The 57,671-nt window shown below is 63.5% G+C and carries 36 protein-coding genes and 1 other RNA gene (1 of these 37 running past the window's edge); 16 read left to right on the top strand and 21 right to left on the bottom strand.

From position 1 onward, the window contains the following. The 4 genes from HHA01_RS03860 to HHA01_RS03845 all read right to left on the bottom strand — a co-directional run. Positions 1-53: the 5' end (the start) of an AMP-binding protein gene (locus tag HHA01_RS03860; protein WP_141317918.1), read on the bottom strand. It extends 1,612 nt beyond the left edge of the window; the window shows 53 of its 1,665 coding nt (coding positions 1-53); the start codon lies at positions 51-53; its stop codon lies off the left edge, out of view. 153 nt (positions 54-206) lie between these two features. Next, positions 207-989 (bottom strand): class II glutamine amidotransferase, encoded by a 783-nt coding sequence (locus HHA01_RS03855; protein WP_141317915.1) that lies wholly within the window; start codon positions 987-989, stop codon positions 207-209. Next, entirely contained in the window at positions 982-2,814 is a 1,833-nt protein-coding gene (locus tag HHA01_RS03850) for a VWA domain-containing protein (RefSeq protein WP_141317913.1), read from the bottom strand. Before HHA01_RS03850 ends, HHA01_RS03855 begins: the two co-directional genes overlap by 8 nt. Before the next feature lie 10 nt (positions 2,815-2,824). Further along, positions 2,825-3,250: a hypothetical protein gene (locus HHA01_RS03845; RefSeq protein ID WP_141317911.1), complete on the bottom strand. Its 426-nt coding sequence runs from the start codon at positions 3,248-3,250 to the stop codon at positions 2,825-2,827. A 229-nt stretch (positions 3,251-3,479) separates the two neighbouring features. Between HHA01_RS03845 and HHA01_RS03840 the strand changes: the two genes are divergently transcribed. After that, positions 3,480-5,564: a S9 family peptidase gene (locus HHA01_RS03840; RefSeq protein WP_141317909.1), complete on the top strand. Its 2,085-nt coding sequence runs from the start codon at positions 3,480-3,482 to the stop codon at positions 5,562-5,564. A gap of 125 nt (positions 5,565-5,689) precedes the next feature. Here the strand turns inward: HHA01_RS03840 and modC are convergent, their stop codons facing one another. The 10 genes from modC to HHA01_RS03790 all read right to left on the bottom strand — a co-directional run bounded on the left by modC (position 5,690) and on the right by HHA01_RS03790 (position 15,231). Further along, a complete protein-coding gene (gene modC / locus HHA01_RS03835; RefSeq protein ID WP_141317907.1) occupies positions 5,690-6,775 on the bottom strand; it encodes a molybdenum ABC transporter ATP-binding protein in 1,086 nt (361 codons plus the stop codon). Further along, positions 6,772-7,467, bottom strand: a complete 696-nt coding sequence (modB, locus tag HHA01_RS03830) for a molybdate ABC transporter permease subunit (protein WP_141317905.1) — start codon at positions 7,465-7,467, stop codon at positions 6,772-6,774. The genes modC and modB overlap by 4 nt, the downstream gene beginning before the upstream one ends. Positions 7,468-7,622: 155 nt before the next feature. Further along, positions 7,623-8,390, bottom strand: coding sequence for a molybdate ABC transporter substrate-binding protein (gene modA, locus HHA01_RS03825; protein WP_141317903.1), 768 nt, complete (start codon positions 8,388-8,390; stop codon positions 7,623-7,625). A gap of 7 nt (positions 8,391-8,397) precedes the next feature. Beyond that, positions 8,398-8,844, bottom strand: a complete 447-nt coding sequence (locus HHA01_RS03820) for a YcgN family cysteine cluster protein (protein WP_141317901.1) — start codon at positions 8,842-8,844, stop codon at positions 8,398-8,400. A 219-nt stretch (positions 8,845-9,063) separates the two neighbouring features. Beyond that, the gene (locus HHA01_RS03815; protein WP_141317899.1) at positions 9,064-9,366 is read right to left on the bottom strand and encodes a YcgL domain-containing protein; all 303 of its coding nucleotides are present in this window, start codon (positions 9,364-9,366) and stop codon (positions 9,064-9,066) included. Then, positions 9,363-10,496: a ribonuclease D gene (gene rnd / locus HHA01_RS03810; RefSeq protein ID WP_246053804.1), complete on the bottom strand. Its 1,134-nt coding sequence runs from the start codon at positions 10,494-10,496 to the stop codon at positions 9,363-9,365. Before rnd ends, HHA01_RS03815 begins: the two co-directional genes overlap by 4 nt. A 25-nt stretch (positions 10,497-10,521) precedes the next feature. Further along, positions 10,522-11,127, bottom strand: coding sequence for a recombination mediator RecR (gene recR / locus HHA01_RS03805; protein WP_141317895.1), 606 nt, complete (start codon positions 11,125-11,127; stop codon positions 10,522-10,524). Positions 11,128-11,570: 443 nt separating this feature from the next. Further along, complete coding sequence (locus HHA01_RS03800) at positions 11,571-11,897, bottom strand: YbaB/EbfC family nucleoid-associated protein (RefSeq protein WP_141317893.1); 327 nt, start codon at positions 11,895-11,897, stop codon at positions 11,571-11,573. Positions 11,898-12,013: 116 nt separating this feature from the next. Next, a complete protein-coding gene (gene dnaX / locus HHA01_RS03795) occupies positions 12,014-14,158 on the bottom strand; it encodes a DNA polymerase III subunit gamma/tau (protein WP_141317892.1) in 2,145 nt (714 codons plus the stop codon). A 344-nt stretch (positions 14,159-14,502) separates the two neighbouring features. Then, a complete protein-coding gene (locus tag HHA01_RS03790; protein ID WP_141317890.1) occupies positions 14,503-15,231 on the bottom strand; it encodes a plasmid pRiA4b ORF-3 family protein in 729 nt (242 codons plus the stop codon). A gap of 638 nt (positions 15,232-15,869) precedes the next feature. Between HHA01_RS03790 and HHA01_RS03785 the strand changes: the two genes are divergently transcribed. Beyond that, positions 15,870-16,901 carry a sodium:calcium antiporter gene (locus tag HHA01_RS03785; protein WP_141317888.1) on the top strand — a complete coding sequence of 344 codons (1,032 nt, stop codon included), beginning with the start codon at positions 15,870-15,872 and terminating at the stop codon, positions 16,899-16,901. 35 nt (positions 16,902-16,936) lie between these two features. On the opposite strand, the gene HHA01_RS03780 is transcribed toward HHA01_RS03785, so the two are convergent. The 3 genes from HHA01_RS03780 to ffs all read right to left on the bottom strand — a co-directional run bounded on the left by HHA01_RS03780 (position 16,937) and on the right by ffs (position 19,152). Continuing rightward, positions 16,937-17,977: a histone deacetylase family protein gene (locus HHA01_RS03780; RefSeq protein WP_141317886.1), complete on the bottom strand. Its 1,041-nt coding sequence runs from the start codon at positions 17,975-17,977 to the stop codon at positions 16,937-16,939. A gap of 70 nt (positions 17,978-18,047) precedes the next feature. Continuing rightward, positions 18,048-18,773, bottom strand: coding sequence for a tellurite resistance TerB family protein (locus HHA01_RS03775; protein WP_141317884.1), 726 nt, complete (start codon positions 18,771-18,773; stop codon positions 18,048-18,050). 282 nt (positions 18,774-19,055) lie between these two features. Continuing rightward, positions 19,056-19,152: signal recognition particle sRNA small type (gene ffs, locus HHA01_RS03770), an RNA gene on the bottom strand. A 226-nt stretch (positions 19,153-19,378) separates the two neighbouring features. Between ffs and HHA01_RS03765 the strand changes: the two genes are divergently transcribed. The 3 genes from HHA01_RS03765 (at position 19,379) to HHA01_RS03755 (ending at position 23,546) form a co-directional block, all read left to right on the top strand. Continuing rightward, positions 19,379-20,602, top strand: a complete 1,224-nt coding sequence (locus HHA01_RS03765) for an ATP-grasp domain-containing protein (RefSeq protein WP_141317882.1) — start codon at positions 19,379-19,381, stop codon at positions 20,600-20,602. Between the two features lie 39 nt (positions 20,603-20,641). After that, positions 20,642-22,690 carry a hypothetical protein gene (locus tag HHA01_RS03760; protein WP_141317880.1) on the top strand — a complete coding sequence of 683 codons (2,049 nt, stop codon included), beginning with the start codon at positions 20,642-20,644 and terminating at the stop codon, positions 22,688-22,690. 97 nt (positions 22,691-22,787) lie between these two features. Then, positions 22,788-23,546, top strand: a complete 759-nt coding sequence (locus HHA01_RS03755) for a TlyA family RNA methyltransferase (protein ID WP_141317878.1) — start codon at positions 22,788-22,790, stop codon at positions 23,544-23,546. Between the two features lie 38 nt (positions 23,547-23,584). Here HHA01_RS03755 and mscK read toward each other — a convergent pair whose 3' ends face one another. Then, entirely contained in the window at positions 23,585-26,986 is a 3,402-nt protein-coding gene (gene mscK, locus HHA01_RS03750; RefSeq protein WP_307725338.1) for a mechanosensitive channel MscK, read from the bottom strand. Positions 26,987-27,140: 154 nt separating this feature from the next. Between mscK and HHA01_RS03745 the strand changes: the two genes are divergently transcribed. The 5 genes from HHA01_RS03745 (at position 27,141) to HHA01_RS03725 (ending at position 30,247) form a co-directional block, all read left to right on the top strand. Then, entirely contained in the window at positions 27,141-28,250 is a 1,110-nt protein-coding gene (locus tag HHA01_RS03745; protein ID WP_141317876.1) for a phospholipase A, read from the top strand. Positions 28,251-28,349: 99 nt separating this feature from the next. Continuing rightward, positions 28,350-28,712, top strand: coding sequence for an ElaB/YgaM/YqjD family protein (locus HHA01_RS03740; RefSeq protein ID WP_141318044.1), 363 nt, complete (start codon positions 28,350-28,352; stop codon positions 28,710-28,712). Continuing rightward, the gene (locus HHA01_RS03735; RefSeq protein WP_141317875.1) at positions 28,712-29,119 is read left to right on the top strand and encodes a phage holin family protein; all 408 of its coding nucleotides are present in this window, start codon (positions 28,712-28,714) and stop codon (positions 29,117-29,119) included. The genes HHA01_RS03740 and HHA01_RS03735 overlap by 1 nt, the downstream gene beginning before the upstream one ends. Then, positions 29,094-29,402, top strand: a complete 309-nt coding sequence (locus HHA01_RS03730; RefSeq protein WP_141317873.1) for a YqjK family protein — start codon at positions 29,094-29,096, stop codon at positions 29,400-29,402. The genes HHA01_RS03735 and HHA01_RS03730 overlap by 26 nt, the downstream gene beginning before the upstream one ends. Before the next feature lie 110 nt (positions 29,403-29,512). Then, positions 29,513-30,247, top strand: coding sequence for a ParA family protein (locus tag HHA01_RS03725; RefSeq protein ID WP_141317871.1), 735 nt, complete (start codon positions 29,513-29,515; stop codon positions 30,245-30,247). 47 nt (positions 30,248-30,294) lie between these two features. On the opposite strand, the gene HHA01_RS03720 is transcribed toward HHA01_RS03725, so the two are convergent. Together HHA01_RS03720 and HHA01_RS03715 are read right to left on the bottom strand one after the other, a co-directional pair. Further along, entirely contained in the window at positions 30,295-31,305 is a 1,011-nt protein-coding gene (locus tag HHA01_RS03720) for a CHAD domain-containing protein (protein ID WP_141317869.1), read from the bottom strand. Between the two features lie 77 nt (positions 31,306-31,382). Next, complete coding sequence (locus HHA01_RS03715) at positions 31,383-32,558, bottom strand: BaiN/RdsA family NAD(P)/FAD-dependent oxidoreductase (protein WP_141318042.1); 1,176 nt, start codon at positions 32,556-32,558, stop codon at positions 31,383-31,385. Between the two features lie 277 nt (positions 32,559-32,835). Here HHA01_RS03715 and HHA01_RS03710 point away from each other — a divergent pair, with 277 nt between their 5' ends. The 6 genes from HHA01_RS03710 to HHA01_RS03685 all read left to right on the top strand — a co-directional run bounded on the left by HHA01_RS03710 (position 32,836) and on the right by HHA01_RS03685 (position 42,199). Further along, complete coding sequence (locus HHA01_RS03710; protein ID WP_141317867.1) at positions 32,836-33,951, top strand: efflux RND transporter periplasmic adaptor subunit; 1,116 nt, start codon at positions 32,836-32,838, stop codon at positions 33,949-33,951. Beyond that, entirely contained in the window at positions 33,951-37,070 is a 3,120-nt protein-coding gene (locus HHA01_RS03705) for an efflux RND transporter permease subunit (protein WP_141317865.1), read from the top strand. The genes HHA01_RS03710 and HHA01_RS03705 overlap by 1 nt, the downstream gene beginning before the upstream one ends. Before the next feature lie 270 nt (positions 37,071-37,340). Further along, on the top strand, positions 37,341-38,354 hold the full coding sequence (locus HHA01_RS03700; protein ID WP_141317863.1) for a TRAP transporter substrate-binding protein: 1,014 nt from the start codon (positions 37,341-37,343) through the stop codon (positions 38,352-38,354). Next, a complete protein-coding gene (locus HHA01_RS03695; RefSeq protein WP_141317861.1) occupies positions 38,354-38,899 on the top strand; it encodes a TRAP transporter small permease in 546 nt (181 codons plus the stop codon). The genes HHA01_RS03700 and HHA01_RS03695 overlap by 1 nt, the downstream gene beginning before the upstream one ends. A gap of 4 nt (positions 38,900-38,903) precedes the next feature. After that, a complete protein-coding gene (locus HHA01_RS03690) occupies positions 38,904-40,211 on the top strand; it encodes a TRAP transporter large permease (protein WP_141317859.1) in 1,308 nt (435 codons plus the stop codon). Positions 40,212-40,609: 398 nt separating this feature from the next. Beyond that, positions 40,610-42,199: an ABC-F family ATPase gene (locus HHA01_RS03685; protein WP_141317857.1), complete on the top strand. Its 1,590-nt coding sequence runs from the start codon at positions 40,610-40,612 to the stop codon at positions 42,197-42,199. Positions 42,200-42,303: 104 nt separating this feature from the next. On the opposite strand, the gene HHA01_RS03680 is transcribed toward HHA01_RS03685, so the two are convergent. Then, the gene (locus HHA01_RS03680) at positions 42,304-57,114 is read right to left on the bottom strand and encodes a carbohydrate-binding protein (RefSeq protein ID WP_170214828.1); all 14,811 of its coding nucleotides are present in this window, start codon (positions 57,112-57,114) and stop codon (positions 42,304-42,306) included. Positions 57,115-57,671 lie beyond the last annotated feature (557 nt).

The raw sequence follows: 57,671 nt of genomic DNA, 5'->3' as shown, positions 1-57,671 counted from the left end.
GTGCCTTCCAGATCCGGGCCATGCAGGATGGCGGAGTTGGCGTGCTCGTTCATGGCATTCTCCACGATGGGCGCCGACGCCGGGTCGGCCCTTGTTGTTCTGGTTTGCGATCTTGCCTGTCGGGTCGCTGGGTAAAGCGTCGATCGTCTGCCTTGTCGGGTCAGCTTATACCAGTCAGGGCCGGATAAAAAACAGTCGATTGAAACTCACGTTTTAAATCGCCCCTGGATTTCCCCATCACGCCACACCAGCAACTCACCGGGCTCCATGCGCACCCAGTCTTCATTATCGGTCAAGGGCTCGGTGGCTATCACCGATACCACATCATTGGGCGTGGTATGTTCCGCAAAGTTCACGTTCAGCTCGGCATCGGAGAGACTGGCCTGGCCAAAGGGGGCTCGCCGGGTGATGTGTGCCAGCTTGGAAGAACAATAGGTATACAGATGCTCGCCATCCGCCAGCAGCAGATTGAAGACGCCCAGCCCGCGCAGCTGTTCACACAGGCGGTGCAGGTGGCACCACAACGACTCGGGGTCCTGCGGCGGCTCGGGAAAGGCCTGACGCAGCTCGCCCATCAGCCAGCAGAAGGCATGCTCGCTGTCGGTGGTACCGACCGGCTGGTAGAACGACAATGGCAGCTCCTGCCAGGCCTCGCTGAGCTGACCATTGTGCGCATAGCACCAGGGTCGTCCCCACATCTCGCGGGTGAAGGGATGGGTGTTGGCCAGCTTGACCTGGCCGACATTGGCCTGGCGAATGTGGCTGATCACCACATGCGACTTGATCGGGTAATCGCGTATCAAGCGCGCGATGGGCGAATCCACGGACGGGTGCGGGTCGCGAAAATCCCGATAGCCGCCAGCCTCGTAGAAGGCGATGCCCCAGCCATCACGATGCGGGCCGGTCCCCCCGCCGCGGTGCAGAAAGCCGGAGAAACTGAAACAGATATCGGTGGGGACATTGGCACTCATGCCAAGCAGTTCACACATGCGGTTCCTTCCTTGTGGTACCCGAGGCGCGCCGCCGGCGACGCCAGCCGACCCCCGCCAGCACGATCAGCGCCAGGGCCGCCACGGCGATCCAGAGCCGCGGGTCCTTGGCGTGCCGGGCAGCCGTCCGCTCCACACCGGGCCAGCCGGCCTGCCAGCCCTGCTGCAGCAGCTCCGGCAGGGCATTGACCCAGTCGACGAAACGATCGGCCGGCCCCACCGACGGCGACGGCGGCGGGGTCTCGTCCTCCCCGGCAAAGCGTTCCGTGGCAAGCGTCGGGCCCGCCATGTCCAGGCGATCAATGCCGACCACGCTGTCGGCGTTGAGCGTCACGGTGGGCAGACGCCATTCATGCGTTTCACCATCCAGCTCGGCGCGGGCACTGAGGCGCAGGGGCTGACTCACGTCCTCCTCGACCTCGGGCAGGGTCAGCCGCCAGCGGCTCTCGCCCACCGCTTCGACGCTCAGTTGCCGGCCCTGGAAATCCGCCTGGATACGCGTGTTCCTACGATTGAGGCGGGGATGTTCGGCGACAAAGATCAACTGTCCTGTATCGGGCTCATGCGCCACCCCGATGGACGGCAGGATGTTCACCGCCTGGCTACGCTGGCGTGCGAAGCTATCCGCTCGGGCACGGATCAGCAGGCGGGCGTTGCCGGTCTGCTCGGGGGCCGGCAAGACCCCCTGGAAATGGCCATCGCGCTCCATCGGCTCCAGTTGCAGCGATGCCAGAGGCCGATCATCCTCTCCCGTCAGCGTCACGGAAAACTGCAGCTCGGCGGGCATGACGGCACTGCCCTCCGCATGGCTCAACCAGGCCTCGAGAGGCACCGGGAAGCCGCGATACAGGGTAGTCGGCAAGGCCGAGGTGCGCAGCCGCCAGGGCGAGGTCACACTGATGCGGCTCTTGGCTCCCACCGGCCCCTCGATGCGCCACTCACCGGACACTGGCTGTGGCACGCGGATCAGATCGAAGCGCGGTTCGACCTGCCAGCGCCCCCCTTCGGGCGCGGTCTCGGCGGTATAGCGGGTACCATCCGGCGCCACCAGGGTCACCGGCCCCTCATCCGGCCCGTGAAAAATCAGTGCGGACAGGTTATCCACGCTGTCATCGATCATGAAACGGTTGTTATCGTCCAGCGGCACCTGATCCGACGGGAAGATGCGCTCGACAATATCCAGAAAGGTACCCAGCAACTGCTCCGGCGACTGGGCCAGCGCCGCCAGGCCACCGGTACGCTGGGCCAGCTGCTCGACCAGGGCCAGATCGGCATCGTCGGAAAAGGCAATGGCATGCACCACCACCCCGTTATTGGCGAAACGCTGAGCCATGTCGTCGACCAGCCGCTGCCGCGAGGCCTCGTCGATGGCCGGCTTGCTGCCCCGGGCGGGTGGCAGGTCAACGACGCCATCGGTCATCAGGATCAGATGCCGCCAGCCGTTGGCCTCGGCATCCGCGGCCTGCGCCAGCGCCGCCTCGATATCGGTATATTGCTGGTAGTCGCGCAGCGCCGGCGGCAGAGCCAGGGCCCGGTCGCGCCATTGCTCGGAGACTTCACCCAGGGGCAGCGGGTTCGCGACACTCTCGCCGAAGGTCCAGACCCCAGCCCGGGTACCGCTCGGCAGCACCGAGACCAGCAGCTCCATGGCACTGGCGGCCAACTGGTCGGGATCATTGCGCTTCATGCTGCCGGACACATCCACCACCACCCGCACATCGGGCTCCTGCTCGGGCACCTGGGCCACCGCCGCAGGTGCCGGCAGGCACAACAACACGGCAAACGCCAGTCCCGCCAGCAAGTTCCGGCACCCGAATGCTGCCATGAAGGAATCCTCAGCCGACGACGGGCTCACGGCGCGCCTGGCCATCCTGTTGGTCATCCTGACGCCCCTTGGCCGCGGCCCCTCGTTGGGCCTTGCCGCCCTTGCGACGCCACAGCAACACGCCCAGCAGCCCACCGATCACCGCCGCCACCGCGACCAGCAAGAGTGACGAGCCCATGCCGGCAGTATCACCCTCGAGGAACGCCAGACCGGCAACGACCACCGCCGGCGCCACGCCAGTATAGATATCCCCCTGGTCATTGATCGGCGTGCTGAAACTGGACGGCACCCACATGATGCCGGCGACCATCCAGGTAATCACCAGCCGCGGCAAGCGCGGCAGGAACGCCAGGCCCATATAGCCCGTTCCCAGTACCACCAGCGACAGCACCGCATAAATCAGCCACAGTAGCGGCATGGAATCTGAAATCAGCATCGATCACCTCATTCGCGTATGGTAGGTCTTAACCAGTGACGCATCTTAGGAAGCGCTGAAGAAATCGCCGAGCATAGCGAAGCACAGGGCGGCCGGAGCACAGAAAGCGAGACATAACAAAAGGTTAGGCGAGCTTTCGAGCACCGAGTCACGCAGCGATTCGCATGCACAGGCATTAATCCAGTGTTTTCCTTATTGAATTTACTCCGTTTATGGTACATCCCGCAGCATGAAAGCACAGCCGCCACATGGCCAAAACCCCGATTCGCGCCCATCCTGCCGCCCGATCGATCATTTCCGACGCCCCGATGACCCGGCCTGGCAATGGCTGGAAGCGAGTGACGACCCTGAGGTAACGGCCTTTATCGAGGCCGCCAACGACGAGGCCAGCCGTTGGTTCGCCCCTCTCGAGCCACTCACCGAAGCGCTTTACCAGGGGCACCTGGCACGCCGCGAACTGGCCGAACGCAGTCTGCCGGTGCCGCTGGACCATTTCACGCTGTGGCACGAGACCGCCGCCGATGCCGACCACCCGGTGTGGTGGCGTCACCCCAATGGTGACCCCGAGGCCAGCGAAGCCTTCTTCGACACCCAGGCCCGCGCCGCCGACCGGGTCTTCTTCGAGGTCGGCGACATGGCCCTGTCCCCGGACGAAGCCTGGCTGGCCTGGACGGAAGACACCACGGGCGACGAAGTCTTCAACCTGTGGCTGAAAGCCCTGCCGGATGGCGAGCCGGCTCGACTGCTCGAGGATGTCGGCCCAGAGCTGTGCTGGGCGGAAGATGGCACGACACTGCTGTTCACGCGCTTCGACACCACCCAGCGACCGGAAAGCATCTGGCGACTGCCGTTGACGCTCGGCGCCGCGCCGAGCGCCGGCAGCGCCTCGCTCGTCCTGCGCGAAGACGACCCGGAATTCTGGCTGGGCATGGGCAAGACCCGCTCGCGGCAATGGCTGGTACTCGAATCCGCCTCCAAGGACACCAGCGAGACCCACCTGGTTCCCGCCAGTGCCCCGCAGACGCCGGCCTGGTGTTTCCGCCCGCGTGAAGCCGGGGTCGAATACGCCATCGACCACCGTCCCGGCCACTTCTACATGCTGCACAATCGTCAGGCCCCGCACTTCTGCCTGACGCGCCTCGACGAAGCGCAGCCGGATAGCGACGGTGAACGGCTCATCGACCACCGTCATGACACCACCCTGGAGGGCGTCGACGCCTTCACCTGGGGCCTGGTGCTCAGCGAACGCGACCATGACCAGGCCCAGGTACGCCTGCGTGTGATCGAGCTGGATGACCAGCATGGTGTGCAGCGCGATGAATGGCTGCCCCTCGGCGAGCTACCCTGCAGCCAGGGTCTGGACGCCACGCCGCACTTCGACACCCGAGAGTTGCGCCTGCGCGAGGAATCCTTCACCCGGCCGCCCAGCTGGAGCGCACTGGACCTGGACAGCGGCGAACGCCGCCTCCTCAAGCGCCTGCCGGTGCATGGCGACCTGCAGCCCGAACAGCTCACCTGCCGGCGGCTCTGGGCCAGTTCCCATGATGGCGAACAGGTGCCGGTCTCCGTGGTCATGCGCGCCGACCTGGCGGGCACTGCCCTGCCGACCCTGCTCGACGGCTATGGCGCCTACGGCGAAGTCCAGGACGCCTGGTTCTCGGCCGCCCGCCTGGAACTCCTGGCGCGTGGCGTGGCCTTTGCCGTGGCCCATGTGCGCGGCGGCGGCGAGCGTGGCGAGCCCTGGTATCTGGCCGGCAAGCTGGCCCACAAGACCAACAGCTTTCATGACTTCATCGCCGCCCGCGACGCCCTGGTCGAGCAAGGCATCAGCGATGGCCGACGCATCGTCGCCCACGGCGGCAGCGCCGGCGGTCTGCTGGTCGGCGCCAGCCTCAACCTGGCCCCGGACAGCTTCTGCGCCGCCGTGCTCGATGTGCCCTTCGTCGACGTGCTGCGCACCATGCAGAACCCAGAGCTGCCGCTGACCACCGCCGAATACAGCGAATGGGGCGATCCGCGCGACCCCGAGGTCTTCCAGCGCATCGCCGCCTACTCGCCGCTCGACAACCTGCCCGAACGCCCCTGGCCGCCGGTCTTCATCCAGGGCGGCTGGCACGACACCCGCGTCTCCTACTGGGAACCGGCCAAGCTCTACGCCCGCCTCAGCGAACGCACCGACCCGGCAAGCACCCCGCCCCCGCTGCTGCGCACCGACATGGACGCCGGCCACGGCGGCGCCTCAGGACGCTTCAAGGCCTGGCGCGACCATGCCCGCGAAGACGCCTTCATCCTCTGGGCGATGGGGAAGGCGTGAGGTTGTGAAAGTACGCGGCTTCGCCGCTCGAAGAGGGAAGAAGGAAGAGCGGCACCAAGTGCCTTCAAGGGGCAAGATGCTATAGTCTTCTTTGCCTTCCTTCTTCCCTCTTCTTTCTTCCCTCTTCAAAGCTCCCGCCGGGCAAACGCCACACTCCGAATCAGTGCGGTAACGTGCTGGCCTTCGACCAGGCCGAGCTGGTCGAAGGCGTGGCGGGTCAGGCGGGCACGCAGCATCTGCTCGCCGAGGCGCAGCCGCAGTTCCATGGTGGTGGGGTCGCCGGGGGGTGCCCAGGCCTGGTCGATGACCGCGGCGAGCTGGTTGCGGTAACTCAGCTCGGCGCTGGGCGAAAGGGCCAGGGCCACATCACGCACCGGCACGCGCAGCCGCACTCGCTGCCCCGGCTCGGCCTGCAGGGTCGGCACGCTGAGCGGCTGACCATCATCCAGGCGCAGATGGGTGAGCCCATAGGCCGTGTCGTGGTCTTCCACGCGGGCCTCCAGACGCATCGCGGCATCGAAGCCGCCCAGCGCCTCGCTCAGGTCGCAACGCTGCAGCAGAGCATCCAGCTCCCCCTGTGCCAGCACCCTGCCCGCTTCCATCAGCACCAGGGTATCGGCAATCTCCAGCAGCTCCGCCGGCTCATGGCTGACGTAGAGGATCGGCACCTCGACTTCCCCGGCCAAGCGCTGGATGTAGCGCAGCAGTTCCGCCTTGCGAGCGCCATCCAGGCCGGTCAGCGGCTCGTCCATCAGCAGCATGCACGGATCACTCAAAAGCGCCCGACCGATGGCCACGCGGCGCGCCTCGCCACCGGAAAGCGTGGCCGGATAGCGCGCCAGCAGCGGCTCGATGCCCAGCAGCTCGACCACGGCCTCGAAGCGACCCGCCAGATGGCGCGGCATGCCGTAGGTCAGGTTGCCGCGCACGCGATAGTGAGGAAACAGCCGCGCCTCCTGGAAGACCACGCCCAGGCGCCGCCGATGCGCCGGCACCCAGGTACGCCGTGCCGTGTCCACCAGGGCCTCACCGTTCAAGCGGATACGACCCTGCTCGGGGCGGTCCAGGCCGGCCAGCAGGCGCAACAGACTGGTCTTGCCACTGCCCGAGGGGCCGAACAGCGCCGTGACACCGGGCTCCTCGATCGCCAGGTCGAGCTCAAGGGAGAAATCCCCCAGCCGCTGACGCACCTCCAGCTCGAGCAGGCTCATGCGTCACGCCCCTGCAGTCGCGCCCGCGCCCGGCGTGCCAGCCACTCGGACGCCACCAGCGAGATCATGGCAATGACCACCGAAATGGCACACAGGCGTGCCGCTGCCGCCTCGCCGCCGGGTGTCTGAATCAGCGAGTACAGCGCCAGCGGCAGGGTTCGGGTTTCCCCGGGGATGTTCGAGGCGAAGGTGATGGTCGCCCCGAACTCCGAGAGCGCCCGGGCGAAGGCCAGCACCCCGCCGGTCAGCAGGCCCGGCAGGGTCAGCGGCAGCGTAATGGTCACAAACACCCGCCAGCGCCCGGCGCCCAGGGTACTGGCCGCGGCCTCAAGACGCGGATCCACCGCCTCCAGGGAAAGCCGCACGGCCCGCACCAGCAAGGGAAAGGCCATCACGCCTCCGGCCACCGCCGCCCCCTGCCAGGTAAACGGCAGACTCACGCCCCAGGCCGCGTTCAACCACTGCCCCACCACACCCTGACTGCCCAACGTCAGCAACAGCAGATAGCCCACCACCACCGGCGGCAACACCAACGGCAGATGCAGCAAACCATCCAGCAACGCCTTGCCGGGAAACTCCCGCCGCGCCATCAACCACGCCACGCCAATACCGGGAATCAGAATCCACGCCAGCGCGACACCCGCCACCTGAAGACTGATCAGAATCGCCTCGATTTCAGCATCGGTCAGCATGGGGTCCTCGAACGGAGCTAGGTGGGAGGTAAGAACGGTGCTTCCGCGCCTGGAAGAGGCAAGAACGCGGCTCGCGCCGCTTGAAGAGGGAAGAAAACCCTTGAAACCACAATTCCGAGACTAGCCTGGCTTCTTCCTTCTTCCTTCTTCCTTCTTCAGCGGAAGCCTTGCGCCTTGAATATCTCCATCGCTTCCTCACTCTCCAGCCAGCCTCGCAGTTCCAGTGCCGCCGGCGAGGGGGCTGCGCCGATGGTGGCGATCGGGTAGGTGATGGGCGGATGGGCCGATTCCGGGAACAGGCCCAGCGAGCGCACGGCGTCGCTTGCCAGGGCATCGGTGCGGTAGACCACGCCCAACGGGGCTTCACCGCGGGCGACCAGTGCCAGGGCGGCACGCACATTGGCGGCGCGTGCCAGGCGCGGTGACAGGGCCTGCCATTCGCCCAGCGACTCAAGGGCCTGTCTGGCGTAGATGCCGGCCGGCACATGGGCCGGGTCGCCGACGGCCAGGCGTTCGCCGTCTGCCAGCCGGTCGGCCAGCGACTCCCCCTCGCCAGGCGCCAAATCATCGAACGGCGAATCCTGCGGTGCAATCAGCGCCAGGCGGTTATGCAACAGAGCGGTGCGTTCGCTCAGGATCACACCCTGCTCGCCCAGCCAGTCCATCCACTTGACGTTCGCCGGGATATACACCTCGGCCGGCGCGCCATGGGCAATCTGCCGCGCCAGGGTGGAAGATGCCGCATACACCGGCACCACGTCCACGTCGTGGGAGGCCTCGAAGCGGACCAGGGCCTCGTCGATGGCATCGGTCATCGAGGCCGCCGCAAATAGCTCGACCCGCGCCTCGGCCACGGCGAACGTCGGCAGGCAGGTCAGCAATGCCAGCGCGCCCCCGCAGAGCCCGCAGCGCAGCCGCCGCACGCCGGTCTCAATCCTCGACGGGAATAATGGCAATGATATGGTCCTCGAGTTCCTCGTCCGAAATGCCCTGCTGGGAGACGGCAAAGCTGCGCACGCTGATGCCCTTGCGATGCACGCGCTGCGGATCGCCCGAAATCAAGGGATGCCAACCAGCCAGCTTGCGCCCCTCCGCCAGACGACGATAGGCGCAGGAGCCCGGCAGCCACTTGAACTCCTCGACACGCTCCGGCGTCAGCTGCTGGCAGTCGGGCACACGCGCGAAGCGGTTCTCGTAGTCACTGCACCGGCAGCTGCCGATATCCAGCAACTCGCAGGCCACATTGAGCACCGCCAGATCCCCATCATCATCCTGCAGCTTGACCAGGCAGCACTGCCCGCAACCATCACACAATGCCTCCCACTCCTCACCGGTCAACTCACCCAGCGGGAAACGCTCCCAGAAACGCTCTCTCATGAAAATCCGGCCAATCAAAGAGGGCCTTCCGGCGACCAATCTTCGCGAGGGCGCTGTAAACCCTTCCGTGGGCGCTACATCTGCCATCCATGGCAGATGACCCTCGCTTCGTTTGGTCCCCGTCGCCCTGAGTTCAACGGGGGGGGTGCCCTTGACTTACCGCTTACGGCTTACAGCTACGCCCCTCTTCCCTCTTCCCTCTTCCCTCTTCCAGCTTACTCAATACCTCCCCTCCGTCGGGGTGCGATACAGATCCAGCAGATACTCCTCCTTGGCCGGGGGCATCTGCAGGTAATAGCCCTTCTCCTCGATGGCCGCCATGATCGCCGCCCCGGTGGTCCTCGCCAGTGACTTCTCCGGCGTCAGCAGCAGGGTCATGGCCGACACCGGCTCGCCGAAACGCTCCAGCAATGCTTCGGGAACCTCGTCGAGCCCCTGGCGCTTGTCGACGAACAGATACATCCCCTCCTTGAGCGGGCTCTTGAAGACGTCACACAGCAGCTTGCCACTCAGATAGCTCATGAGCTCACCACCGTCTCGTCGAGGGCTTTCTCCAGGCGTTCGGCCAGGCGTTCGCCGCGCCAGCCGCCGGGCAGAGGCAGGTTCTCGCCACGCAAGGCGGCGCCCACCAGCGCCTCCATGTCGCGCCGCCGCAGCAACAGCTCCGGGGCCACGCCAAGGCTTTCGGCCTCGTTGGCCACGACCTTCTTCAGCGCCTTGTGGCGCTTCTTGAAAGCCGCATCCATCGGCGACCAGGGCGGCGTTGGCAGATCGGCCTCATCGAGGTGCTTCGTTTCGCGCACCAGGCGCAGCAGGGTATCGCCCTCGCGCTTGACCAACGGCGGCTTGACGCCCTCCACCTCGGCAAGCTCATAGCGATTGTCCGGCATGCGCTCGGCGATGGCGTACAGCAACTTGTCGCTGGCCAGCCAGCCACGCGGCAAGTCACGACGCCGCACCTCCCCCTCGCGCCAGATGGTCAGGCGCCGATAGGCCTCGACCTGGCGCGGCGAGAGCCGCCACAGCTGGCGTTGCCGCAGGTACCACTGGCCATAACTCTGGGTGTCGCGGCTCGCCTGCTCGGCCAGCTGCTGGCACTCCTCCTCGAGCCATTCCAGTCGCCCATGACGCAGCAGTGATTCCCGCTGGGCCCGCCACACCGCGACCAGATAGATCACATCCAGCGCCGCGTATGTCTTCTGCGTCTCGCTGAGCGGGCGTTCCAGCCAGTTGGAACGCGTCTCGTCCTTGGGCAGAGTCTCACCGATCCAGAATTCCACCAGCTTCTGATAGCCCATGGACGGCACTTCGCCGATCAACGCCTGGGCAATCTGTGTATCGACCAGCGGCGCGATGGTCACGCCCGACCACAGGGCGAACACCTCGAGGTCCTCACTGGAGGCATGCAGCAGCTTGAGCGGCCCTTCGCCCAGCAGTTGGCGAAACGTGTCGGTGCACGCCAGCACCGTCGGATCGACCAGATAGGCGGTGTCGCCGGCACAGAACTGAACCAGGGCCGGTACGGGATAGAAGGTCCGTTCACGGAAGAACTCGGTATCCAGCGCGATGACATCGGCCTGGGCCACCTCGGCACAGGCCGCATCCAGGGCCTCGGGCGTATCGATCCAGCGAATTTCGGGGGTCAGGGGCATGCAAGGGTCCGGTGGAAAAGTGGGATCACTCGCTCTCGAACGGCAAGCGACCATTGAAGGCGCGGCTCAGGGTACCACCATCGACGTATTCCAGCTCGCCGCCCATGGGTACGCCATAAGCCAGGCGCGACAGTTTCACGCCGCGCGGCCCCAGCTGAGAGGCAATATAGTGCGCAGTGGCCTCGCCCTCCACCGTCGGATTGGTGGCCAGGATCACTTCCTCGACCCCCTCTTCGGCCACGCGTCCGTCGAGGAGGTCGAGGCCGATATCCTCGGGCCCCACACCATCCAGCGGCGACAGATGGCCATGCAGCACGAAGTAGCGTCCCTGATAGCCGCGCGCTTCCTCGATGGCCAGCAGGTCGGCCGGCGACTCCACCACGCACAGCACGCTGTCGTCTCGGCGGGTGCTGGCACACAGTCCGCAGATGGTCTCTTCGGTCAGGGTACGACAACGTTGGCAATAACCGACCCGCTCCAGAGCCTCGCCCAGCACCTCGGCCAGACGCTGGCCACCCTCGCGGTCGCGTTCGAGCAGATGCATGGTCATGCGTTGCGCGGTCTTGGGCCCCACCCCGGGCAACACCCGGAATGACTCCATCAACCGCTCGACCAGTGGAGAAAAGCTCATGTATTGCCCAGTTCCCAGTAGAAAAGCGCCTGACCCGCGATACAACCCGAGGCGGGCTCGTGGCTGGCACGCACCTGACCAGCCAGTCAAGCTTCAGGCTTTACAGGATATGCCACATCCGGACCACAAAGCTCCGCTTCAAGCTTTAGAGGATGTGCCACATCCGCAGCACAAAGATGATAAGAGCCGCATCCAGGCAGAAGCATCAATGCTGTGCTAACTCATGCAGCCGCTTCAGGCTTGAAAGGATATGCCACACCCGCAGCGCAAGGTTGACGGACTCAACCCTTTGCAAGCCCAAGGGAGCGCTGTATAAATAGCCGAGCAGCGTAAAGCGCAAGGCGTAGGAGCACAGAAAACGAGGCATAACATATAGTTAGGCGAGTTTTCGAGCACCGCACAACGCAGCGATTTACACGCGCAGGCATTTAGACAGTGTTTCCTCAGAAGGGCATCTTGAAACCTGGCGGCAAATTCATCCCCGACGTCGCCTCTTCCATCATCTCCTTGGAACTGGTCTCGACCTTGCGTACCGCGTCATTGACGGCGGCCGCCAGCAGGTCCTCGAGCAGTTCCTTGTCTTCCTGCATGACGCTCGGGTCGATATCCACCGAAATGACATCATGACGACCGTTCATGGTCACCTTGATCATGCCGGCACCGGCTTCGCCCTGGACCTCGGCCTTGGCCACTTCTTCCTGGGCCTGCTGCATCTTTTCCTGCATTTCCTGGGCCTGCTTCATCAGGCCGTCCATTCCACCCTTCATCATGGCGGTATCCTCATCGTTCAAATGGTGGCGTCGTCGGCCGGTGGGGCCAGCGCCGCCAGGTAATCTGTCGCCCTTCCCTGCAGCGGAGCACCTGCTCTGCCTGAACAGGGCCTGTTTCAGCGGCGGGCAGGCTCCGTGACCGGCTTGACGGATGCCTCGATCAGTTGGGCACCGAATGCCTGCTCCAATTTCTTGACATGGGGGTCGGCGCGCAAGGCTTCAACCGCCTCGCCATGACGCTCGGCCGCCAGGCGATCGGCCTGCTGCTTGGGAGTCTCGCTGCCCGCGGCCAGTTCGCCATCGGCGATTTCCAGGCGACGCTCGAAGCCCGCCGCGGCCAGTGCCTCGCGAATCCGCTCGACATGCACCTCGGCTTGCATCGCCGCCTGGCTCGGGTCCAGGCGCAACTGCAGCGTCTCGCCGTCATCGTTTTCGACCATGCAATGCGCTGCCAGGTTGCGCGTCAACCCGGAAAGCCCCAGGGCATCGAAGCGTGCCAGCCAGTCCTCATGCGTCAGCCGGCTGCCGGAAGCCTCCACGGAGGCGGGCTCTTCGTCTGCGGGCGCAGCGTCGGCCACCGGCGTTGCCTCGGGCTCTACCGCGCTGGCCGGCTGGGGCTCGGGCTCGTCAGCGAGGCCGGCCGCCGGCTCGGGCGCGGCTTGCCCCGCCGAATCCGCCACGGGTGTGGGGTCGGCGTCAGGCTCGACTGCCGGTTGAGTATCGTCCAGAGCCGCCGGTGCATCGCTCGGCTCCAGCGGCGGTCCGGCGTCCGGCGCTTCATCGGCGGCCGCCATGCCGATTTCCGCCATGTCCTCCGCGGGCGCTGCCACGGCCTCAGCCGGCGAGGCATCCGCGTTCGCCTCCTCCGGCAGATCCTCCCAGGGCGGCGTGGTCGCAGGCGGAGCAGCTTCGGCGGCAGGGGCGGCCGGCTCGGCTTCCGGCTCCGGCGTTCCCTCGGCCTCGGGCTCCGTAGTGGATGAAGATGCCGACGGCGCCTGCGGCTCGGGGGCTTGCGACGACGGCTGCGCCTCGGCCGGCGTCTCGCCGCCTGAAGCGCCGCTAGCCGGCGCCGTCTCCCCGCCAGTGGACGACCCACCATGCGAGCCACTGCCCCCCTCACCACACATGGGCAGCGGCGTCTGCGCCGGCTTGGGCACGCCCTGCGGGCGGAAAGCCAGCATGCGCAGCAGCGTCATCTCCAGAGCAGTGCGCAGATCCGGCGCATGGCCCATGTCGCCGCGGCCCTGAACACCGATCTGGTAATACAGCTGAATATCCTCGGCGGTAAAGCGCGCCGCCAGTGCCAGCAGGTCATCGCGATCGCCATGGCCGTTATCCACGGCATCCGGCACCATCTGGGCAATCGCCAACCGATGCAGAATGCCCGTCACGTCATCCAGCACGGCGGCAAAATCCGGCCCCTGTTCGGCCAGGGCCGCGACCTCGGACAACAGCCGGGCGGCATCCGCCTCGGCCAGCGCCTCGATCAGCGCCAGCACATGGCGATGGTCCAGGGTACCCAGCATGGCCGCCACATCGGCGTGACGAATCTCGCCCTGGCCGAAGGCAATCGCCTGATCCGTCAGGCTCATGGCATCGCGCATCGAGCCTTCCGCCGCCTTGCCCAGCAGCCACAGGGCACTCTCCTCGAAGGACACGCCCTCGGCCTCGAGCACCATGGAGAGGTGGCCGACGATGCGCTCGGGGGGCATGTGCTTGAGGGTGAACTGCAGGCAGCGCGACAGCACCGTGGGCGGCAGTTTCTGCGGGTCGGTGGTGGCCAGCAGGAACTTCACATGCGGCGGCGGCTCTTCCAGCGTCTTGAGCAGCGCATTGAAACTGCTGGTGGAGAGCATGTGTACCTCGTCGATGAGGTACACCTTGTAGCGCCCCTGGGTCGGCGCGTACTGCACGTTGTCGAGCAGCTCGCGGGTATCCTCGACCTTGGTGCGCGAGGCCGCATCGACCTCGAGCAGATCGACGAAGCGGCCATCATCGATGGCCTGGCAATTCGAGCACTCGCCACACGGCTGCGAGGTCACCGCCTCGTCGCCCGGCCCGCCCGCCGTGCAGTTCAGGCACTTGGCCAGAATCCGCGCCAGGGTGGTCTTGCCCACCCCACGGGTGCCGGTGAACAGATAAGCATGGTGCAGCCGCCCCTGATCCAGCGCATTGACCAGGGCACGTTGCACATGCTCCTGCCCGACCAATTCATGAAAGGTGCGCGGCCGCCACTTGCGGGCCAGTACCTGATAGCTCATGCGGCTCGGAATCCTTGCAGCGGGGCTGGCTCACAGCCAAGTACGATCTGACCCGCCGACCACGGCGAATCGCGAGTAAGTCACGGCATTCTACCGGGTGGCGACCGGGGCGCAAAGCATCACAGCCGAACACCAGGGCTATCGCAGTTGGATCTGGCGAGGAGCGCCGGGTACAGCCCGAGCGACAATGCTTAACGGCGATAGCCCTGGCCCGAACACTACCCGGGTTGAAAAATCGCCTGGCTATCCATTCAGTGGTTGCATGGGCCGGCCTGTATTAGCACTCGGAAACTCTCATCTTCTGCTTCATGCTGAACTTTGATGGACAACAACTCCTAAGGAAGCTACTTATCGCGGTTCTTGTCGATCTCCGCCTGCACTGCCTGCATCAGCTCCTCGACGTTATAAATGCCCTGCGCTTCGAGCATGGCGTCAAAGGGACTGCCTCGGCCTCGTCTTGGATTTCTCACTTCGCGCTTGGCCACGTTGGCGTCGCGCTCCACCTTCGAGCGCCCGCCGCGGCGAAAACCGGCCTGGATATGCTCGAGCATGAAGTCGATCTCGTCTTCATCCAGTAGGTACGGGTCGAAGTGGTCTTCCAGAGCTTCCAGTACCATCTTGCCATGCTCGTCGTCTCCCCCGGCGGCGGCGATCTTGAGCGCTTCATAGCCGGGGATACCGCCGATGTCTTCCAGCGGGCAGGCCATGGCGCCGTCGATCAATCGCGGGCAGGGGTCGGTTTCTTCAAGGCCGGTGGCTTCCACCGTGATGCGGTGTTCCCAGCCATCACCGAAGTCGTACATGTAGTGGAAGGTGTTGTCCGGAGCCCGGGCGGCGATGCGCTTGAGCTGAGCGTTGCGCGCCATGGCGATGGGCCTGTCACCCCACTCGTCGGGCTCGCCGTAATATCGGCCATTGCACTCGAACTCGAAGAGATGGTAGTCCTCCCAGCCCATGGCGGCCTGGATCACGGTGTGCAGGCGTTGCAGGGTTATCTGCTCGGGCACGAGGATGCGCCGCCAGACCAGTGGGTCGGTGTCGAGCAGCTCGATGCGAAGTTGGATATCCGGCATGGTAGTAATCTGTCTGGTTGAACTTGAACTCAGTATTCCACAGGCGCGGTGGCGGGGCCAATGACCAGAGCGCGCCCCTGCGGGTTGGCGCATGCCAGGGCGTGAGCCGGTAACGCTTTCTACCGCCAGGCGGCCATTGCATGATGGAGACCACTGGCGACCGATGAGGCAAATGTGCAGCATTGAATTATATTTTTGGGGACTTCCTGTATCCACTTATATGCATAAGTTCAGGATGAGCACCATTCTAGACCATCCTGCTTTAAGCCAGCTCAACACACCGAACTAAATCTGGTAGCTTGAATGGCTTCGCCAAACGCCTTGGATATGTGGAAGAATCCTGCATGCCGCCACGCCTCGTCGCCCATTAACTCCAGCTGAGCTTGCAGGACTATCTGCGTGCGACCGGCCAAACTTAATGTGCGTCAACGAGGGTGTCATCCCCGCCCGCTACACTGTGCGAACCGAAGATCCGGTGGAGAAACGACAGCGTGAAGTCAATGAACGGGCCCTGCTGCACGTGGCTGCCACCCGGGCCATCAAGCATCTGTCCATCTCAAGTCACGGGCAGCCCAGCCCGTTTTTGATGTAAACCCCAACGTCGCTGACCCACACAGAACCACGCAAGGACCGCACTCATGTCGCCTATACTACTCTGGACCCTCGTCGCACTGGTCGGGACCGCCATCATCTGGTGGGGCAGCGGCCTGCTCGAACGCGCCAGCGAGCGGCTTTCGGCCTACTACCGCCTGCCCGACATCGTCCAGGGCGCCATCGTGGTAGCGGTCGGCTCGAGCTTTCCGGAGCTTTCGACCACGGTGATCTCGACACTGGTGCACGGCGAGTTCGAGCTGGGCGTGGCGGCTATCGTCGGCTCGGCGCTGTTCAACATCCTGGTGATCCCGGCGCTTTCGGGCCTGGCCAGCCGCCACAAGCTGACTGCCAATCGCGACCTGGTCTACAAGGAAGCCCAGTTCTACATGATCGCCGTGGCGGTGCTGACGCTGACCTTTGCCTTTGCCGCCATTTATCATCCGGTCAAGAGCAGCGGCGGTGTCATTATTGGCGAGATCACCCCACTGTTGGCACTGATTCCCGTCGCCCTCTACGGTCTCTACCTTTTCGTGCAGTATCAGGACACGCTGGATTATGAATCCGACGTGGATGCCAGCGACATCCGTCCGGGGCGCGAGTGGCTGCGCCTTGGCCTGTCGCTGATCGTCATTGTGGTTGGCGTCGAGGCGCTGGTGCAGGCGGCGCTGAATTTCGGTGAGATCTTCAACACGCCGAGCTTCCTGTGGGGTATTACCGTGGTGGCCGCGGGTACGTCGATCCCCGATGCCTTCGTGTCGGTTCGCGCCGCTCGTCAGGGGCGCGGCATCACCAGCATCGCCAATGTGCTGGGCAGCAATACCTTCGATTTGCTGGTCTGCATCTCCGCCGGGGTGCTGATCGCCGGCGGCGCCCTGGTCAACTTCTCGGTGGCCGCGCCCATGCTGGGCGCCCTGACCGCTGCCACCGTGGTGCTGTTCCTGATGATGCGTACCGGGATGTTGCTCTCGAAACCGGAATGCGCAGTGCTGTTGACACTGTATGTGGCCTTCATCGTGTGGATATCGGCCGAGAGCTTCGGCGCCTTGGACTGGGTGCCCCACCTGCCACCGGCCTGACGTCGCTCGGCTGATGCTTACACCGCATCAGTCGATCAGGCCATTTCGGCGGCTTCGAAACCCTGCAGGACATTGACGACATTGGTGCCGATCGCCTCCACGGCATAGCCGCCTTCCATGAGGAAGGTGGTCGGTACACCCAGGCCGGCCAAGCGGCGGCCCATCTCGCTGAAGTCGTCGCTGGTCAGCTTGAACTCGCTGATCGGGTCATCCTCGAAGGCATCCACGCCCAGCGAGACGATCAGCAGTTCACACTCCGCCGCGCGGAGGCGCGCCAGGGCGTCGTCGAGCGCCTGCACCCAGACGTCGAACGCACTGCCCGGTGCCAGCGGATAGTTGGCGTTGAAGCCATCTCCCCTGCCGCGTCCGGTTTCACTGGCATGCCCCAGAAAGTACGGGAAGCAATGGCAGGGATCGCCGTGAATCGAGGCGAAGAAGACATCATCCCGCTCGTAGAAGACCTGCTGGGTGCCGTTGCCGTGGTGAAAATCGACATCGAGGATGGCCACGCGGCGCTTGCCGCTGTCCAGGGCGTACTGGGCGGCCACGCCGGCATTGTTGAAGAAACAGTAACCGCCGAACTGATCGCTGGCAGCATGATGCCCGGGTGGCCGGCACAGGCCGAAGGCCGGTTCACCGGTGGTCAGGCTGTGGCGCACGGTGGAAAGCGCGATGTCCTTGCTGGCCTGGGCGGCCTCGAAGGTCCCCGCACAGATCGAGGTATCCGCCGAAAGCGCATAGTGGCCGAGCCGGCCATCCAGATGATCCGGGATGACATCCCCCGGCATGGTGCGCGTCGGCCAGATCCAGGCGATCGCCTCGCCCTTTCGCCCCAGGGCACACCACTGCTCCCAGCACTCGGCGAGAAACTGCACATAGTCCGGGTCATGAATGGCCAGCACCGGCTCGAGACCGAAGGCCTCCGGCTCACGCACCTCGCCCAGGCTGGCTTGCTGAATGCGCTTGAGCACCAGGTCGACCCGCTCGGGGCACTCGTAAGGGGCAACAAGAACGCCGCCATCCAGCTCGGTGCGCGCCTGGCGCAGCTGGGTGGCGGCGGTGTGAAAGGTCAACATCGGGGCAGGCGTCCTTCAGGGCTGATTCATCGGCTCACAAAGCCCTATAGGATAGCGCCACCGGGGGAATTCAGGAAGCGACCGCCTGCTGTTCGAGCTCCTGCTTGAGCGCGTCGTCGAGGTTCAGGGCCGTGGCCAGCTGGTCGAGCCAGGCCCGCTCCATGGCATTCTGGTCGTCGATGATGGCGACGCTGACCAGGTACATCTCGCGCGCGGCCTGCGGCGAATCGGCCTGCTGCGCCAGGGCCTCGGCATCCAGCGGCGCCTGCAGTTGCTGCTCGACCCACTGGTGCAGTTCGTCGTCGGCGCCCAACTCGTCGATCTGTTCGGCCAGCATGGCGCGCTCCTGGCCGTCGATATGACCATCGGCCCGGGCAGCCATGATCATCGCCTGAAGCAGCTCCAGGCTGCGCTCCTCCTGCTGGTTGGCCTCGAGCTGCTCCACCGGCTTGCCCTCGCGGGTTTCGTCACCGCCGGAACCACCCCGGGAATTCTGCCAGGCCTTCCAGGCCAGCATGCCGACACCGGCGATGGCGCCATACTTGAGCGCCTTGCCGCCCATCTGGCGGCCGCGCTTGGAGCCCACCAGCATGCCCAGGGCCCCACCGCCCAGCAGTTGCTTGGGGTCGAAGCCGCCGGACTGGCCGCCACTCTTGCCGCTGCCACTGCCGCTGCCACTCAGCTGAGACGACAGGCTGTCGACCATGCCCTTGAGATCATTGCCGCCGGACGACCGGGAACCGGAACCGCTGCCGGCCTGCTTCATCAACTGCTTGAGAATCATCTGGGCGTTCATCACGTCCTCCATCGGGGACTGCGGATTAGGGATTCACTACTGCCTTGGATAGTGAGACCGCTATTTCGTTGCATCAAGGCTGGCTTGGATGGTTGCCGGTGACGCGCGCCACCGTGGACGAGACAGGCATCAAGCATCGCTCTAACAGAACAGAGGACTGCCAACGCAGAGGGTGTCGAGTAAAAAGTCAGGTAAACGAAAGCGGGTAGCCATCGGGGGATTGAAGCGGCACCGGGGAGTGAAATAGCGCTTCGGTCATTCAGTGGCCCAATATGGAGGCGGCCCCGACAGCCACATCCCGGCACACGCCTCCATCACTACCGTTGCTCCCTTCCGGGCCTGGCGGGGTTTGCGATTTCGCGTTGCGGGAGGACCGACGGGGCCACCACAGACGACAGATTTTTGATGTCGAACTCGTCGCGGCATCAGGCCGTGTCGAGCGGTGCGCAATATAACAAGCGTGGTGCCCGTGGGCAAGCCATCGGCGGCAGAAATCGCTGCGTTGACGGCTTCGGCGGTCTTTCCCCTCCGAACACACTATGCTGGATATTGGCAAATACCCGCCGCAGAGACGGCATCGTGTTGTTAACACCGTGGAGGTGTCTATGCAGAAGGATCCCAACAAGGGGTATATCGCCCTGCTGGGCTGGAGCCTGAATGCCATCGAGGCCGCCGAGAAGTTCGATCGTCGCTACGTCATCGTCGCGCCGGACTGGGCCGAGGAATACTGCCAGAAGCACGACCTACCCTATGTGTCCTGGAACTTCGAGCGCTTGAACGACCGCTCCATGGAAATCGCCGAAACCCTGCGCGATATGGGCGTGAATGTGGCCATTCCGCTCTATGAGGAAACCGTCGAATGGGCAGGCGCCATCAACTCGGTGCTGCTCGACAACCCGCGCCTGTATGGCCAGTCGCTGTTGCTGCGCGACAAGGCCCTGATGAAGCGCCGGGCACAGCTTGGCGGCATCCGCGTGGGCATTTTCGAGGAGGCGCACGACAAGGACGATGTCATCCGTTTTCTCAAGCGGGTCAACCAGACCCTGCTCAAGCTCGACGGCGATCCCAATGACCCCATTCACCTCAAGGCCTTCGACAAGGCCGGCTGCCTTGGCCATCGCGTGATTCGTACGCCGGACGAGGTCGATACCATCCCCGACGAGGAATTCCCGGTGTTGATGGAGTCCCACCTGGATGGCTGGGAGTTCGCCGTCGAGGCCTGGATTCACGACGGCAAGATCGCCTTTCTGAACATTTCCGAGTACGTCACTCTGGGCTATTCGGTGTATGTGCCGGCCTCTCCCGAGCTGGAACGCTATCGCGAGCAGATCACCCGGCAGATCGAAAAGCTGATCAAGACCTTCGACATCGACTTCGGCCTGATCCACCCGGAATATTTCGTCACCAGCGACGGCGAGATGTATTTCGGCGAGGTGGCCTATCGTCCACCGGGCTTCAAGGTCTTCGAGCTGCTGGAGCGGGTCTACGGCTTCAATGCCTACCAGGCCAGCATGCTGGTCTTCGATCCCAAGACCACGCCTGAAGAAGTCGCCGCCTTCTTCCCGAAAGAAGTGGTCGACGCCGATGGCTACGCCGGTTGTTTCGGGGTCTATCCGCGCCTGCGCGTGGTAAGCCGCCTGGAAATCCCCGAGCAGGTCGAGGATCACCCCTACTTCGAGTCCCACGAGCTGACCCCGCCCGTGCAGGAAACGGTCACCAAGCGCACGGCCTTCGGCACCCACTGGGGGCTGACCTACTTCAAGGGCGATGACCCGCACCGTCTGCGTGACCTGCTCAAGAGCCTGGAAGAGCTTGATTTTTACGTATAAAGCAGGCTTGATGCGCCAATTCAATGATCGGGAGTCTGCGTGACGACGCCACCTAATCCCCAAAACGGCGAGCCCAGTGTCGATGAGGACAAGCTTGCCGGCCTGTTGGCCAAGCTGGACAGCGCCATCGATCAGCTGGACCAGGCCGCGGCATTCGCCAAACCCGGCAAGCTGGCGCCGGTGCTCGATACCGCCCGCCGCACCATGCTGCAGAATGGCGGCTGCGCGGCGGTAGAACAACGCACGGCGGCCATGGAGGCCGCCGGAGTGTTCGTGGGCTCGGACTGGGAAACCCCCCAGTTTCTGCTGCCCTCGCTCACCGTCCAGGCCCTGCAGAGCGCCGACCCCAACACCGTGGTCATCGAGGCACTGAGCGAACTGCGCCTGCTGCCCGTGGCCAAGGGCGAAACCGCCCATACACAGATCACCACCGAACAGGCCCATCACTATCTGTCACAGACGATGGCGCTGAACCTGTCGCTGCTGTTCAGCGCCCCCAGCGAGGCCGAGCGGGCATCCCAGGGGCGTCTGGCCATGTTGCCACGGCAGCTCTTTCAGCACCTGGCGCGGCGCATCGGCTACGAGCACATCATCGACCAGCTGATCGAGGAGATCTGGCGCATCCTCAACCAGAGGCCCATCCAGGTCGAGCCGGTCAAGCGCATGATCACCCAGATCGCCATCTGTCAGGCCGACCCGGCCATCGACCTGGGCAGCAGCGGCCAGGGGGCGGACCGTCTGGTCAGCTCGTTGTTCGGCCCCACCCAGGCATGCCGCGAGGACCCCGGAATAGCCATCTATGGCGAGCGCCTGGCGAGCATGGACACCACGGCCCTGCAGGCGGAAGCCACCGGCTTTGCCCGGGCCATGCACGACACCGGCCTGGTTTCGCCCTACCACGCCGTGCTGCTGCAACACCTGAACACCCAGCGCAACGACCACCTGCTCAGCGAGGCCCTGGGGCTCTCGGCCACGGGGCGCGATTGCCTGCTGTGCTATCGGCAGCTGACGCATGCCCTGATCCACGATGCCATCCTGCCGCAAACCGCCCAGGCGGCCTATGGCATGGCGCTGATGCTCGAGCGTGGCGTGCTCTATCAGCCCCCAGTGGCGCCCGCCATGTGGCGCCAGCTCGGCCTGGTGCTTTCCGAGTGGTCACAGGCGCGCCTCAACCTCGCCTTCGGCGATGAGGTGGCGCCGCAAGCCCGACTGCTGGAGGGCGTGCTGTGCATGCTGGGCCTGCCGCTGGGCGTGGGTCAGGGCAACAACCCGACCTGCCAGTCGGCGCGGGCCCTTTCCATGTGGGCCTACAACGATCCGGACTACCTGCTGCAGATGATCGCCTGGGCCGCCCGCGACGATGACATCATCATGCACTTCGAGGGTCAGTCGATCTCCTCCATGGCCTGTCTGTCGGGTGTGGCCACCGAATTGCCCATGGACCTCGACCCGGTGTCGCTGATCGTGGTGCCGCACCTGGATCGCATCTATGCCGAGATGGGAAGGCGCTGTGTCGACCGCGAGGGTGACCCCCACCGCTGGGTGAACCCGGAGTTTCATGGCTGGTGGTCGGGGCGCGGCTTTCGCATCAATGTCGACGTAGCCAGCGGCCAGCTCAGCGAGCTGGAGCATTTCCTGCGCCACTTCTATGCCAGCTATCACCCGGATTACAACGGCAATCAGCCATTGATTCATCCCCAGCCGGCAGGCATCGCCGTGACCGACAGCGCGGCCCGCTTCATCGGCTGGCATGCCATCAGCATCCTGCGCGCCGGGCTCGACCCGGACGGCGTCACGCGCATCTACTTCTACAACCCCAACAACGACAGCGGCCAGAACTGGGGAGACGGTGTGATGGTCAGCACCGCCGGACACGGCGAACGTTTCGGTGAAGCCTCGCTGCCCTTCGACCAGTTCGCCTCACGGCTCTACATCTTCCACCACGACCCGCTGGAACGCGGCGAGCTGGCCCAGGTCCCCGAAGAAGAACTGACACGCGTCATCGGGTACGTCGAGCGCAGCTGGGGCGCCGACCGCCTGCCGCCAGGTGGACTGCAGGCCTCGGCGGGCACCGGTTCGCCGGTGTAACGCCACCTGCCCGGAGGGCGTTACCGCCCGTCCGGGCTTATCACGCTTGTCGCTTGTGGCATAATCGCGCTTTTCCCGGACGAACCCGACGCTCATCATGCCTCGCCTCGATCAACTCCTGCTCGGCCAGGGTCTGGCCCGTTCCCGCACCCGCGCCCAACGCCTGATTCGCCATGGCCGGGTGCGCCGCGCCGATGACGGCAAGGTGCTGGCCCGCCCCGGCGAGAAACTGGCCGAGACGGTCACCCTGCTGGTCGAGGACGACCCGGAAGAGCGCTATGTCTCGCGAGCAGGCCTCAAGCTGGAAGCCCTGCTGGCCAGCCTGGCGTTATCCTTGGAGGGCCGCGACGTGCTGGACGTGGGCCAGTCCACGGGCGGCTTCACCGACTGCGCCCTGCGCCATGGCGCCCGGCACGTCATCGGCGTCGAGGTCGGTCGCGACCAGCTGGAAGCCGGCCTGCGCGACGACCCGCGCGTGACCTGCCTGGAAGGCCTGAATGCCCGCGCCATGCGCGACGATGCCACCCTGCAGCACGCCCTCGGCCAACACTCGGTGGATATGGCCGTCATGGATGTGGCCTTCATCTCCCAGACCCTGATCCTGCCCGAGCTGGCAGCCATCCTGCCGGCAGGTAGCGAACTGCTGTCGCTGGTCAAACCCCAGTTCGAAGTCGGCCCCGACGGCGTCAACGCCCAGGGCCTGGTCACCCAGCCCCACCGCTACGCCGATGTCGAAGCGCGCCTACGGACCGCCTGCGAGGCCAGCGGCTTCAGGGTCCATCACTGGCAGGAAAGCCCGATCCGCGGCGGCGACGGCAACCGCGAGTTTCTGCTGTATGCCAAACGGGGTGGTTGAAGCGCAAGGCTCTAGCCCGGCATGGCGATACGCGACAACTATCGTCCGCCCCCGTCGCCACCACTGACATCACCGGGATCACCGGGCGCGCCCGGGGGCGGGTGACTGGGCGGCTTTGTGCTCGACGAACTCGCGGATGGCCGGGACTCCAGTCGCGCCCTGGTGCCGTCGCTGCGGTGCAGCCAGACATCCATCTGATTGAAGGCGATGTTCAGGTCATGCTCGGCCAGCAGCTGGCCGACCCGCGAGTTGATTTCGTCGGTGGCAAACAGCCGATCGCCGAGGCTGTTGACGTAGACACGCAGCTCATACTCCATGGCGCTCTCGGTATAGCGCATGAAGAAGATTTCCGGCGGCGGGTCACGCAGCACGCGCTCGTTCTCGTCGGCGGCCTGCTGCAGAAGTCGCTGCATCAGCTGCGGTGGCGTGCCGAGTTGCACGCCATAGGTCAGGATCACTCGGGTGATGCTGTCCGACAGCGACCAGTTGATCAACTGGTCGGTGACGAAGGTCTTGTTGGGGATGATGATTTCCTTGCGATCGAAGTCGGTGACCGTGGTGGCTCGGATGCGAATGCGGCTGACGGTGCCGGTGAGATTACCCAGGGTAATGGTGTCGCCGATGCGTACCGGGCGTTCGAAGAGAATGATCAACCCGGAGATGAAGTTGGCAAAGATTTCCTGCAGGCCGAAGCCGAGGCCGACACCCAGGGCAGCGACCAGCCACTGCAGGTTGCTCCAGGCCACGCCGAGCGCGCCGAGTGACATGACCACGCCGGTACCGACGATGGTGTAGGACAGCAGCGAGGTGATGGCATAGGCGCTGCCCTGCTTGAGCTCGAGCCGCGACAGCACCATAACTTCCAGCAGTCCGGGCAGGTTGCGCGCCAGCATCAGGGTCAGGCCGATGATCATCAGGGCCACGATGATATCCGCGACCGACATGGCACCACCGACGATGTCGGCGCCCTGCCCTTCATCCGCAAACAGCATGACCTGTTCCAGATAGCCGAAGACCGTCAACAGATCCGCCCAGACCATGTAGAGCGCGACCAGGAAGCCGATCATCAGCCCCAGCTTGGCCAGCCGCAGGGATTGCTGGTTGACCTGCTGCATGTCCAGCGGCGGTTCCTCGACGATATCGAGGCCGCTCTCCCCCTCGTGTTCCTGCTGGGCGCGGCGTCGTGCCAGGGCACGCCGGTAGGCCAGCCGACGGGCGGCCACGGCCAGGCCGCGCACCACCGCCGCCTCGACCAGAATCCAGCCCCCCAGCAGATAGAGCGTCATGACGAAGCGGCTGACCAGGCTCAGGGCGGTGTAGGCATAGCCGGAGACGACCAGGCCCGTCAGCACCAGCGGCACGGCAGCCATGGAAAGCCCCAGCACCAGGCGGAACAGCTTGACGCCGAAAAAGGGCGTGTGCGCCAGGATCAGCTTGCCGAGCGACACACTCATGCCGACGAAGCCGGCGAGCAATATCAGCATCGCTACCGGCCGCAGGTTGAGGTTGATGCCGGCCTCTCTGGCCGGTGGGGCAATCAGCAGCACCGGAATCATGGCGACCAGCAGCCACCACAGCCAGCGCCGCAGGCGCGCCACATAGCCGGCAGGCCAGTAGAAATGCCGTACCGCCACGCCATCCGGCACCAGCAGGCGTCGTGCCATGGCGACCACGGCCCCGGCCAGGGCGACCTGAACCAGAGAGCCGCCGATCACCGGCGCGGCGCCCTGCCCGCCCCACGACAGCACGGCCGCGACACCCGCCAGCAGCAGTGGCATGGGGGCCGCCAGCAGGGCATTGAGCAACACCGCCTGGGGCGTGTGGGCCTGACTGTCCGAACGCAGATGGCCGATCTCTTCATGCAGGCGCTGCAGCCGACGCTTGAGCGAACGCCGCAACAGCAGCAACACGCCGCTCATCAACAACGGCACAATGGCGATCAGGGCGCCGGCATCCGGCAGGGTCCAGCGATGCGGCAGAAGCTGGCGCCACTCGCCCTCTCGCCACTCGGTAAGCAGATGCTCGGGCAACTTGAGCAGCCAGGCAAGGTCGAGCGGCCGCGCATTGGCAATCCAGAACAGCTGCTTGTCGATGGTGTCGCGCAGCGAACGGCTGGTAGACAGCAGCTGCTGCTGATGCAGCTGCAGTTCGATGGCCGAGCTGAGCATTTCGCTGTAGGTCGGCTCCAACTGGTCCATGAGGTCACGACGCGCCTGCAAAAGCTGAGTCAGGGGCTGCACCAGTGCCGTCGAGACATCCGTGACACCCGCCTCCTGAAGACGCTGGCGCGCCTGTGCTTCGGCATCCTTGAGCACATCACTCTGGCGCTCCAGCTCGAACTGGCGCAGTCGCCAGTCGGCGATTTCATCCTTGAGGCCACCGCGCACCTCCACCTGAGGCAAGGCCTCTCGTTGCTCGCGCAGAATCCGCGACAGCAAGGTGCTGCCACGGATGGCATCGACATGCTCGTCCAGGCCACGTTGCAGTTGACGTACCTGCTCGAGCTGACGGCGAACGTCCAGCCCCTGGCGCACCAATTCATTGGAGCGACTGGTCATCCGCAGCAGTTCCAGGCTCAGCTCGCGATTGATGCGCTGTGCCTCGCTGATCTGCGGATGCCGTGCCACCTCATCGGGCTCGTCCTGCACGGCATCGGCAATGGCCTGCTCGGAGCGCTCGCGACGGCGCTCGTCGATCAGGCGTTGCAGCGACAGCAGACGAGCTTCCTGACTGGCGACCTGGCGCTCCAGCAGCGCCCGCCGCTGCCGCTCCAGCTCACGCAGCCGGGTGTTGGTGGCCAGCTCGCGTTGATGCAACGCCAGGCGCTGCTCGGCCAGGGCGCGCTTGACGCGGGCCTGCAGCAAGCGCGGATCGCGTTCTTCGACATTCTGTGCGTTCAGGTTTTCGAGGCTGCGACGACTTTGCTCGGCCAGCTCGGTGGCCTCGGCGATGCCCTGTTGTGCACGCTCGGGCAGTGTCTGGGTGCCCAGCAGACGCGTCTCGACCTGTGACAAGCGTTCCTGATCATTGCGCAGCGCCACGCTGGCGGCCTCCAGCCGCTGCTCGAGGGTCGCCAGTGGCAGGGATTCCAGTGACGACAGCGAATCCGCAGGGGTATCGTCTTCGCTATCCTGCAGCGCCTGCTGCAGCGCTTCGATCTCCTCCGGCGCCTGACCGATCCGCGACTCGAGCTCGGCGAGACGCGCCCGCGTAGCCTCCAGCGTCGCCAGCTCCTGGAGGGTCGCCTGGAGAATATCGAGCTTTTCCTGGGTCGCCGCATCGACCTGCTGGCCGTCGGCGGGACGCAATTCCTCGAGGCGCTGTTCCAGCGACTCGCGTGTCGGCAAGTCAGCCGCCCAGCTCGTCGAGGCCATCAACAGCATCAATAGGCAAACAATGTGCAAGACTCGCTTGCCGGCACGGCGGGAGACTCTGTTCACGGACACCTCGTCATCGGTGACATCACCAGGTTGATTGGATTCTCGGCGCATCGGGTCGGCAAAGCAACGCTTCTCGTCGCCATACCGCCACAGTTGACTTGCCCTGTCGTCATGGTAGAAACGAGGGCCTATATCCCAATCAAGCAGGCGGCGCATGAAGCCATCTCGACTCCTCGTTGTTACCCTGATGCTGGCCGGCCTGTCGAGCCAGGCCCAGGCGGCGGAACCCCTGACCGAAGCCGAGCGCGAGGCCATCGAGTCGCGTATTCAGTCGCTGCAGGCCGAACTCGGCAAGTTGCGCGGGCGCCTGCAAGACGAGCGTGCCGCCGGCTCGCCCCAGGCGGCCCCCACGTCCGCCCGGGTCGATGCAACATCCAGCCAACACTCGGCGCAGGACGCCGGGGGCCGTCAGGTGGAAGCAGCCGGGACGGCGGAGCCGGAACAGCCGCTGGAGACGTCCGTGGTCACGCGTCGCCTGTTGGAGGAAGAGTCCGAGCAGAATCCCTATGCCATCACGACCCATCGGCGTAACTACCTGTTGCCGTTGAGCTATACCAATAGCCCCAATGAGCCGGCCTTCAACAGTATCGACAACGACGCCGATGCGGATCACATGGAGGTCAAGTTCCAGTTCAGCGCCAAGTTCCAGTTGGCGGAAGACCTCCTGCCGGCAGACGGCGACCTGTTCTTCGCCTATACCCAGCAAAGCTGGTGGCAGGCCTATAATACCGACGCTTCCTCGCCCTTCCGCGAAACCAACTACGAGCCCGAGATCTTTGCCGACTTCAACGCGGACTGGACATTCGCTGGCTGGACCAACATCAACAACCGCCTGGCTCTGAATCATCAGTCCAATGGCCGCTCCGGCGAGATGTCGCGCAGCTGGAATCGTGTCATCCTGACAAGCACCTTCATCAAGGATGGCTGGGGTGTCTCGCTGCAGCCTCACTGGCGGATACCGGAATCGGCCGAGGAAGACGATAACCCGGACATCGAGGAATACATGGGCTACGGCGATATTACTGTGGCGCGGCGTTTTTTCGGGGACCATGAAGCGAGCCTGATGGTCCGCGGCAACCCCGCCCATGGCAATCTGGGGGCCCAGTTCGACTACTCCTGGCCGCTGTTCGGCAAGATACGCGGGCACGTCCAGTATTACACCGGCTACGGAGACAGCCTGATCGACTATGATCGCAACGTGCATCGCCTGGGGATCGGCTTTAGTCTGAATCCGCTGTTCTCGTCGGGTCTTCTGGGACGCTGACGCCACAACACCCGAGGTTGCGGGGCAAGCAAAGTGATTGCACCGCTAACGCCAACTTCATATGCTGGACACGATCGACACCCGGAGGAAGACGTCATGATGGAAGAAACATCAAGCGGCAGCGGAACACCTGAGAGCTCGCGTACACAGCGCCAGGAGGCCTCCCAGCAACTCAAGGATGACCTCCATCACCTCTCGCGGACGGTCGAGGAGCTGGTCAACGCCACGGCCGATGACTCTCGACAGAACGTCAAGGAAATGCGTGCGCGGGCCGAAAAACGCCTCCAGGATACCCGCAGCCGTCTCGAGTCGCGTGGCGAACACGCCTATCACGAAGCGCGCGACCATGTGACGCGTCGGGCCGACAGCGCGGACCGCTATGTGCATGACAACCCCTGGACCAGCATCGGCATCGGCGCCGCCGCCGGCGTGGTCATCGGTCTGCTGATCGGACGGCGCTGATGTCGGAGAGCCAGGGACCGGCTCAGCGGCTGTTCGATGCCGGCAAACGGATACTCGGCAGCCTGCTGGCCACCGGCGAGACGCGCCTGCGACTCGCCGTTCTCGAACTGGAAGAGGAACGCGCGCGGCTGGTGGGCATACTGCTGCTCGCCGGGCTGAGCATGATCCTGCTGCTGCTCGGACTCGGCGCGCTGACTACCCTGGTCATCGTCGCCTTCTGGGAAAGCCACCGCCTCATGGCCATTGCCGTGAGCGCGGGCGTGCTGTTGTTCGGCGGAGCCGGCCTGGCGGCCTGGGTCATGCATCTGGCGCGTCGCCCCACTCTGCTGGCCAGCACTCTCAAGCACCTGGCCCTGGACCGTGAACTGCTGGAGTCACAACGTGAAGCGCCACAACGCCAGCAATAGCCGGGACGCATCGCCGTCTCGCCGACAGCGCAAGGCGGCGCTGGAAGCCACCATCGAAGACCAGCGCCTCGATACCCTGATGGCCAGCGAGCAGTGGCACGATGCCATCAGCCCGCTGGACGACAGGTGGGAGATGCTGAACCGCCTGCGTACCCCGCTTCTGATCGGCAGTGGCATCCTGCTGACGGTGGTCCTGCGTCGTCCCGGGCCGGCCATCAAGGCCGCCAACCGTGTCGCCATGGGGGCCCTCACCCTGAAACGCCTCGGCAAGCTGCTTTCCTGATGCCGGAGGCGGCATGCATCATCTGGTCGTAACAATTGTTTATGTCATTCTTGTTATGATGCGGTGTCAATTAACCAACATATTAATGACACATCAGGGAGCCGCTCACCATGCGCATGCTGGCGCTTTATAGCATCAAGGGAGGAGTCGGCAAGACCGCCTCATCGGTCAACCTCGCCGCTCAAGCCGCGCGTGCCGGCAACCGTGTATTACTCTGGGACCTGGATCCGCAGGCCGCCACCAGCTTTTACCTGCGTACCAAGCCCAAGGTGCGTGGGGGCGTGGAAAAACTGGTCAAGGGCAAGGCCGATCTGGACAAGGTCATACGCAATACCCAGGTCGATAACCTGGATGTACTGCCTGCCGCCCTGGCATCACGGGACATGGACAACCTGCTGGCCAAGCGCGGCAACAGTCACCTGCGCCAGATTCTCAAGCCGGTGCGCAAGGACTATGATCTGGTCATCCTCGACTGCCCCCCGAGCCTGTCCCACCTGTCCGAGAACATCTTCTCCAGCGTCGATGCCCTCTTGGTGCCGGTGGTTCCCACCACGCTCTCCATGCGCACTCTGGAACAGTTGCGCGACTTCCTGGATGAACAGGAGCTGCCCTGCACCTTCTGGCCCTTCATCACCCTGGCGGACCGGCGACGCAAGCTGCATGTCGAGATGATCGACGAGATGCAGAACGGCTGGCCCCTGATGCTGTCCACGGTCATTCCCGCGGCCAGTGCCGTCGAGCGCATGGGGCTGGAGCGTGCCCCGCTGCATGCCTTCGCGCCCCGCACCACGGCCTCCCGCAACTACCAGGCCCTGTGGAACGAGATTTCCCAGCGGCTCCAGTAGCGATGCCCCCTGCCGCCAGTGTCATCACGCTGGCCCGCCTGACCAGCTCATTGACGCATGGCCTCGGCGGCTCTGTTCAAGTGCACCGAAAGGGCATCGATATTTGCCACGCCACCGGCACCCATGGCGTCATCATAGTGTCGCAGTAACCGGGTCCGGTGTGCACTCAGCAGATCCATGAAACCGCGCAGGTGAGCGGGGGCCGTGGCACGCCCGGCCTGGCCTTGTGCGGCCTGGGTCAATCTGGCATCGAGTTCCTGGCGGCCCTGTTCAAGAGCGGCCGAATGCATGGCAGCCTCGCGCACCAGGTCGTCGTGGAGGACGCCGAATGCATCCTGAAAGTCCTTCATGGCGCGCTCGGCCTGATGGCAATCCGCCGATACCCTGCGCCACGGGCGCAATAGATAGCGAATGCGCTTGCCGGTGATACGCGGGCGGTGCAGCGACTCGGCGTCTTCCACCGAGCCCACGGCCGCGACTTCGGCTTCCAGACGCTCGCGCAGCGCGTCCAGCACCTGGGCACTGGCCTCTCCGAAACGCGGCGGGCCTCCTCCCCGACCTTTCGCCCGCTTCTTCTTGCCACTTGCCTTCCTGTCGGAATCGCCGTCCCGTATCGCCTCGAGCTGCGCGATGAGACGCTGCTCCAGCTCGGGGAAGCGCGACTCGATGGCCTCATGAGCCTCTGTGTAAGCCTCTGCCACCTGTGCCTCCAGGCGCTGCTGCCACCAGCCGGCCGCATGCCGCTCGCGCACCGACAGCTGCGGCTGGATGGTTTCGAGCCATGCCAGCATCACCTCGCCGTCGCGGGCCGCATTGGTGGCCCTGGCCAGGTCGCGCAGATCACGACGCAGCGACTTGGGCACCCGAATGCCCGGTTGCTGCCGATAGGCCTGCAGCCAGACGCGCAGACGACGCAGGGCCACCCGGAAATCATGCAGACCCTCGGGATCTTCGGGGTCCATGACACGCGGCCGCGCACGCCGCGCCTCCTTGACCAGATCCAGCCCGACATCTCCCACCACGCGCCCAAGGCGCCGTTTCTGCAGCGATTTCCCCATGACGCAGACTCCGTGCCGTGACGCCTTCAGTATAGAAAGCCCTGCCAGGCACGACAGTCCGCATCAGCCCTATCGCCTCACACCGCCTGGCCACAGGCGACGCCAGAGGCCCAGGCCCACTGAAAGTTGTAGCCCCCTAGTTCGCCGGTGACGTCCAGCACCTCGCCGATGAAGCGCAGCTGCGGCAGCCCCTGAACTTCGAAGGTTTTAGAAGATATCCCCTGGGTGTCAATACCGCCCATCGTAACCTCGGCGGTCCGCCAGCCCTCTGTACCAGCGGGTTTGAGCTGCCAGTCGTTGAGGTAGGCGGCCCAGGCCGACAGGGTGGCGTTGGAACACTCCGCCAGGGGCGCATCGCCACCATGCCATTCCACCATGGCCTGGGCGAGCCGACGTGGCAGGCGCTCGGCCAGCCAGGTACTCAAGCGCCGCTTGGGCGCGTCGCGGCGCGCGGTGATCAGCGCCTCGAACGCCTCAGTACCAGGCAACAGATCGATGGAAAGCGCGTCACCGCTATGCCAGTAGCTGGAAATCTGCAGCATGGCCGGCCCGGACAGCCCTCGATGGGTAAACAGCATGGGCTCGTGGTATTCGCCATCGCGACAGCGTACCGCCACCTCGTGGCTGAGGCCGGCCAGCGAGGCGGCACGCTCCTTCCACTGCGAGGTCAACGTGAACGGCACCAGCGCCGCGCGTGTCTCGGTGACCGCCAGCCCGAACTGGCGCGCAATCTCATAGCCGAAGCCGGTGGCGCCCATGGTCGGGATCGACAGGCCGCCGGTGGCCACCACCACCGCCCCGGCCTCGATCGGCCCCAGGCTGGTCGCCAGCCGCATACCCTCGCCCTGCCGTTCCAGCGAGTGCACCGACGTCTTGAGGCGTATATCGACCCCGGCCCACTCGCACTCGGTGAGCAGCACGTCCAGAAGCTCCTTGGCGGAGCCGGCGCAGAACAACTGGCCTGGCGCTTTCTCGACATGCTCGAGGCCATGCCGCTCGACCAGCTCGACGAAATGCTCGGGCCGATAGCGCCTCAGAGCCGAGATACAGAAATGCGGGTTACGCGAGAAGAAGTTCGCCGGCGTGGTCGCCATATTGGTGAAGTTGCAGCGTCCGCCCCCCGACATCAGGATCTTCTTGCCGGGCTTGCTGGCGTGCTCCACCACCAGCACCCGGCGCCCGGCATAGCCTGCCGTCAGGGCACACATCAGGCCCGCAGCCCCTGCACCGATCACCACCACATCGTATGTCATTGCCTTGCCTTCGCCCCTGGCCGCCGCTGTCATGAGCTCGTTTGCTGCCGCCTGGCCGATGCGTTCATCGACCAGGCGAGCGCGCATTCTAGCAGAGCCGGCTGTCGACAGGCGGAACGCAACTTGTGCATTGTTGCCACACTCTTGCCATCCCTTGGGCACCCCAAACAGGGTACCCTGATGCGTGTATTGCTCGACCCGGTGCCATGTGAGTTGGCACCGGTACCACCAGGGCGGGATGCCCGGTGACACATCCGCTGGATCAAGCGAGCCTGACATGACCTCGAGACCTCAATTCCCTCCCTGGCGCCGTGCTGTTTGCCTGTTGCTGTTTGGCCTGAGTCTGGCGTCGCCATTGCTGGCCCAGACACCCACTGCCCGCGAGCCCACCGCGGTCATCGCCTCGCGGGTGGAACAGGCCCGCTGGAGCGATCCTCTGGAAGCCCTGGGAACATTGAAGTCCGACGAGAGTGTGACGATCTCGGCCACGGTAACCGAGACCATCCAGAGCCTCGAGTTCGAGGGCGGCGAGCATGTCGAGGCCGGTGATGTCCTGGTACGCCTCTCCAACGATCAGGCACAAGCCGACCTGCGTGCTGCCAAGGCCTTGAGAGATCAACGCCAGGCTCAGGTGGACCGCTTGAGCCAGCTACAGCAGCGCAACCTGGGCACCCGGGCCGAGGCCGAGGATAGCCGCGCCCAGTTGCGTCAGGCCCAGGCCGAAGTCGAGGCACTGCAGGCCCAGCTCGAGGACTACACGATACAGGCGCCGTTTTCCGGGGTAGTCGGCTTCCGCCAGGTCAGCGCCGGCACCCTGGTCTCTCCGGGCACGGAGCTTGCCACGCTGGACCAGCTCGATCGCATGAAACTCGACTTTCAGGTGCCGGCCACCGCACTGGGCTCACTCGCGCCAGGCATGTCACTGACCGCCACCAGCGCCGCCTACCCCGAAGCCAGCTTTCAAGGCGAGATTGCGGCCATCTCGCCCCGAGTGGATTCCGTCACTCGCAGCGCTTCGGTGCGCGCGATACTCGACAACCCCGAGCGGCAACTGCGCCCCGGCATGCTCATGGAAGTCACCGTGGCACGCCGACAGCGCGAGACCCTGGTCATCCCCGAGGCCGCGCTGATCCCCGAAGGGGAGCGTCACTATGTGCTGGTCATCCAGGAGGGAGAGGATGGCAAAACCGTCGAGCGCCGTCGGGTACGCGTCGGCGAGCGCCGCCCCGGCGAAGCCGAGGTGCTCGAGGGCCTGACAGCCGGCGATCTGATCGTCAACCATGGTGCCGAACGGGTGCGTGATGGCGATGCAGTGCGCCTGCTCGGCATCACCGATGACGAGACTTCGGTTCGCGAATTGCTGCGTGCCAATCGTGATGCGGGAGATGCCTGATGCGTCTGTCCGATATTTCCGTCCAGCGGCCGGTCCTCGCCACGGTACTGGCGGCTCTCATCGTGGTCTTTGGCTTGCTCGCCCTCGACCGCTTGCCATTGCAGGAATATCCGTCCATCGACCCGCCGATCGTCAGCATCGATACCGACTATCCTGGGGCCTCGGCGAGCGTAGTGGAAACCCGCATTACCCAGGTACTGGAGGATCGCATCAGCGGCGTCAGCGGTATCGAGCTGATCACCTCCTCGAGTTCCGACGGCAGCTCCAGCATCACCGTGGAATTCAGCCTGGACAAGGACATCAATGCCGCCGCCAATGATATTCGCGAGCGCATCGCCGGCGCCCGGGACAACCTGCCCGATGCCGCCAACGCCACCGAGGTGCGCAAGCAAGACTCCGGCTCGGACGTGGTCATCTGGCTGTCGCTGTCCGGCAGTGACTATGCCATCGATGAGTTGACCGACTACGCCGAGCGCTACCTGACCGACCGTTTCTCGGTGTTGGAGGGAGCCTCCCAGGTGGTCGTCGGCGGTGGCGAGGAATACGCCATGCGGATCTGGCTGGATGCCGATGCGCTGGCGGCGCGGGGCCTCACCGTGAGCGATGTCGAGGACAGCCTGCGCGAAGAGAACGTCGAGCTACCCGGCGGCTCGGTGGAGTCCGTGGATCGTCAGTTCATGGTACGCCTGCCCCGGGATTTCTCGACGCCCCAGGACTTTCGCGATCTGGTGCTCGCCGAGGACGACAGCGGCTACCTGGTGCGCTTGAGCGATGTGGCAGAGGTCGAGATCGGCGCCGTGGAAGAGCGTTCGATGTTCCGCGGCAATGGCGTGCCCATGGTCGGCCTGGGCATTCGCAAGCAGTCGACTGCCAACGTCCTGGCGCTGTCCGAGGCCGTGAAGGCCGAGATGGAACGCGTGGCCCCCAACCTGCCCGAGGGCATGGAGCTCAAGCTGCACCACGATGCCTCCACCTTCGTTTCCAACGCCATCGCCGATGTGGTGAAGACGCTGTTCATCGCCATGGGGCTGGTGGTGGTGGCAATCTTCATCTTCCTCGGCAACCTGCGTACCACCCTGATCCCCGCCGTTACCGTGCCCATTGCCTTGATCGGTACCTTCGCCGCTCTGGCCGCCATGGGCTTCACCATCAACCTGCTGACGCTGCTGGCGCTGGTGCTGGCCATCGGCTTGATCGTCGATGATGCCATCGTGGTGCTCGAAAATATTCACCGACGCATGCAGGAGCGTGGCGAAAGCGCCCTGGTGGCGGCCTATCGTGGCAGCCGCCAGATCGCCTTCGCCGTCATCGCCACCACCCTGGTACTGATCGCGGTCTTCGTGCCATTGAGTTTTCTGCAGGGCGACATCGGCCGACTCTTTTCGGAATTCGCCCTGACGCTTGCCGCTGCGGTGGCCATTTCCACCCTGCTGGCCCTGACGCTGACGCCGATGATGGCTTCCAAGGTGCTCAAGCGCGACATGCATGAGGGGCGCGTCGCCCATGCCGTGCATCGTGCGCTGGATGCCTGTCGCGGAGCCTATCGCAGCCTGCTGGAGCGCGTGCTGCGCTGGCGCTGGTCGGTCATGGTGCTGTTTGTCGCCCTGCTCGGTGCCATGGTCTGGATCAACGACCAATTACCCCGCGAGTATACGCCCCAGGAGGATCGCGGCACCTTCTTCATCGTCGTCAATGGTCCACCCGGCGCGACCTACGACTACATGAAAGACTACATGGATGAAATCGAGGCGCGACTGCTGCCGATGCGCGAGAAAGGCGAAGTCGAGCGCATCCTGGTTCGTGCGCCAATGGGCTGGGGCGCCATCGAAAACTTCAACAGTGGCATGGTGATCGTCAACCTCAGCGACTGGAGCGAGCGCCGTCCGGCCTGGCCGATTATGGCCGAGGTTCGGCAACGCCTCGCCGACCTGCCGGGCATAACGGCCTTCCCGATCATGCCCCAGGGCTTTGGCGGTGGCAGCAGCTCCGAGCAGGCCCTGCAATTCGTGCTGGGCGGCAGTACCTACGATCAGCTCAGTAAGTGGCGCGACACCCTGATCGCCCATATCCGCGAGGACAACCCAAATCTGCTCAACCTCGACAGTGACTACGAGGAGAATCAGCCGCAGCTCAGAGTCGACATCAATTACGAACGCGCCGCCGATCTGGGCGTGACCGTCACCGAGATCGGCAGCACCCTGGAAACTCTGCTGGGGGGGCGCAGCGTGACGCGCTATGTCGACGATGGCCAGGAGTATGATGTCATCCTTGAGGCCGAACGGGGCTCCCGGCCCAGTCCGCGCTCGCTGGAAAGCCTGATGGTGCGCTCGTCGCGCTCCGGCGAGCTGGTGCCCCTCTCCAGCATGGTGACCCTGACCGACTTCGCCGGTCCCAGCACGCTGAACCGTTTCAATCGCATGCGTGCCATCACCATCCAGGCCAACCTGGCCGATGGCTATTCCATGGGCAAGGCTCTCGACTACATGAACAACGCCGTCAGCGAGGTATTGCCGCCTGAGGTGCAGACCGGCGTCAAAGGCACGGCCCGCGACTATCAGGAAGCCAGTGGCGCCACGACCTTCCTGCTGGGCATGGGCGTGCTGGTCGTCTTCCTGGTGCTGGCCGCTCAGTTCGAGAGCTTCGTTCATCCGCTGGTGATCATGATCACCGTACCTCTGGCGATGATCGGTGCCCTGCTGGGTCTGTGGTTGAGCGGTCAGACGCTCAATACCTATAGCCAGATAGGGCTGGTCATGCTGGTCGGGCTGGCCGCCAAGAACGGCATCTTGATCGTCGAGTTCGCCAACCAGCTGCGCGATGCCGGACACCGCTTCCACGAGGCTCTGGTCGAAGCCGCGGTGACTCGTCTGCGACCGGTCATCATGACCGCGGTGACCACCATGGCCGGGGCGATCCCGTTGATCCTGTCCAGCGGCGCCGGTGCCGAGACACGCCTGGTGCTGGGCACGGTCATCTTGTGCGGCCTGGCCACCGCCACGGTCTTCACCCTCTTCGTGGTTCCGGTGGCCTATGACCTGCTGGCTCGCCGCACCGGTTCCCCCGGCGCCGTGGCACAACGCCTGGATCGCGAAATGGCCGAGCACCCAGCGGGCCATTGAGGGCGCACATTGCCGCCCCAAGGGCCGTCAGCGTGGCGGCCCCTGGCGTTATGCCCCCAGCCATCAGCGTTGACACCACCAGGCGCCCTGGCCACGACACTACCTGGCCGAGTAACGTCCGCACCCGCTAGTCTGTGTGTGGCAACGACTCTGTCGGGGCGTGCGTCGTGATTGCGACACTGGCTGTCGCACGAGCATCTTCCCTGCCATGAGGAAATCCATGATGCTGAAATGATCAGCACACCTGAACGAACAACAAGGAAACCTCTCATGATCGATTCTCTGCCACGTCGCGCCTTGCTGTGCTCTCTCGTCGCCGGCCTCGGCGCAGGCGCCCTGGCCTTCAATGCCCAGGCCGCGACCACCATGGACTTCTCCAATGAATACAATGCCAGCTCGATCCACGCCGAGGGCGATGCCTGGTTCATCGACCGGGTCGAGGAGCTGACCAACGGTGAGGTGGATATCACCCTTCATACGGGGGCTTCTCTGGGCTTCCGATCCGGCGACCATTTCTACGCCGTGGCCGACAATGCCGTCCAGATCGCCGACAGCCTCTCGGGGACCCTGGCCGGCATCGATCCGATCTTCCTGCTGTCCTCGCTGCCGTTCCTCGCCGACGACGTGGAATCCGCCAAGCGGCTCTACGAGATCGCCAGGCCGGAATACGCCGAGGTATTCGAGAATAACAACCAGATCCTGCTCTACGCCTCGCCCTGGCCGGCCAGTGGTATCTGGTCCAAGGAGCCGGTCACCGACATGGCAAGCCTTCAGGACCTGAAGATTCGAACCTATGACCGCAACGGCACCGAGATCCTGCGCAATGCCGGGGCGGCCCCGGTCAAGCTGTCCTGGGCCGACGTGGTGCCGCAACTGGCCACCGGTGGCATCGAGGCCGTGCTGACCTCCGCGGAGTCCGGTGCCAATGGCAGCTTCTGGGAACACCTGAGCGACTTTAGCGCCATCAAGTACGCCATTCCGCTGAACATGGTGCACATGAACCGCGATGCCTTCGAATCGCTCAGCGAGTCCCAGCAGGACGCCATCCTGCAGGCCGCGGAAGAGACCGATGCGCATAACTGGGAGGTAGTCAAGGAGCGCGTGGCGCAGAACTACCAAACACTGGAGTCTCACGACGTCGCCATCCACGACCCGATTCCCGATGACTTCCGCGCCGGCCTCGAGGAAGCCGCCACGCCGGTGGTGGAGAACTGGCTGGAAGATATCGGTGAACGCGGCCAGACGATCATCAACGAATTCAACCAGACCAAGGCCTCCGACTAATGTCCCCGACTCCCGCACGGCCCAGCGGCCTGCTCGAGACGTTCAGCCACCGACTCGGCCAGCTCGCTTCCGGGCTGGCCCGGGTCGGCGCCTGGCTGGGCATGCTGCTGATCATCTACATGCTGGGCCACATCCTGCTGGAGATCGGCATGCGACTGTTCGGCCGTTCCACCTTCGTGCTGGATGAGTTCATCGGCTACAGCGTGGCCGCCATGACCTTCCTCAGCCTGCCCTATGCCCTGGAGCAGGGCGGGCTGATCCGGGTATCGCTGGTGCTCGAACGCTTTCCGGAACACCTGCGCTGGCCCTTCGAACTCTTCGCCAGCGTCTCGACGCTTCTGGTCTTCGGCTGGCTGGCACACTTCTGGACCATCGCCGTGCAACGCAGTTTCGCCCGCGGCATCGTCAGCCAGACACTGGCCGAAACACCGCTGTGGATTCCCCAGGGCGCGGTGCTAGTCGGTCTCTACCTGCTGTGTCTGATACTGGTGGCGCGCACTCTGCGCATCCTGATTCAACGCACCACCTTCAAGAGCGGAGCCTGACGGCATGGATATTCTGTTTATCGGCCTCGGGGTGCTGGCCATTCTGCTCGTCGTGCTGGCGCTGGGCAGCTGGATCTTCGCCGGCCTGGTGATCGTCGCCGTCCTCTCCCTATGGGGGCTCGGCGATTTCGGTTTCGACCGCATCGGCCTGATCCTGTCGAAGATTCTCTTCCGGGCGGCCAATAGCTGGGAGCTCTCGGCGATCCCGTTGTTCATCCTGATGGGCGAGCTGATCTTCCGCTCGGACATCGCCGAACGCCTGTTCAAGGGGCTCACGCCCCTGACCCGTCGTTTGCCCGGCGGCATCCTGCATACCAATGTGCTGGGCTGTACCCTGTTTGCTGCGGTCAGCGGCTCCAGCGCAGCGACCACGGCCACCATCGGCAAGATCACCACCCGGGAGCTCGCCGAGCGCGGTTATCACCGTGGTCTGTCGATCGGCTCGCTGGCCGGCGCCGGCAGCCTGGGGCTGCTGATCCCGCCGTCGATCGTCATGATCGTCTACGGCGTTCAGGCCGAGGTCTCAATCAGCAAGCTGTTCATGGCCGGTGTCATTCCGGGACTGGTGGTCGCGGTGCTGTACATCGGCTATGTCATGTTGCGCTGCCTGCTCAACCCGACTCTGGCGCCACGCCAGACCGCCGACGGTACCACCCTACTGCAGGCCCTGCGCCTGCTGGCTCCAGTACTCGGCCTGGTGTTCGTGGTGCTCGGCGCCATCTATACCGGCATCGCCACGCCCTCGGAAGCCGCGGCCATCGGCTGTGGTGCCACCCTGGTACTGTTGGCCATGGAGCGCCAGCTGAACCTGGTGTTGCTGCTCGACGCCCTGCGCGGCGCGCTGATCACTTCGGTGATGGTCTGCAGCCTGCTGGTGGCCGCGGCCATGCTGTCAACGGCCATGGGCTACCTGCACCTGCCCCGCGAGCTGGCCAGCTGGATCGCCCAGCAAGGGTTCTCGCCGATCGCCCTGCTGCTGGCCATGGCGCTGTTTTATATCCTGCTGGGGCTCTTTCTGGACGGCATCTCGATCACCGTGATGAGCCTGCCGATCACCCTGCCGATCATCATCCAGGCCGGTTACGACCCACTATGGTTCGGCGTCTTCCTGGTGATCATGGTGGAGCTCGGCCAGATCACCCCGCCGGTGGGCTTCAACCTCTTCGTACTGCAGGGGCTGACAGGCGAAAGCATCAGCCGGGTGGCCATCGCCGCCGCGCCCTTCTTCGCCCTGATGTGCCTGGCAGCGCTGATCATCAGCGTCTGGCCGCAGCTGGCACTGTGGCTGCCACAGTTTCTATCGGGCGGATGAAGCCCCCACCCTGTATGCGCCTTTCCGGATAACAGGTTTTCAACCCGAAACAAAAGCAGCCTCCCAACCGACAGGGTCAGGAGGCTGCCGACGTGACGCCGCGATGAAAAGCGAGCCGAGAAGGAGGAGCAGCACGCATGGCGTTTTGCCGCGTCACACTTCGAGCATGGTTCAGGCCGGCCATCTTGACCGTGGGATTTCTCCCCGCCTCGATGTAAGACATCACGGACAGCTTGAGCGAAGCGCCTGTGCAGGCGCTGTGCTGCATCCGGGGGCACGTTCGACATGACGCGCTGGCGACTCCCTCGCTGTAGCGCGTACAATGCCGGCCTTACCGGTCGGCGCCACTGGCAACGCCCGATGCCCTCATTCATGACCCTCCCGCGAGATGCTCACCTTTGCTTTCTACTGCCAACATCACCATGCAGTTTGGCCCCAAGCCGCTGTTTGAAAACGTTTCCGTCAAATTCGGCCAGGGTCATCGCTATGGCCTGATCGGCGCCAATGGCTGCGGCAAGTCGACCCTGATGAAGATTCTCGGCGGCGACCTGGAGCCCACCAGCGGCCAGGTCATGAAAGATGCGACCACGCGGCTCGGCAAGCTGCGCCAGGACCAGTTTGCCTTCGAGGATGAGCGCGTCATCGACACCGTGATCATGGGCAACGAGGAGCTCTGGCAGGTCTCGGCCGAGCGTGAGCGCATCTATGCCCAGGCCGCGATGAGCGAGGAAGACGGCATGGCGGTCGCCGACCTCGAGATACGCTTTGCCGAACTCGAGGGCTATACCGCCGAGGCACGCGCCGGCGAACTACTGCTGGGGCTGGGCATTCCGCTGGAACAGCACGACCAGCCGATGAGCGTGGTCGCCCCCGGCTGGAAACTGCGCGTACTGCTGGCCCAGGCGCTGTTCAGCGACCCGGACGTGCTGCTGCTGGATGAGCCGACCAACCACCTGGACATTCACACCATCGGCTGGCTGGAGGATATTCTCAAGGCCCGCTCGTCGACGATGATCATCATCTCCCACGACCGCCACTTCCTGAACAGTGTGTGTACCCACATGGCGGACCTGGACTACGGCGAGCTGCAGCTGTTTCCCGGCAACTATGACGAGTACATGACGGCCGCCACCCAGGCACGCGAACGCCAGCATGCCGAGAACGCCAAGAAGAAGGCGGAGATCGCCGAGCTCCAGCAGTTCGTCAGCCGCTTCTCGGCCAATGCCTCCAAGGCCAAGCAGGCGACCTCGCGCCAGCGCAAGATCGACAAGATCCAGCTCGAGGAGATCAAGCCGTCGTCGCGCGTCAGCCCCTTCATTCGTTTCGAGCCGCAGCGCAAGATTCATCGCCATGCCCTCAACGTCGAGGACCTCACCAAGGCCTGGGGCGACAATCTGCTGTTCGAGCGCCTGGGCCTGCGGGTCGAGGCCGGCGAGCGGGTGGCCATCATCGGGCCCAATGGCATCGGCAAGACCACCCTGCTCAACTGCCTGGTCGGTACCATGGCGCCGGATGCCGGCGAAGCCAGGTGGACCGATGCCGCCGAGGTGGGCTATTTCGCCCAGGATCACGCGGCGGATTTCGACGGTGGCGAGACGTTGTTCGAATGGATGCAGCAGTGGACCACCGGCGGCGAGCAGACGGTGCGCGGCGCGCTGGGACGCATGCTGTTTTCCAACGATGATATCGGCAAGTCGGTGAAGGTCATCTCGGGGGGCGAACAGGGACGCATGCTGTTCGGCAAGCTCATCCTGCAAAAGCCCAATGTGCTGGTCATGGACGAACCCACCAACCACCTGGACATGGAGTCCATCGAGTCGCTCAACCTGGCACTCGAGCACTATGCCGGCACCCTGATCTTCGTCAGCCATGACCGGGAGTTCGTCGGCTCGCTGGCGACCCGCATCATCGAGATGACCGAAGATGGCATCGTCGACTTCAGCGGCAGTTACGATGACTATCTGCGCAGTCAGGGTCTGTATGCCTGAAGGCACCCACAAACGGCAGATATAACAAAAGACGCCCACCATGATCGGTGAGCGTCGGGGTTGAGGGATGGCTGCCGGGCACGCCCGACAGCCCCTGTCAGGCCTTACAGCAGCCCGCCCTGGTCATCAGGCTGGATACCCATGAGGCCGATGTCGTCGCCCACCGGGGCGTCATCATTGGCCGGTTCCGATGTAGCACCGGGTTCCTCGTCGAGGTTCAGCATCGACATCATGCTGGCCATGCCATCGGCCACCCCATCCGGTTCACGAGTCATCTGGAAAGATGCCAGGTCCATCGAGCCGCCGTTGAAGGTCACGCGCAGTACCTGCACACCTTCCTCCAGGTCCAGCGTCAAGGAGGGTCCGTCTGCATAGACACCCCAGGCACCGGTGTTGGGCACCGCACCGCTGTCCTGCTCGTAGAAGCCACCCTCCTGCTCGACCGCCGCGGTGATGGTGCGTCCATCATTGGGACTCGAAGTGGAGAAGGTCAGGGTATGAGTACCCGCCTGCTCGACGTCGATGGTGTACTCGAGCCATTCGCCCTCGTCCACCCAGCCCACGGCCTCTCCTTCGCCGACGATATCCACGCCATCCCCGGGACGCACGTCCGTGCCGATCTGGAAGGCATCCGCGTCGTTGTAGGCAACGCCCTGACCACCCTCGTCATAGTTCACCGCATCGAGGTTGAGGCCGTCGTCGGCATCCACCTGCCAGGGCACACCTCCGGCACTGAAAGCCTGCTGACCATCCCGGCTCATGGTGAACGAGGCCAGATCCATGGAGCCACCGTTGAAGGTAACGCGCATGACCTGCTCGCCCGCTTCCAGAGCGACCTGGGCGTTATCAGTGGGCTGGAAGTTACCCCAGCCACCCGTCGGTGATACCGTGACCGGATCCATCTCGGTGTAGGGCGCCCCATTGTCCTTGGCGAAGGTCGCGGTGATGGTGCGCTGTGCCCCACTGCTGTCGCCCAGAGCCGCCAGGAACGACAGGTCATAGACGCCGGCCTGCTGGATGTCGAGGGTGTATTCCACCCATTCACCATTATCCACCCAACCGATCGCCTCACCGTCACCGACGATATCCACTCCGTCTCCGGGACGTACCGCGGTGCCGATCTGCGCGGCGTCGGCATCGTTGTAGGCGACATCCTGGCCCCCTTCGTCGTAGTTCACGGCATCGAGGCTGAAGTTGCCACCGACCTGCCAGGCCGAGCCATCCGCGGTGAAGGCCTGCTGGCCATCATTGGACGGGGCCTCGGTCACGTTCAGATTGAAGCTGGTCTGAGCACTGGCCTGGCCATCGGAGGCCGTGACGCTGACCTCGAACTCGCCGGTCTCGTCCGTGGTACCGGCGAAGATGCCATCACTCGACAGGCTCAGCCCCGCTGGCAGGCCACTGGCCGTGTAGCTGAGCTCATCCCCATCGGCATCCGTGAAGGCATCGGCGAGCGCCAGCTCGATGGGTTGGCCTTCGACCAGGCTGACATCCTCGATGCCCGACGCCACCTCGGGCGCCTGGTTGGTCGGTGTCAGCATGAACGAAGCCAGATCCATGGCCCCACCATTGAAGGTAAGCCTCAGCACCTGTTCGCCGGCTTCAAGCGCTACCTGTGTGGTGTCGGTCCGGGTGAAGTTGGTCCAGCTACCTGTCGATGATACCCCGACCGGTGACGCCGTTGCATAGGGCGTGTCCCCCTTGGCAAAGCTGGCGGTAATCGAGCGGGCCCCCGGGTTGGACGAGTCCATCGACGTCAGGAAGTCGAGGTCGTAGACACCGTCCTGCGCCACATTGATGGTGTATTCGACCCACTCGCCGTCCGCAATGAAGCCCAGCGACTGAGATGGCGTCGAGATGTCGACGGCCTCGTCGGAACGGAATCCATCGCCCTGGTGTGCCGCGTCGGCGTCGTTGTAGGCAACGTCCTGACCGCCGTTGTCATAGAAGCGCGCTTCCAGGTTCAGCCCGTCACTGCCCACCTCCCAGGCAGTCTGAGTATCGTTGAAGGCCGTCTGGGTATCCTCGGGCTCGACGAAGTCCATGCTGAAGGAGGCCAGATCGAGCTGTCCGCCATTGAAGGTCAGACGCATCACCTGCTCGCCTTCTTCCAGCTCAAAGGTCAGCGGACCCACGGTCTGGAAGCTGGTAAAGCTGCCGGTATTCGGCAAGTCCTGCACCTGAGCCGGCGTATAGAAGCTGCCATCCTGTTCGAAGGCCGCAGTGATGCTCTTGCCACCCGCGACGGCCGAGGTCGAGAAATTCAGCGTGTAAGTCCCCGCCGTCTCGACGTTCAGGGTGTACTCCACCCACTCGCCGTCCGCAATGTACCCTAGCGCCTCGGTACCGTTCGAAATATCCATCGCTTCACTGGAGCGGAAGGCGGCGCCGGAGTGGCCTGGCGTGGTGTCGTTGTAGGCCACACCCTGCCCGCCGTTGTCGTAAAACTTGGCCTCCAGCTCCAGACCATCGTTGCCCACCGCCCAGGCAGTTTCGTTGTCATTGAAGGCGGTCTGGCTCACCGGCCCCGGGTTGTCGAGGAAGTTCGGCACGCCGTCGTTGTCATCGTCGTCGTACAGGTCCACCCGGCCATTGTCATCGGCATCTTCCGCCCCTGCAGGGTCATAGGTGGTGACATTCTCCACCAGGAAGATGTTGTCGTTGTAGTCGTAGTTAACCCCCGCGTAGTCCTGGATCACGATATAGGTGTCCGGGATCACTTCACCGGCGGCGTCCTTGGCCACGTAGACGCGAATCAGATGACCATCGTTCTCGTCCCAGTTGAGGTTGGTGCCCGGGTTGCCGATGGCATCGATGGTGTCCTCATAGAGGTTGGCGTCCGGATCAGACCAGGAAATGTAGCCCTGACGGCCCGATATCTCGGCGAAGAAACCGAAGGGCGCATCGCGATCCAGCGTGGTGGTGGTCAGGGCGTCGCCATTGTTGAGGGTGCGCGGCAACAGCGTCTGGCCATCCGCCTCGTCGTGAGCCACGATCTCATCGAGATTGCGGCTGTCGACATCGTGCACGAAGAGTCGCGCCACATCGCCCTGGGTGTGGTAGGCCGCCAGCTGACTGATCTTGATCGGCGAGCTACCGTCGGCGCGCTGGAAGTACGGGGACAGGATCTCGTCGCCGTTGGCTTCCACCAGGCCGCCCTGGTTCATCTGGCTCTCGGCCACATTGGTCGAGTAACCGAAGGCATTGACGATTTCCTGGACCGCCGGCTCCTGCCCATTTTCCGACTGGTTCTGGGCCAGGCCCGCCAGTTGGATGACCTTCTCGCCCTCATCGGCATCGCTTGAGTCGATGACCAGGCTCGCCTCGTAGAGACTGCCGTCGTCGGGGTCGTCGGCAATGAAGCGTACACCCACCTCCACGGACTCACCCGGCGCCAGGCTGACGGCGGAGAAGGTCTCAGTCAGCTCGAACAGCGTCTCGTCACTGACCGCGACGCTATTGATATCGAGGTCTTCGAAGCCATCGTTGCGCAGCGTGATGGTGACTTCGTCATGTACCTCCTGAGCCGAGTTGGCCGGATTCTCGATGCGCGACATGACCAGACGATCATTGGACGGCACGCCGTCATTGTTGATCACCGTGAGCTCACCACCGGCCACTGGCGTCACACCCTCGATGAGGAACATGTTGTCGTTGTAGTCATAGTTGATGCCGGTGTAATCCATGATGCCGAGATAGGTGTTGGGAATCACGTTACCCTCGGCGTCCAGCGCCCGGAACATGCGCACCGTGTAGCCACGCTCGATACCCTCGGCATCCGCCGGCGGGGTATCGCCCCCCTCGGGATTGAGGGAGGGGTCCGTGGACAGGTTGGCCATTTCGATACCGAAGACACCGTTCCCGGTCCAGCCTCCCGGAATGTCGTTGCCGCCGAAGGTCATGGTGGCGAACTCGCCGTTCGACTTCACCGGCAGTATCGTCTGGTTGTTATCCCCGGCATGGTTGCTGAAGATCACGTCCTGGTTCACGTTACCCGGATTATGGATCCCCAGGGTGGCCCCGCCACTACCATGATAGGCCGCCAACTGAGTGATCTTCGCCTCGCCAGCGCCGTCGGCGAGCGACCAGTAGCGCGACAGTACTTCGTCGTCATTGACCGGCCGATAGAGGTCGAAGTCATCCAGTACCGAGTTCTGACCGGCACCGACGGTCGGCAGGCCATCGATACGGTTGCCGAAGCCGAAGACTTCCCACACCTCATTGACGTTGGGTTCCCAGCCGCCTTCGTCTTGAGCCTGCCAGAAGCCCGCCATGTGGACCTCGGCGATCGGCGAGTCGGCATCATTGGTGGTCAGGCGGATACTGCCCTCGAAGACACCGTCTCCCGCATCGTTGGTCGGCGCCGTATAGGCGTCACGATCGAACAGTACGGTCACATCCAGCGACTCACCGGCTGCCAGCGAGAGGCCATCGAAGATAGCCGGATCGGCAAGCTCGAAGGGACCCTCGACCAACGCATCCAGTACCTCCAGGGCCTCACTGCCGGTATTGGAGATCGTGACCGTTGCACTCTCCTTGAAGTCACGATCGTCGTTCACGGCACTGTTATTCTCTAGATAGCTGAAGTGCAGGCGATCAGAGTAGTAGGCCGCATCACCGCTCTCGACCGCGATATCGGCATTGTCATTGCCGGCCAGCGGCGTCACATCGAGATAGTCAAGGTCATCGGCCCCATCGGCGCCGGCCACCGCCCGCAGGTTGTACTCGACCCCTGCCTGGAGCTCGACATAGGTGCCTTCCTCGCCAGCATCGCCTTCACCCGGATAACTCAGCACCTCGACCGGCTGACCATTGAGCGTCAGCGTCAGGTTCTGCCCGTCATCGGCCCCTGCATTGGCGGCCAGGTCAAGACGATAGAGACCATCCGCGTCCACCGTGAAGTAGAAGTCCGCCGTCAACTCGTTGATCGTCCTCGCGCTATCGCCACTCTCCAGCTCGATGCGAGCGCCGTCGGAGACATCGGCATACACCGGCATGAAGTTGTCGGAAGGCACATCCGGGACTCTGAGCAGGTCAACATTAGGCCCATTGGCTTCGGGAGCCGTCACGCTGACGGTATTGCTGCCCGCCTGCAGATTGACCAACAGCTCCTGGAAAGACCACTCGTTTTCATCCTCGTTGCTCTGACCTGCAAAGTTGACCTGGCCCAGGTTGACGCCGTTGATACTCAGCTCCATCGGGCGGTCGGCCTTGCTCGCTGCCAGCGCATAGCGGAAGCCGATCTCGTAATTACCCGTCTCATTGACATCGATGGTCCAGGTGATGGTCTGATCGCCCGTGCCATCGAAATCGACGAAGCCATCGCCGGAGGCATTGCGGTCATCGACACTCTCCGGCACCACCACTGGCCCATCAAGCGAGGCATTTTCTGCCTCATAGTCGGTGAAGCCCGGGGTAGTATCCGGCGGTACCTGCAGCACTTCGAGCTGGTCGATATTGGGGCCGGTATTATTCGTGGCCTGCAGGCGCACGGTGTTTTCACCGACCACCAACGACGCCGCCACATCTTCGGTCAGCCACTCGGCCCAGGCCGCGTCGTCGGTCAGTCCTAACGGTGGGCTGAAGTCGAACACGCCGACACTGACGTTGTTGACGAACACCTCGAGCGGACGATCGGTATCGCCGCCGTTGGCATAGCGCAGCCGCAGGACCGACTCGCCGGCTTGTTCGGCGTTCAAATTGAAGCTGAAGGTCAGGAAGTCGGCATTGGTCGAGCCATAGTCGGCGTAGCCGCCCAGGATGCCGTCGTCGGGATTGGTGTTGCCATCCACGCCGAAGGAGCCGGGACGCAGGCCATTGGGCAGCCCTGCGGTCGTTTCGGGATTATCGATGTCACGGATCTGGATTTCAGCGCCGTTGCCATCGGCCATCGTCACCGAGGTACCGTCGTTCGGGGTGTTGTCTTCCGCCTGGATAGCCAGCAGCGATACCAGATCGTCGCCCGGTTCCGGATCGGGGTCGACCGGATCCACTACCCCGCCTGGTGCCGGATCAAGGCGGATGATCTGGCTCTGACCGTTGCCGCGATTGAGCGTCAACAGATAGAGCTGGCCGGTCACCGGGTTCTCGATGATGTCAAGCGGGTCGACATAGCTGATGACATTGCCGTCGGGATCACGCAGTACGTCATCGCCGATCACGTTGCCATTGGCATCCAGCGTGATAGAACGAATGTCATCACCACCCGAGTACTCGGTGAACAGCACATTACCCTGCAGGTTGCCGCCAAATATGCCGCTGGTGTACTCCACCGCGCCATTGGGCGAGCGGTTCTCGCCGAGTGAATAGACACCGGAAATGTCGTAGGTGCCTTCGGGGTCGATGCCACTCGGATATTTGGTGACCTGATTGGGGTCCGTGCCTCCAGTCGGGTTACCACCGTTCAGGATGTATTCACCGCGTAGCGGGTTGGGATGGCCGTAGTAGCCGCCTTCGACGATCTTGAACAGATAGTCGTCCTGCTTTTCGACATTGGTATAGCGTTCGTTCTCCGGCGTGGTGGGATCATCCGGCACACTGCCACCCGCCGCCGAGCCGTTGGTTGGCACATAGAGGAAGCCGTTGGAGTGCCAGACCAGGTCGTAGGCATTACGCGCCCCGGTGGCAAACAGCTGGAGCACCGCATCCTCGGCGAAGGGGTCGTAGTAACTCTGCAGCACCGTACCGCTGGCGTCCTGTACCGTGGCGACGCCGCGCTCATCGAACACCAGGAACTCCCCGTTGCCCATGGGGATGGGGTCATCCTTCGGGTGACCGTCCGGGTCATCATAGCGGGTGTTCTGGCCGTCATCGGGCACGGGTTCGGTGGACACATCAAAGCCACCGGCCGGCGCATCCCGGGTGGGATCGATCTCCATGACAGACGCATTCAGCAGGCGTTCCGGGCGATTGCCCCAGGCACTATCCGGCTCGCCCATGGCCGAGTTGGAGCCCTGGATGAGATACAACAGGTGCGTCGGCACATCGGGATTGGTGGTCGCGTCGTAGTCCGGGTTCTCGCGGAACTCGAGGCTGTTGGTGACGTGGTCGCCATTGGAGCGTGGCAGCCCGGTGATGTAAGTCTCGGCAGTCCCCGAGAAGTCGTTGCCGCCATCCAGGGTGATCTTGGTGATCCGGCCACTGAAATCCGGCACACCATTATCTCGCCCATTGAGCGGGATCGGGTAGTTATCGGTGGCCCACAGCACGTTGGGATCATTCGGATCGACCACCAGGCCGATAATGCCGCGCTGCTGGCTTTCTCCCGGCTGGTCGAAGTAGTCGTTGGGCAGGCTCAGTTGCTGACGATTGGACAGCGAGCCGTCGTTGGGATCGATATCGTAGCGCAGGACCTCCCCACTAATGGTCGCCACGTACATGGTCGAGCCGTCGGAGGTGATCTCAAGCGACGTGAAACCAAAGGCATTGTCGGCAGCGCCGTTGAGCTCGACCACATCGTTGAAGGCCACGTCCCGGGCGACCACTTCGGGTGCTTCACCGGTCACGAAGGTGTTGGTGTATTTCTGGAACTCGCGGGTCGGCGCATCACCGTCATCATTGGGGCCACGATCCCGGAAGCCATCGATCACCAGGGTATAGCTGGTGAACGGCTTGAGCGCCTGACTCGGCGAGATGGTCAGTGAGTCGAAACCGCCGGTCGTATTGGCGTTGTAGGCAACTTCTTCGCCAGTGACCGTCTCGATCAGCCGCACCGAACCGTCATTCAGGCTCTCGAGCAAGGCACCGCCGCGACCATCAACCACCGAGATACCCACGAAGATATCCGATGTCGGGTCAACGCCGGTGGGGATAGCGCCGTCCTCGGGATCGAGATTGACCTCGACCTCGTTTTGCCCCACGCCGGCGATCGCACGAGCATCGGTGAAGACAGCGTAGTCTTCCGGTGCGGCGCGAGCGTCATCCGGCGTCAGATCCGGCAGTGACTGGATCTCGAGGTACTGGATCTCGGTGTTTTCGTTGTCGAGCCCCAGCGAATCGAGTGTCAGGCGGCCGTCGGTGACCTGCACGACACGGGTCACCAGATCGGATCGAGCCCCCTCGGTGTCATCCCCCGGATTACCGTCTTCCGGAAAATCATCCGGCCGGGAGGGGGTGAAGGGGTCGTTGAACAGCTCGCCCTCGGCGTTCAGGACGTTATTGCTGTCATAGGGGCCAGACGTATCGCCGATGGAGACCGTCACCTCGTAGTAGCCGTTCTCCAGCTCCATTTCCCAGCCGGCGCGCACATAGGCGCTTCCGGGCTGGTCGAAGTGGGCATAGGTGCCCTGACGCGGATCGAGACCGGCGATATCATCGGTACGGTCGTTGACCGCGACGCTGGTCAGACTCGAGATATCCAGCGGGGTCGTGCCGGGTTCGCCATCGTAGATAGACGCCTCGGTCACCCAGCCATACTGGTAGGTCTGACCGTCGATGGTCACCGATTGAGTGCCGAACGCCTTGCCGTTGTCGGCGATATAACCGTCCGGCACTGCCACGCCTTCGGGCTGGAAGTTGACCTTGACCGAGAACCGGTCCACGGGTTCAACCACATCCGGCGGCTCGACACCCTCGCGCGTGACACTCAGACGATCGATATTGGGGCCAGCGTTACCCAGGTTCTCAAGCCGGATAGTGTTACTGCCCGCCTCGAGTTCAACCTCGATAGTGGCCTCTTGCCAGTTCAACCAGCCGTCATTGCCGTTGCCGGTAATCGGGAAGGCCATCTCCCCCTGGGACTCGCCGCCCACCAGTATGTCCATGGGCCGATTCGCGCCACCTCCATCACCGTTGGTGTAGCGCACGCTCAGGGTATAGGTGCCGGCATCCTCGACGTCGACTTCGAAGGACCCCGCATCACCGGCCTCACCGCCCATATCGAGGTAACCGCTGCCGGTATAGCCATCCCATAGCCCATCGGGGCCCGCCGCTTCGTTGGTCTCCGGATTGCTGGCATCACGCACCACTGTATCGGGCGTCGGCTCGTCGTCATCGATCGACAGCGTCTCGCCCTGAATCTCGAAGTTGAAGGGCGTCGGTCCGGTATCGTCACCATCCAGCGCGAAGGTCACCTGGTCGATGTTAGGGCCGTTGGCCACACCACCGTCAGCCGCCGTGGGGATGGTCAGCGAGAAGGTGTTGTCACCCTCTTCCAGGGTCACTTGCACCTCGAGCTCGAGCCACTGGTCCCAGGGATCATTGACGCCGTCATCGGCCGCATTGGGGAAGGCCACCTGAGGCTGGGAACTGCCATTGACGGTCAGGTCCAATGGTCGTGGTGTTGCACCACCGTTGGCATAACGGATGGTAGCTGTGTAAGTGCCAGCGGCTGGCGCATCGACGTTGAATGTTATCTGGTCGCCGGCATCGGTGCCGAAATCCAGGTAAGCGTCACCGACTCCTCCTTCTCGGTAGTTGCCGAAGTCATCGGGGTTGTTCACGTCCACCGTACGTGTAACGGCCCCTTGGGCGGTGCCGCCGACATCGGTAACGCTGGCGTCTTCGCCCTGCAGAGTGAAGGGTTCCACCACGACGTTGCCATCGTCGATAGTCACGCTGTCGCTTGCCTGGGCCTCGTTGCCGACCGCGTCGGTGACGATCAGGGTCACCTCGACACTGCCGCTCTGGCCGCTGAGGTCGACGCTGATATCGCCACTGGCATCAGGCGTCACCGTGCTGCGGGTCGTGCCACCATCCAGGCTGACTTCATAACTGACGATGTCATCATCGGCACCGGCGACATTGAACATCGCAGCGGCAAGCTGACCGGGTTCCAGGCTGTCATCGGCCGCCGTCAGGCTCAGGTCGCCGTCTTCATCGGCGCTGCTATCCACCGGAATCGGCCCACTGCCACCCTCGGTGACCTCGATGCGATCGATATTCGGGCCGGTGTTGGCCCCCTCAGGAATCGCCAGCTCGATGTTGTTGGTGCCAGCTTGCAGGGTCACGGTCACTGTCTCGAACAACCAGTTGTCGAATCCTTCCTGCGGACCGGTACCATCCGGGTCGGTGGCCAGCATATCGAGCACGACGGGGGAACCGTCATTGACCACCAGGTCGAGCGGGCGATCGGAATTGGTGGCATAGCGCACACTGATGTCGTATTGCCCGGCCTGGGTTACATCGACCTGCCAGGTCACGTTATCGCCGGCGGTGTCACCGAAGTCCAGATAGCCGGTACCGGTAAAGCCGGGACGCAGGCCATCGACCAGGTCATCGTTGTCCTCGGGATTGCCGGCATTGCGGATCGTGGTATCGGTCTGGTTGGCATCGTCATCGAAGCTGGTGACCGTGCCATCCTGAATCTGCAGGCTAATAGGCGTGAAGGGGGCTTCATCGACATCGTCCACGCTGACTTCCAGGGTCTGGACGTCGCTAAGGTCGCCGTCAGTAACGGTCACCTCCACCTCATAGACACCATCTTCGTCATCATCCACCGCCAGTTCGAAGTCACGGGCGCTGGTAAAGCTCAGCACGCCGGTCGCCTCGTCGATGGTAAACAGCGGCGCATCAACGCCTCCCGTTATGGCAAACACCGGCGCATTGAGCCCTGTGGTTACACCATCTTCATCTATCAGCGGGATAGCACCGATCTCGGTCAGATTTTCGTCCACCGAATAGGCGGCCTGATCGATGGAAATGCTCTCGTTGAGATCCGCCACCGTGATCAAGGTGTCCTGGGAGATACTGTCTTCGCCGTCGGATAAGGTCACGGTCAGCTCGTAGACACCGTCTTCATCGCTGTCGGCCGCCAATTCCGCATTCGGCGGGTTGACGAATGACAGGCCTCCGCTTGTCTCGTCGTAAGTGAACAGTGCGGCATCGACACCGGAGAGTGTCACGGTCAGGCTGTCGCCATCGGCATCATCTACCACCAGGCTGGCCACGGCTGCGCTGTTCTCATCAACGCTGACATCGGCCGCCAGGCCTTCTAGCGTCGGCACGGCGTTGACCGGTTCTTCGATGCGCTCGAACACCAGCGAGTCGATGCGCATCAGCTCACCACCGGCTCCGCGCAGTTCGAGGCTTGCCAGGTCACCGGCGGTGACCTCGAAAGGTGTTTCGAAGACAATTTCCTTGCGGTTGCCGCTCTGACCGGCGTTACCCCGCGCACCGCTTCCCACGATGGAGCCGAATTCATCGCTGAGTACCACATCGGCGCTCAGGCTATCACTCGCGGTATTGCGTGCTTCGAGCACGCTATCGCCAATGGCCAGGGTCAATGCACCTTCACCATCGCTTTCATCAAATACATACAGTCGCGCGACGTACCAGCCAGGCTCCACACCACCGGCCGACAGATCGGTACTGATGGTGGCGGGCGTATTGCTGGTGAGCCGAATCAGCTGTTCGTTCGATGCACTCGCGCTGCCGGTCACGATCAGGTTGGAGGCATCGAGGTCGGTGAAGTCTTCCGCCTCGATGGTGATGGCATCTCCCACCTGGGTACCTTCGATGACAAAGCTCAGCGCCTGGGTGACGGAGAGCCCCTGTGGATCTGTGGCCCGAATCACCGCATCGAAGTTGCCTCCTTGATTCGGAATGCCTTGAATGACGCCATCCACCACCTCTAGACCCGCTGGCAGATTCTCGGCGGACAAGGTCAAGCTATCGCCATCGGGATCGGAGAACAGCCCGGCGAAGTCCGCCAGTGGAATCTCGATGAAGTTCTCGCCCACCTCACCAAAGTACGGCTCCAGCGCGACAGGCTCCACGACCGGGGCATCGTTGACGTTCTCGATGCTCAGAGCAAAGTCAGTATCGGTGCTGGTGGTGCCGTCACTGGCGGTGATCGTGACGGTATAACTGCCAGGCGCCAAGCCATCGAGACTACCGGACAGCACTTTGCCGTCGACGCTCAGGCTATCCACGTCAACCGGCTGGCCACCTCCATCGGTGACCTCGAAACTGAAGTTGAGGGCATCGCCATCGTCATCGACGAAGGGCAGGTCCACCTCGAGGTTCGAGCCTTCATCCAGGCTGAAGTCGGCGATACCACCGCCGACTACCCGTGGGGCGCTATTCGTGTCGTCGGCGTCGGCTTCCGACAGGCTCACGACACTGAAACTCGCACTCCCCTTGGCACCCAGGTCATCGTCGTTGACGAAGACCAACGAATCGACAGTCGTGCCCGCATGCGCCGACAGGTCGATGGTGAAGCGGGAGGTACCATCACCGTTGTCCACACCCTGCCCACGCAGGTCCACGAAACCGCCCTGGGACTGGGTCCCACCGAGCTGATAGACGCTGTTGCCGCCATTGAAGGGGTTGTCATCGGCATCGAAGCCGATCGCGACAATTTCCGAGGCCGGCGAGCTCGAAATGGCCAGATCCAGTGTCAGTAAGGTATCAGCGGTGATCGTGTAGCTGCTCGGCAGTTCTGCCCGTTTCCAGACGTTATCGTTCAGCGTGAGCGTGGCGCCGTCGTCTTCTACCGCAACGCCGGTACCATTTGCCGGGTTATCCTGAGTGTCGTTATAGGCACTGATGGTCGCGTCATCGAAGGTGACATCGAGCAGTATCGGATCGGCTGAACCCGCCAGTGTCACGGTATCCGCTGCGCTGGCTTCGTTACCGGCCACATCCGTCACGATCAGCGTCACGGTCACCTCGCCCGGGCCTTGCCCCGACAGATCAACCGATAGAGTATCGCCATCACTGGTAGCGGCCTGGCGAGTGACGCCGCCGTCGAAGCTCACCTCAAGGGTCGAGTCGGCGTCGATGCCCACCACGCTGAACACCACTGAGTCACTAGCATCCGTGGCGATCTCGGCATCCGGGCCGTCCAGCGCCAGGTCGGCGTTTTCATCGGCGGTGGTATCGAGCGTAAGGTCCAGTGTCTGCTCGGCACGGTTGCCATAGGCATCCATGGCAATTAGCGTGGAGGAAAGGTCGCCATCCGCATACCCGGACAGGTCCAGGGTAAAGTTGCCATCCGCATTCGGGGTGACTTCCTCGACACTGACGCCACCATCCAGAGTCACGCCGACGAACACAATATCATCATCACGCCCGGTCACACTGAATTCGGCAGCCCCGGCGGTGGCACCATTGATAATGGTATCGGCCGCACTGAAGGTCAGCGATGGCGCATCCACATCGGCAACCACATCGTCCACAGGTCCGGAGCCAGCGGTGGTCACCTCGAGCCGGTCGAGGTTCGGACCTCTGCCAGCGCCAGCGGGGATACTCAGGGTAATGGTGTTGTCGCCGGCCGCCAGCTCGACGGTCTGGGTCTGGTATCCCCAGACATCGAAACCTTCGGGGTCGACGTTGTCTGCATTGGTATCGGTCGAGACAAACGCCTGCTCGGCCAGGGGCGAGCCGTTGACGGCAAGGCTCATCGGACGATCGCCGCTGCTGGCGTAGCGGAAGTTGAGGTCATAACTGCCCGCCTCGGTGACATTGACCGTAAAGCTCAGGCTGTCTCCCGGCTGGCTACCATAATCCACATAGCCCGTCCCCGAGTAGTCGGGGCGCAGGCCTTGAAAGCTCGACCCATCCTCGGGGTTCTGCGCATCGCGAACCAGGGTGCCAGTGTCGTTGTCGATACCCAGTTCGGCATCCTCGGCCTGCACGACGATAGGGTCGATGACCGGGCCGGTGGGATCGACCGCCTCGGCGACCAACGCCACCTCGATCTTGTCGATATTGGGGCCATCGTCACCGCCTCCCAGTCGCAGGGTATGACTCCCCGCTTCGAGGGTGATGTTCAGGGTTTCGGTCGACCAGCCTTCCCATTCGGTTTGACGCGTCGGGTTTCCGCCACCAGCTGCCGCCGGTTGATTAGGCGCTGGCACATCGCTGACATCATCAGGATAGTAATTGGGCTCCGCAACCGGGCCAAACTGGAAGACACCAATCTGGCTTGGCGTACCATCCTCGACCAAAGACAGGTTCAACGGACGTCCAGAGCTGGTCGCATAGGTCACGCTGATGCTATAGGTGCCGGCAGTCGCCACATCCAGGGTAAAGTCACCGTAGGCATCGACATTGCCCTTGGCCCAGTCGAGGTAGCTTGCGCCTTCTGCTCCGACCCGAAAGGTTTCCTCGCCACCGGTGAAGCTGGCGATATTGTCGACCGTCACCACCCGATTGGTTCCATTATCATTCGGGTCCGTTGACGACAGCGCCAGGTCTTCGCCCTGTACGACATGGACATCAGGATCCGGTGCGCGCACTTCCAGGTAATCGACATTGGGACCACTGGCGCCGTTGGAAGTGAAGGAAACCGTATTCTCGCCCTGCTCCAGCTGCACGCGAATCGTACGCTCGCCGAAGTCACTGAAATCGGCGGCATCACCGGTCAGGGTCGTGCTCGGCAGGTCGAACATGCGGTCCTGGAGCTCGCCATTGACATCGAGACGCAGCGGTCGATTGCGCTCGGCTCCACCATCATCCTGGCTAAGCGCATAGCCAAGGGCGAGCTCGTACTCACCGGCCTCGTCGACCGAGAAAGTGAATGCCAGGGTTTCGCCGGTCGCATCGCCGTAATCGGCATAGGCGCCACCGGAGGCATTCACCGCATTGTCGCCATCGGCCACCAGCGCGATGCTGCCCCCGCCAATGGTGGCCGAATTGCCATCAGTGTCGTCCTGGTCCTCGGCTTCGATACGGATGGTGGCAAAATCGCTCGGCGCGATGGCAGCCGCGGCCATTTGCGGCGCATCCTCGGTATCGGCGAGCAAGGCTGCTGCAGGTGCCGAGTCATCCATCGGTGTCTCTTCAGCGATGGGCGGTGCCACGGAGAAATCAAAGTCCTGACGGGAACCGGGCATGGTACGCCCGGCCTCGTCCATCGCTTCCAGCCACATCTTCAGTTTGCCGGGTCCGGGAGTCGGCAGATCACCAAATACGAAGGGCCTTTCAAAGCGTTCGAAAACGGATTGATGGTGGTGCTCGTCTTCCAGTGTCATTCGCATGGCCTGGACCGAATTGCCCCAGTCAGATGGAAACGGCGTAACCCATAAATCGTTGTTCTGGAATCTCTCCCCTGCCAGTTGATCGCCGTTACTGATACGACCCGAAACGCCTTTCAGATGATTCGAAACGAATGACATGAAATACATTTTCCCACCCCGCAGCCATGTTTTTTCTCAACCCAGCTATCTCGTCATCCGCATTGTTAAAGAAACCGTGACAGCTGAGCATCGGGAATATTAATCACCTAGCATTCAGGGCCATCTCCGACCCCACAACATTCTCCACACCAAAGCTGGAGAACCACAACCGAGTCTAGAACAGCCTCAAAGGAGAAAAAACATTTTTTAAAACAATAAAACACCTCACAAACCGCCTACAAAAAAACGATAAAAAAACCACAATAAAATCAATAATATAAAAACAAAAAAATCTTACCCCAATGAAAAAATCATACTCAAACACTAATAATTAGTGCTTCACCATTAAAAAAGTGCTACCTAAAAAACCAAAAAACCATCTCGACAAAACCAAAAACTCGGCTGCTTATCTA

Source organism: Halomonas halmophila (assembly GCF_006540005.1).
Taxonomy (GTDB): domain Bacteria; phylum Pseudomonadota; class Gammaproteobacteria; order Pseudomonadales; family Halomonadaceae; genus Halomonas; species Halomonas halmophila.
The sequence above is the reverse complement of the archived record's forward strand: the minus strand, read 5'-3'. Positions and strand labels throughout refer to the sequence as shown.

Excerpts from the sequence above, each read along its gene's own strand:
- HHA01_RS03855 (WP_141317915.1), bottom strand. The coding sequence starts at position 989 with ATGTGTGAACTGCTTGGCATGAGTGCCAATGTCCCCACCGATATCTGT.
- HHA01_RS03850 (WP_141317913.1), bottom strand. The coding sequence starts at position 2,814 with ATGGCAGCATTCGGGTGCCGGAACTTGCTGGCGGGACTGGCGTTTGCC.
- HHA01_RS03845 (WP_141317911.1), bottom strand. The coding sequence starts at position 3,250 with ATGCTGATTTCAGATTCCATGCCGCTACTGTGGCTGATTTATGCGGTG.
- HHA01_RS03840 (WP_141317909.1), top strand. The coding sequence starts at position 3,480 with ATGAAAGCACAGCCGCCACATGGCCAAAACCCCGATTCGCGCCCATCC.
- modC (WP_141317907.1), bottom strand. The coding sequence starts at position 6,775 with ATGAGCCTGCTCGAGCTGGAGGTGCGTCAGCGGCTGGGGGATTTCTCC.
- modB (WP_141317905.1), bottom strand. The coding sequence starts at position 7,467 with ATGCTGACCGATGCTGAAATCGAGGCGATTCTGATCAGTCTTCAGGTG.
- HHA01_RS03820 (WP_141317901.1), bottom strand. The coding sequence starts at position 8,844 with ATGAGAGAGCGTTTCTGGGAGCGTTTCCCGCTGGGTGAGTTGACCGGT.
- HHA01_RS03815 (WP_141317899.1), bottom strand. The coding sequence starts at position 9,366 with ATGAGCTATCTGAGTGGCAAGCTGCTGTGTGACGTCTTCAAGAGCCCG.
- rnd (WP_246053804.1), bottom strand. The coding sequence starts at position 10,496 with ATGCCCCTGACCCCCGAAATTCGCTGGATCGATACGCCCGAGGCCCTG.
- recR (WP_141317895.1), bottom strand. The coding sequence starts at position 11,127 with ATGAGCTTTTCTCCACTGGTCGAGCGGTTGATGGAGTCATTCCGGGTG.
- HHA01_RS03800 (WP_141317893.1), bottom strand. The coding sequence starts at position 11,897 with ATGATGAAGGGTGGAATGGACGGCCTGATGAAGCAGGCCCAGGAAATG.
- dnaX (WP_141317892.1), bottom strand. The coding sequence starts at position 14,158 with ATGAGCTATCAGGTACTGGCCCGCAAGTGGCGGCCGCGCACCTTTCAT.
- HHA01_RS03790 (WP_141317890.1), bottom strand. The coding sequence starts at position 15,231 with ATGCCGGATATCCAACTTCGCATCGAGCTGCTCGACACCGACCCACTG.
- HHA01_RS03785 (WP_141317888.1), top strand. The coding sequence starts at position 15,870 with ATGTCGCCTATACTACTCTGGACCCTCGTCGCACTGGTCGGGACCGCC.
- HHA01_RS03780 (WP_141317886.1), bottom strand. The coding sequence starts at position 17,977 with ATGTTGACCTTTCACACCGCCGCCACCCAGCTGCGCCAGGCGCGCACC.
- HHA01_RS03775 (WP_141317884.1), bottom strand. The coding sequence starts at position 18,773 with ATGAACGCCCAGATGATTCTCAAGCAGTTGATGAAGCAGGCCGGCAGC.
- HHA01_RS03765 (WP_141317882.1), top strand. The coding sequence starts at position 19,379 with ATGCAGAAGGATCCCAACAAGGGGTATATCGCCCTGCTGGGCTGGAGC.
- HHA01_RS03755 (WP_141317878.1), top strand. The coding sequence starts at position 22,788 with ATGCCTCGCCTCGATCAACTCCTGCTCGGCCAGGGTCTGGCCCGTTCC.
- HHA01_RS03745 (WP_141317876.1), top strand. The coding sequence starts at position 27,141 with ATGAAGCCATCTCGACTCCTCGTTGTTACCCTGATGCTGGCCGGCCTG.
- HHA01_RS03740 (WP_141318044.1), top strand. The coding sequence starts at position 28,350 with ATGGAAGAAACATCAAGCGGCAGCGGAACACCTGAGAGCTCGCGTACA.
- HHA01_RS03735 (WP_141317875.1), top strand. The coding sequence starts at position 28,712 with ATGTCGGAGAGCCAGGGACCGGCTCAGCGGCTGTTCGATGCCGGCAAA.
- HHA01_RS03725 (WP_141317871.1), top strand. The coding sequence starts at position 29,513 with ATGCGCATGCTGGCGCTTTATAGCATCAAGGGAGGAGTCGGCAAGACC.
- HHA01_RS03720 (WP_141317869.1), bottom strand. The coding sequence starts at position 31,305 with ATGGGGAAATCGCTGCAGAAACGGCGCCTTGGGCGCGTGGTGGGAGAT.
- HHA01_RS03715 (WP_141318042.1), bottom strand. The coding sequence starts at position 32,558 with ATGACATACGATGTGGTGGTGATCGGTGCAGGGGCTGCGGGCCTGATG.
- HHA01_RS03710 (WP_141317867.1), top strand. The coding sequence starts at position 32,836 with ATGACCTCGAGACCTCAATTCCCTCCCTGGCGCCGTGCTGTTTGCCTG.
- HHA01_RS03705 (WP_141317865.1), top strand. The coding sequence starts at position 33,951 with ATGCGTCTGTCCGATATTTCCGTCCAGCGGCCGGTCCTCGCCACGGTA.
- HHA01_RS03700 (WP_141317863.1), top strand. The coding sequence starts at position 37,341 with ATGATCGATTCTCTGCCACGTCGCGCCTTGCTGTGCTCTCTCGTCGCC.
- HHA01_RS03695 (WP_141317861.1), top strand. The coding sequence starts at position 38,354 with ATGTCCCCGACTCCCGCACGGCCCAGCGGCCTGCTCGAGACGTTCAGC.
- HHA01_RS03690 (WP_141317859.1), top strand. The coding sequence starts at position 38,904 with ATGGATATTCTGTTTATCGGCCTCGGGGTGCTGGCCATTCTGCTCGTC.
- HHA01_RS03680 (WP_170214828.1), bottom strand. The coding sequence starts at position 57,114 with ATGACACTGGAAGACGAGCACCACCATCAATCCGTTTTCGAACGCTTT.